At 36.2% G+C, this 57,671-nt stretch carries 31 protein-coding genes (1 of these 31 cut by a window edge); 22 read left to right on the top strand and 9 right to left on the bottom strand.

Translation table 11 applies throughout. The features are described from left to right. A protein-coding gene (locus ACECE_RS0203945; protein ID WP_010244360.1) for a hypothetical protein crosses the window boundary here: on the bottom strand, positions 1–139 show its beginning. Its footprint begins 713 nt before the window's first position; the window shows 139 of its 852 coding nt (coding positions 1–139); it begins with the start codon at positions 137–139; its stop codon lies off the left edge, out of view. Further along, complete coding sequence (locus ACECE_RS0203940) at positions 139–5,976, bottom strand: X2-like carbohydrate binding domain-containing protein (RefSeq protein ID WP_162862476.1); 5,838 nt, start codon at positions 5,974–5,976, stop codon at positions 139–141. The genes ACECE_RS0203945 and ACECE_RS0203940 overlap by 1 nt, the downstream gene beginning before the upstream one ends. Before the next feature lie 703 nt (positions 5,977–6,679). Here ACECE_RS0203940 and ACECE_RS0203930 point away from each other — a divergent pair. The 6 genes from ACECE_RS0203930 (at position 6,680) to ACECE_RS29015 (ending at position 14,349) form a co-directional block, all read left to right on the top strand. Beyond that, positions 6,680–9,433 (top strand): type I restriction endonuclease subunit R, encoded by a 2,754-nt coding sequence (locus ACECE_RS0203930; protein ID WP_010244352.1) that lies wholly within the window; start codon positions 6,680–6,682, stop codon positions 9,431–9,433. A gap of 4 nt (positions 9,434–9,437) precedes the next feature. Beyond that, positions 9,438–10,781 (top strand): restriction endonuclease subunit S, encoded by a 1,344-nt coding sequence (locus tag ACECE_RS29020; protein WP_010244350.1) that lies wholly within the window; start codon positions 9,438–9,440, stop codon positions 10,779–10,781. Continuing rightward, a complete protein-coding gene (locus ACECE_RS0203920; protein ID WP_010244348.1) occupies positions 10,778–11,815 on the top strand; it encodes a PDDEXK nuclease domain-containing protein in 1,038 nt (345 codons plus the stop codon). The genes ACECE_RS29020 and ACECE_RS0203920 overlap by 4 nt, the downstream gene beginning before the upstream one ends. Further along, on the top strand, positions 11,808–13,292 hold the full coding sequence (locus tag ACECE_RS0203915; protein ID WP_010244346.1) for a type I restriction-modification system subunit M: 1,485 nt from the start codon (positions 11,808–11,810) through the stop codon (positions 13,290–13,292). Before ACECE_RS0203920 ends, ACECE_RS0203915 begins: the two co-directional genes overlap by 8 nt. A gap of 87 nt (positions 13,293–13,379) precedes the next feature. Then, positions 13,380–13,871, top strand: a complete 492-nt coding sequence (locus ACECE_RS0203910; protein ID WP_010244343.1) for an HD domain-containing protein — start codon at positions 13,380–13,382, stop codon at positions 13,869–13,871. A 163-nt stretch (positions 13,872–14,034) separates the two neighbouring features. Beyond that, positions 14,035–14,349: a zinc-binding dehydrogenase gene (locus ACECE_RS29015; protein WP_083878407.1), complete on the top strand. Its 315-nt coding sequence runs from the start codon at positions 14,035–14,037 to the stop codon at positions 14,347–14,349. A gap of 170 nt (positions 14,350–14,519) precedes the next feature. Here the strand turns inward: ACECE_RS29015 and ACECE_RS0203900 are convergent, their stop codons facing one another. After that, the gene (locus ACECE_RS0203900; protein WP_010244337.1) at positions 14,520–15,134 is read right to left on the bottom strand and encodes a class I SAM-dependent methyltransferase; all 615 of its coding nucleotides are present in this window, start codon (positions 15,132–15,134) and stop codon (positions 14,520–14,522) included. An 872-nt stretch (positions 15,135–16,006) separates the two neighbouring features. Between ACECE_RS0203900 and ACECE_RS26520 the strand changes: the two genes are divergently transcribed. From ACECE_RS26520 to ACECE_RS0203870, 3 genes are all read left to right on the top strand, one after another. Continuing rightward, positions 16,007–16,570 (top strand): RNA polymerase sigma factor, encoded by a 564-nt coding sequence (locus ACECE_RS26520; protein WP_010244333.1) that lies wholly within the window; start codon positions 16,007–16,009, stop codon positions 16,568–16,570. Further along, positions 16,554–18,155, top strand: coding sequence for a hypothetical protein (locus tag ACECE_RS0203880; RefSeq protein ID WP_010244331.1), 1,602 nt, complete (start codon positions 16,554–16,556; stop codon positions 18,153–18,155). Before ACECE_RS26520 ends, ACECE_RS0203880 begins: the two co-directional genes overlap by 17 nt. Positions 18,156–18,791: 636 nt before the next feature. Next, complete coding sequence (locus tag ACECE_RS0203870; protein ID WP_010244329.1) at positions 18,792–20,387, top strand: dockerin type I repeat-containing protein; 1,596 nt, start codon at positions 18,792–18,794, stop codon at positions 20,385–20,387. Positions 20,388–20,606: 219 nt separating this feature from the next. Here ACECE_RS0203870 and ACECE_RS0203865 read toward each other — a convergent pair whose 3' ends face one another. The 3 genes from ACECE_RS0203865 to ACECE_RS0203855 are packed head-to-tail and all read right to left on the bottom strand — an operon-like array spanning position 20,607 to position 24,638. After that, complete coding sequence (locus ACECE_RS0203865; protein ID WP_010244327.1) at positions 20,607–21,593, bottom strand: hypothetical protein; 987 nt, start codon at positions 21,591–21,593, stop codon at positions 20,607–20,609. A 1-nt stretch (position 21,594) separates the two neighbouring features. Beyond that, positions 21,595–22,920 carry a radical SAM/SPASM domain-containing protein gene (locus tag ACECE_RS0203860; protein ID WP_010244324.1) on the bottom strand — a complete coding sequence of 442 codons (1,326 nt, stop codon included), beginning with the start codon at positions 22,918–22,920 and terminating at the stop codon, positions 21,595–21,597. Next, complete coding sequence (locus tag ACECE_RS0203855) at positions 22,917–24,638, bottom strand: hypothetical protein (protein ID WP_010244321.1); 1,722 nt, start codon at positions 24,636–24,638, stop codon at positions 22,917–22,919. Before ACECE_RS0203855 ends, ACECE_RS0203860 begins: the two co-directional genes overlap by 4 nt. 572 nt (positions 24,639–25,210) lie before the next feature. Here ACECE_RS0203855 and ACECE_RS0203850 point away from each other — a divergent pair. From ACECE_RS0203850 to ACECE_RS0203840, 4 genes are all read left to right on the top strand, one after another. Continuing rightward, a complete protein-coding gene (locus tag ACECE_RS0203850; protein ID WP_010244319.1) occupies positions 25,211–25,948 on the top strand; it encodes a stalk domain-containing protein in 738 nt (245 codons plus the stop codon). A 95-nt stretch (positions 25,949–26,043) separates the two neighbouring features. After that, positions 26,044–26,223, top strand: a complete 180-nt coding sequence (locus ACECE_RS32265; protein WP_117385758.1) for a methyltransferase domain-containing protein — start codon at positions 26,044–26,046, stop codon at positions 26,221–26,223. 49 nt (positions 26,224–26,272) lie between these two features. Further along, positions 26,273–26,728 (top strand): tRNA (N6-threonylcarbamoyladenosine(37)-N6)-methyltransferase TrmO, encoded by a 456-nt coding sequence (tsaA, locus tag ACECE_RS0203845; RefSeq protein WP_010244317.1) that lies wholly within the window; start codon positions 26,273–26,275, stop codon positions 26,726–26,728. Positions 26,729–27,004: 276 nt separating this feature from the next. Further along, positions 27,005–27,427 carry an EamA family transporter gene (locus ACECE_RS0203840; RefSeq protein WP_010244315.1) on the top strand — a complete coding sequence of 141 codons (423 nt, stop codon included), beginning with the start codon at positions 27,005–27,007 and terminating at the stop codon, positions 27,425–27,427. Positions 27,428–27,440: 13 nt separating this feature from the next. On the opposite strand, the gene ACECE_RS29010 is transcribed toward ACECE_RS0203840, so the two are convergent. Next, positions 27,441–28,259, bottom strand: coding sequence for a YncE family protein (locus ACECE_RS29010; RefSeq protein ID WP_083878518.1), 819 nt, complete (start codon positions 28,257–28,259; stop codon positions 27,441–27,443). Between the two features lie 479 nt (positions 28,260–28,738). On the opposite strand from ACECE_RS29010, the gene ACECE_RS0203825 reads away from it, so the two are divergent. The 4 genes from ACECE_RS0203825 to ACECE_RS0203810 all read left to right on the top strand — a co-directional run bounded on the left by ACECE_RS0203825 (position 28,739) and on the right by ACECE_RS0203810 (position 37,436). Continuing rightward, positions 28,739–34,585, top strand: a complete 5,847-nt coding sequence (locus tag ACECE_RS0203825) for an InlB B-repeat-containing protein (RefSeq protein ID WP_010244311.1) — start codon at positions 28,739–28,741, stop codon at positions 34,583–34,585. 123 nt (positions 34,586–34,708) lie between these two features. Continuing rightward, positions 34,709–36,178 carry a S8 family peptidase gene (locus ACECE_RS26510; protein WP_010244309.1) on the top strand — a complete coding sequence of 490 codons (1,470 nt, stop codon included), beginning with the start codon at positions 34,709–34,711 and terminating at the stop codon, positions 36,176–36,178. A 97-nt stretch (positions 36,179–36,275) separates the two neighbouring features. Continuing rightward, a complete protein-coding gene (locus tag ACECE_RS0203815) occupies positions 36,276–36,563 on the top strand; it encodes an ArsR/SmtB family transcription factor (protein WP_010244307.1) in 288 nt (95 codons plus the stop codon). Positions 36,564–36,647: 84 nt separating this feature from the next. Then, positions 36,648–37,436: an EFR1 family ferrodoxin gene (locus tag ACECE_RS0203810; RefSeq protein WP_010244305.1), complete on the top strand. Its 789-nt coding sequence runs from the start codon at positions 36,648–36,650 to the stop codon at positions 37,434–37,436. A gap of 267 nt (positions 37,437–37,703) precedes the next feature. Here ACECE_RS0203810 and ACECE_RS0203805 read toward each other — a convergent pair whose 3' ends face one another. Beyond that, a complete protein-coding gene (locus tag ACECE_RS0203805; protein WP_010244303.1) occupies positions 37,704–38,579 on the bottom strand; it encodes a helix-turn-helix transcriptional regulator in 876 nt (291 codons plus the stop codon). A 267-nt stretch (positions 38,580–38,846) separates the two neighbouring features. Between ACECE_RS0203805 and ACECE_RS0203800 the strand changes: the two genes are divergently transcribed. The 4 genes from ACECE_RS0203800 to ACECE_RS29005 all read left to right on the top strand — a co-directional run bounded on the left by ACECE_RS0203800 (position 38,847) and on the right by ACECE_RS29005 (position 54,968). Then, a complete protein-coding gene (locus ACECE_RS0203800) occupies positions 38,847–40,526 on the top strand; it encodes a sensor histidine kinase (protein ID WP_010244301.1) in 1,680 nt (559 codons plus the stop codon). Between the two features lie 424 nt (positions 40,527–40,950). Next, positions 40,951–53,301: an S-layer homology domain-containing protein gene (locus tag ACECE_RS26505; protein WP_010244299.1), complete on the top strand. Its 12,351-nt coding sequence runs from the start codon at positions 40,951–40,953 to the stop codon at positions 53,299–53,301. Between the two features lie 165 nt (positions 53,302–53,466). Beyond that, the gene (locus ACECE_RS0203790) at positions 53,467–54,099 is read left to right on the top strand and encodes a response regulator transcription factor (RefSeq protein ID WP_010244297.1); all 633 of its coding nucleotides are present in this window, start codon (positions 53,467–53,469) and stop codon (positions 54,097–54,099) included. A 158-nt stretch (positions 54,100–54,257) separates the two neighbouring features. Then, entirely contained in the window at positions 54,258–54,968 is a 711-nt protein-coding gene (locus ACECE_RS29005) for a stalk domain-containing protein (protein WP_010244295.1), read from the top strand. A gap of 190 nt (positions 54,969–55,158) precedes the next feature. Here the strand turns inward: ACECE_RS29005 and ACECE_RS29000 are convergent, their stop codons facing one another. Continuing rightward, complete coding sequence (locus tag ACECE_RS29000; protein ID WP_010244293.1) at positions 55,159–56,883, bottom strand: alpha/beta hydrolase-fold protein; 1,725 nt, start codon at positions 56,881–56,883, stop codon at positions 55,159–55,161. Between the two features lie 160 nt (positions 56,884–57,043). Here ACECE_RS29000 and ACECE_RS26490 point away from each other — a divergent pair, with 160 nt between their 5' ends. Further along, positions 57,044–57,664, top strand: a complete 621-nt coding sequence (locus tag ACECE_RS26490; RefSeq protein WP_010244290.1) for an ISNCY family transposase — start codon at positions 57,044–57,046, stop codon at positions 57,662–57,664. Positions 57,665–57,671: the final 7 nt, after the last annotated feature.

Raw genomic sequence — 57,671 nt, 5'->3', positions numbered from 1 at the left:
TGGTTTCAGGATGAACCGTTGTTTCGTCAATGTTTCTCGTGTTTTCTTCCTTTGGGTGTGAATATTTTTCAGGGAAACTATTGGTATCGTTGTCTAAAACACTTTCTGGCTGAGAATATTTAACTTGCAACTCATCCATTACTTATCACCACCCTTTTGGGATTCCAAATTCTTAACATATAGCAAACAGATAATTAACAACAAAGGGATAACAACCAGTAACCACCCCCAAGTCGGAGCGTATTGTGAATCAAAAGCCACTGTAAAAGACGAAAACCGTTTAGCATGAACAATAATAGAATCATTGGCTAACTCTATGTATTCACCGTTTTGTGGTGTTGTGGTAATCGTCTGCATTTGTCCGTTGTGTTCTCGTATTATGTAATAATTGTTTTTGTTTTTCGCCTTATCGGTAAGCGGAATTTTTATCATTAAAGTATTATCTGTCTGTGATATGTATCCTGTTTGAGTATTTCCATTTACATCTGTAATCAATTTTTGAATAGACACATCGTAACTTTCAGCAGTTACTAATCCGCTTTTAGAGGCAAAATTATTGACTGATGAAAGCTTTTCAGCTGGCATTTCATCAGAAGATTTAACCATGGAATTGACTTTGACATTGCCACCAGATCTTAATATCTTTTGCTCTGTTACAGTGAAAACACTTTTTTGAGATGAATTGAGCAGATTATCCATATTTCTAATGTCAACATATCTTGCATTATTGGATTTTTGTGCTACAGTGGTTGTATTTGTCAGAGGCAGTATCATCACAAGTTCCATAATATCTTTATTAACAACGCTGATATCTAGTGTTTTGGACTTTCCATCCTTACTGATAGCTGTAAGGATATAATCACCTTGTGGAACTTGTATAAACCTGAATAACCCATTGTTATCAGTGGTCGTCTCTGCAAGCTGGGATCCATTTGAAGAAATTTTTACTTTAACATCCGGAACAATATTCCCATTTGAATCTGCAACACCGCCAAATACTGTGTAGGTTTTATTTACCCACCTAGGGTATAATGTAATATCACTTTTAACTGTATCAAAGGCAAAATCAAAAGATTGGCTTAAGTTTTTATCTAAATACCACCCAGCAAAGATTTTTCCCTCAATTTCAGGGACAGTGGGAATTGGTCTTACTAATGTGTCATAATAAATACCTGTTATGGGTTGGCGTGCAAGACTTCCGAAAAGCTCAAAATTTACAGTATAAGTATCCCTCGTAAATTTAGCATATATATTGACATCTTTGGTGACTGGATTCTTTGAGAAGTTCCAAGGTATTGTCAATTCAGGATTACTATACCATCCTACAAAACCATATCCTTTCAGTTCTGGATCTTGAGGCTTGTTTATAAATGTAGATTTTGCAACGCCAGTATAAATAATGTCTGGAGATCCATTATTACTTTTTATTGCTACAGAATATAGGTCATTACTCCATACTGCATATAATACCGCGTCGGTTGTTACTGTATCATAAGCAAAATCCCATAATTTATTGGTAGTTTTATCTAGAGTCCAACCGATAAATGCACTACCTGTCTTCATTGGACTTTGAGGCATATTGAGCAATTGACCCGATTGCGCACTCACAGGTTTTGGTACATTAATACCACCATTAGCATCAAAATTTATAGTTAGCTTTTTGTGAACAGTGATAGTGGCAGTTTCAAAGCTTATTTCATAACCGCTTGCCATAGCGCCAGAGAATGATACTGAGTGTATCCCTTCAGTTAGGGTAAAGTCATTACTAAGTATAGGATTGTTATCAATTAGTAAAATCATTTTTGATAAATCCAGAATATTTTCCGCAGCTTCCCCAGCAAGCAGTCCTTCTATGGTATAAGCAATCTCATTTTTTTGTATTTTTTCATTTTCAAAAAAGTCTACGCTGATTGGCGTAATGTGTATTTTTTTTAATTCATCTAATTCATTAGTAACTTGGAGCATGATTTGTGTTTCCAATGGTTTATTGTTTATATTCTGACTATTGTCATACTCTTTACCCTGTGGATTATAGCTTATTGTTAAGGTATAATTTCCTAGAGCAAGTGTATCAAGATAGCTTAATTTAAAGGTAATCATATCGCCAGAAACATCATAATCAGTGCCATTTACAAGTATTTTGGTACCATCTGTGATCTGTTTAATTGTATTGCCATTTAATTTTAACTTGGCCATTACATCGGATCCTTTTGCTTTGGAAAAACTGATATTTGCTGTTGCCTGCTGTGAATCGGTATAACTAACAATGCCGATTGTGTCTATGTATGATACTAGCCCAGAACCGCTGGTTATTTTTGCATAGATATATCCTGCAAATTTGGGGGCAATATTAAAGCTTGTCCCTGCTATCCAACCTTTTGCAGTTTTGATTGTATCGGCATTGTATCTTGTTTCAGATTGTAAGTACTCAGTTGTTGTTCCTGATATTTGTTCTTTTGCCGTAATGTTTACACTTTTTGTTTCCTTAAAAAACAACCCAAAAGTGATTTGATTAAGAAAAGTATTCCATTTATTTTCATCAATTGAAATCTCACCACTGGGGACTTCTCTGTCAATCTTGATATCTTGAATAGTTATTGCATCGGTCATTTGGCCACTTGAATTTTTTAGATAAATAATATAATTAGTCACCGAATCAGGAATTCTTATACTTTTCTGATATGTACCATTAAGGCTTGTTGCCACTGTATATGTGTTTGCAGGAACAATAGAAACCTCTGTATTTCTCCAACCCGTTGTATTGGGTTCAGGTGTTAAAGTATATGGATTTACAGGTAACGATAGATAACTTATGTTAAAATCTTTTGTGACACTTGCCTGTTCATAATTATTATCTTCTCCCACCGTAACACGAACAGTGTAATTTCCTACTGTAGCTGGCCCAGTTGTCGTGTAAGCATTATCTCCTGCCCCTTTCTCTTTGTATTCAATCGTTTCAGAGCCTGATCCCAGTTTACTAATGGTAGGTTCCAAAACGCCTTTGCCGTCATAAATCTTTGAAATATCACTTATATTGGTGATAGAGCCAGTTGCCTTTGAAACGCTCAAAGAAATAGTAGTTGTTGCAGGTTCTTGGTTATCTGTACCTTTAACAAATTCCTTGCCCTGTGGGTTATAAATTACTGTTAATGTATGATTTCCTGCCTCAAGTGTATTAAGATAACTTGCTTTAAAGGTAATTGTATCATCAAAAACAGTATAGTCAGTACTATTTGCAAGTGTTTTTTTACTATCAGTGATATCTTTAATGGTATTTCCATTTAAGATTACCCTTGAAGTTACATCTGAAGTGCTTGTTTTAGTAAATTTTATTTCTTCGGTTGCCTGTTGTGAATCGGTATAGCCAACCATGCCATCCGTGTCTATGTATGTTACCAGGCCAGCACCGCTGGTTATTTTTGCATAGATATATCCTGCAAAATTCGGCATTATATTAAAGCTTGTACCTGTTACCCAACCCGTTGCATTTTTAATTGACTCCCCATTATAGCTTGTTTCAGTTTGTAAGTATTCAGTTGTTGTTTCTGAAAGCTGATCTTCAGTAGTAATAGTTACATTTCTTGTTTCTTTAAAGAATATGCCAAATGTGATTTTATTAAGAAACTGACTCCATCTGTTTGTCCCCATCACAATTTGGCCTTTGGGTTGGGTACAGTCTACCTTATAGGTATCACTTGTAAGTTGATTTGAGATTGCTCCATCAGCATTATTTTTGAGATAATATGTTACAGTTTTATCTAAACCATCAGTATTATCAATATCAATGCTACCTGACCAACTGTTCCCCGTTAAGGCATTGCTTTGTGATATTGTAAAGCCCAAGGGTGCATTTAGAGAAATTTCGTTACTGTTAAACCAGCCGTTTGTACCATTCGGTTCTGAAATATTGGCTCTTTCATCTGGCGTATACTCCTTAATTTGAAAATATGCAGGTTTATTATCCAGAGCAATTGCATAGTTTTTTGCCTTAAACTCTCCATTGTCAGTAAGTGAAAGATCACCCAATGAAATGGCGTAATCGCCTATTTTGTCGCCTGTTTCTCTTGACAGCGAACCTATGAACGCAGGCGTTTCATTCCCAATATTGCCCTCATAAGTATAGTTAAGTTTTGGATCCATTGTACCATAAAGTTTGTTTTGGGTAGCAACACTACTAATGATAATATCCTTTTTTACAATGGTAAGAATTGCAATATTGCTTGTTGCAGAGGAATAATTCTCATCCTGCTCAATACTTGCCACCACATAGTATGTTCCTGCATCTACTGGTGCAGAAATACTAGTTGTGCAAATGCTATCAGAATAGTATGTGAAGGTTATTGCCCCAGTTGACCCTGTTTTGAAATTTATATCAGAGTCTTGGTAGTTTACTGCCGTTTTAGAGTATGTGACTGTTTTATCTATTATAGAAATAGTACTAATGGATTGATTTACCGTTATATCTGTAGTGACTACATCACTGTCGTTATAGTTATTATCACCTTGGCGATATACATTGATAGTAAACGAGCCTGCCCCATTTATAGTAACAATACCACCAGAAGTAATGGTTGCAATACTACCTGATACTGCAGGCGTTCCATTATATTTCTTCTCATTATTAATGCTCCATTTATAGTCACCTGTACCAGCTCCCCCCGAAGCGGTCAGTGTAAAGTTTGAATCACCAAAATTTTTAGTTATGGGTGCATCAATTATAGTAATAGCACTTTGGGTGCCTTTGTTTATTGTATAGTTTAAGTCATTTGATGAGGCTTCATTATTTTTATTGTCTCCTGCGTAGTGTGCACTAAATACATAGCTTGCTGCCTGTGCTGAGGTATATGTATAAGTAGCTTTTCCGTTTGAATCAGTCATAATAGCAGCTGTATTAAGCTTTGTATCTCCAAGGTAAAAGTCTATTGCCTTATTAGAAAGACTGTCCGCATTAGAAAGAGTAGCTGTTAACTCTATTTCAGCTGGATAGTCCGAAGGTGAGACAGGGTTTACAGACAACGCAAGTGAAGTTTCGTACTTATTGACAGTGATAGTAACCTCGTTAGAATACCCAGTTCCCAAAGAATTTGTAGCATAATATCTAATATAATACCCGTTTTGGGAAGCACTAAATATCTGTGTGCCAGGATCAAAATCGGTCCATGTTGTTCTGTCAGTGGAACTCAATTGCCATCCTTGTGATGTAATAGCATTTCCGTTATCACTAACCGTTGGCGTAGTCAAGGATAATAAGCTTTCTGAATATACGGAAGACGGAGATGAGATACTTTCCACTGTCGGAACAAATGTAACATAATAGGGGCTTACTTCTGAACCATCTCCTTGAAGCACCATAGAGCTGCAATTAACCTGAATCATGGGATAAGTAGTAAGCTTTTGAGTAGCATAAGTGTCGTGGAACCATATTTTGCTATTATCAGAAAAGTACGGCAGCAAAGTGCTGCCCCACATACCTGAATTTCTAAAATATTGGGAACCTACTTGAAATGTAACTGGAACGGTTGCTCCATTTGCGCTGTTGCTTCCACAAACATCTAAAGTAGAAGGAATATACACCTTATCCGTTGTGTTCACTGAGGTTCCATTAACATCAGTTGTTATTGAGGATGTTTGTATTACATTCTTTTCATTATCAGAAAATGCAGAATTATAAAATTCTCCATTAAGCCATGACCTCAAAGTTGAATCCATCCAATTTGCTTGTCCCATTACTTGATCGCCAACAGATGTAACTGCATATAACGTTACCATATTTTGATTAACCGATAAAACTCTCCATTTAATTGGAAGACTATTTGTGCTTCCGAAATTAATATAGCTGTCCACGGTAGGAGTACTGACTGCATAAGCTGGCAAAACCATAGCGGACATTAGGTTTATCAGTAATGAAAGTAATAACACGTTTGCTGTTATGTTGCTTGTTTTTTTATTTAAAAGACTTTTAATTTTTTGCTTCATAAAATCTTCTGACTCCCTTTCTTCTATATTTTGAGAATTAATCCCTTTGATTAATGATTTTACATAATCATTTCCCGCAATTAAGCTATGCATGAATTTCAATTTAAATTTCAAAAATCCTTATTAAATTGATTACTAGGATCACAATTGACCTTTAGAATATGAAAAAAGTAATAATAAGTACTTATTTGACTGCAACTTGACTACTGAACTATTCACTTCATATTATCGGAAAATTCATTGCGAAGATTTACAAGGACTCAATACAAATGATTCCGTCAAAAGTGATTAAAAAAGAAAAGTGTTTGCTTCTGATGGAAAAAATCCAGATAAGTGGATAGGAATGCTAATTTATCAACTGCTCGATCTGCATCCATTCATGAGCACTGAACTCCATTTTGATTCTTTCACCCAGTGAAAGCCTTCTGATTTGTACCTTGAGTATGTCTTTAACATTCTTCACAAGCTGCTCCCAGTGAAATAAATTCTTAAAGGAGCTTTTAAGCCCAAAGTAGCTGTTTTATTGAGTCTTACTTTACAAAATCAGAAAGCAATAAGAAAAACAACTGAAACATATTGTATATTAACCATAAAACAAATAAAATAGTGTTGAGATAATGTGGAAAGTATAGGAATGGCTACAATACAAGTTTGATTGATAATTACCATATCATTTTAGTATTTCAAAATTAGGGGTGATTTGATGAATCAAAATCCGGAGCAAAGAGCCAGAGATAATATAGATAAACAGCTAATTAGCTGTGGATGGATTATTCAAAGCAAAAATCAGATTAACCTGTACGCAGGCACTGGAGTAGCTGTTCGGGAGTATCAAACAGATGCAGGTATAGCTGACTATATTTTGTTTATTGAACAAAAGCCTGTAGGGGTTATTGAAGCTAAGAAGGAAGAAGAAGGACATCGTATTACTACAGTTGAGGAACAGTCTTTAGAATATGCAGTCAGCAAGCTAAAATACCTAAAAAATGACCCGCTGCCTTTTGTTTATGAAAGTACAGGTACAATAACACATTTTACAGATTACCGGGATCCAAAGCCAAGGGCAAAAGAGGTTTTTACATTTTATAGACCGGAAACTTTACGGGATATGCTTAAGAACGCGAAACCATTAAGGGGAAGATTGCTTGATATCAAGGTATTACCTGAGGAAGGACTCCGTGATTGTCAGATAAGAGCAATAAAAAAGCTTGAGAAATCTTTTAAAGACAATAGACCAAGGGCTCTTATACAGATGGCAACAGGATCAGGTAAAACATTTACAGCCATAACCTTTATATATAGGCTTTTAAGATACGCCAATGCAAAAAGAATTCTATTTCTAGTTGATACTAAAAACCTTGGAGAGCAGGCTGAGCAAGAGTTTTTATCCTATTTACCAAACGATGATAATAGGAAATTTACCGAGCTATATAATGTCCAGCGTCTAAAGTCAAGCTATATAGCTACTGATAGTCAGGTGTGTATCAGTACCATTCAGAGGATGTATTCCATTCTTAAGGGAGAAGAGCTTGAAGAAGATGCTGAGGAATGTAACCCAGGTGAAATAAAATGGGAAAAGCGTGAACCTCTACCCGTTATATATAATGAAAAAGTTCCAATAGAGTTTTTTGATTTTATAATTATAGATGAATGTCATAGAAGTATTTATAATCTTTGGAAACAGGTTTTAGAGTATTTTGACGGTTTTTTGATAGGACTTACAGCAACTCCTGATAAAAGGACATTTGGGTTTTTTAATCAAAATATTGTGAGTGAATATACCCATGAGGAAGCTGTAATTGATGGTGTTAATGTTGGACATAATGTATATGTCATTGAAACGAAGATTACTAAGAGGGGTGCAGCCATTTGGAAAGGTGAGTTTGTTGACAAAAGAGAAAAGCTCACAAGACGTAAGCGATGGGAGCAGTTGGATGAGGATGTAACATATTCAGCTAAAAAGCTGGACGATGAGGTGGTAAATCCCAATCAGATACGGGCCATTATTAGAACCTTTAAGGAGAAGCTTCCTGAAATTTTTCCACATCGTACCGAAGTGCCAAAGACACTTATATTTGCAAAGACAGACAGCCATGCGGATGATATTATAAACATTGTCAGGGAAGAATTTAATGAGGGAAATGCCTTTTGTAAAAAGATTACATATAATTCAGATGAAGATCCCAAATCTGTGCTGTCACAGTTTAGGAATGACTATAACCCAAGAATCGCAGTTACTGTGGATATGATTGCAACAGGTACTGATGTGAAGCCTTTGGAATGTCTCATATTTATGAGGGATGTTAAGAGCAGGAATTATTTCGAACAAATGAAGGGCAGAGGAACGAGAACCATTTCGTTAGATGACTTGAAGAAGGTTACTCCTTCGGCTCAATATACAAAGGACCATTTTGTAATTATTGATGCAATCGGCGTTACAAAGTCGTTGAAGACAGACAGCAGGCCATTGGAGCGAAAACCAGGAGTTCCTTTGAAAGACCTTTTGAGGGCTGTTGCGGTTGGTGCTAGGGATGAAGACCTTTATACCAGCTTGGCAAACAGACTTATAAGGCTTGAAAAGCAGATGACAGATAAGGAAAAGGAACAATTCCGAGAGAAATCTCAAGGGAAAAGTTTGAAACAGGTGACTAAGGCTTTGCTGGATGCTTATGATCCTGATATAATTGATGTTGCTGCAAGAAAAAAGTTTGGTATTTTCACTGAAAATGTTCCAGAGCCATCACAACTTGAGGAAGCTCAGCAGGAACTTATAAAAGATGCTGCAAGGGCATTTACAGGCGAATTGAATACATATATTGAAAATGTTAGAAAAGCTCATGAGCAGATAATTGATATAATTAATCCTGATGTCGTTGAGTTTGCCGGATGGGATTCAAAGGCGAAGGAGAAAGCAACAGAAATTGTTGAAGATTTTAAGGCGTACATAGAGAAACATAAAGATGAAATTATAGCACTTCAGATTTTTTACGGACAACCATACCGAAGAAGGGAATTGACCTATTCCATGATCAAGGACCTGCTGGAAAATCTGAAGCTGGAAAAACCTGCCCTAGCTCCGTTTAGTGTATGGCAAGCCTATGAGCAGCTTGACAATGTGAATTGTGGTAATCCCAAGAATGAGCTTGTTGCACTGGTTTCTTTGGTGAGAAGGGTAATTGGGATTGATGATGCATTGGCTCCGTATGATAAAACAGTGGATAAGAACTTCCAGGATTGGGTGTTTAAAAAGCAGGCAGGAGCTTTAAAGTTTACTCCAGAGCAGATGGAGTGGCTCAGGATGATTAAGGATCACATTGCCATGTCATTTCATCTGGATAAGGATGATTTGGACTATTCACCCTTTGATGCAAAGGGTGGTTTGGGCAAGATGTGGCAGTTGTTTGGAGATAAGACGGATGAGATTATAGATGAGTTGAATGAAGGATTGGTGGCGTAAAGGAATGAATGAAATAAAGGATTTGCCTAGAGGTTGGGTTTCTGAAAAAATGATGGAAGTTGCTACTAGAATAACAAAGGGAGCTACTCCTACATCCTATGGCTATAATTTTCTCAAAGAAGGTATTAATTTTATAAAAGTTGAGAATGTTTCCTTCGGGAGAGTTGATTTATACAGCATAAGTGACTATATTTCAGAGGAGGCACATTTATGTCAAAAGAAATCAATACTTGAGGAAAATGATATATTGTTTTCAATTGCTGGGACAATTGGTAAGACATGCATTGTAAGGAAAGAGTATTTACCAGCTAATACAAATCAGGCACTAGCAATAATAAAAGGTGTTAAAAGAATAACACTTCCAAGTTTTTTAGTTTTACAGCTTGAGTCTTTTGTAGCCTCAAAAACTAAATCAATGGCACGTGGAGGTGCTATGAATAACATTTCTCTAGAAGATTTAAAGAATTTAGAGATATTTATTCCGCCTTTATCAGAACAACACCGCATAGTATCCAAAATTGAGGAGCTTTTCAGCGAACTTGACAAAGGTGTGGAAAGCTTGAAAACAGCACAGCAGCAGTTGAAGGTTTATCGTCAGGCTGTTTTGAAATGGGCATTTGATGGAGAAATGTGTATACAAAATGAAAAAAGTGTTAGGTCAATATCATCTCTGATAACAAGTGGCTCAAGAGGTTGGGCACAGTACTATTCGGACAAAGGGGCAAAATTTATAAGAATTGGGAATTTAACTAGAGTTGGTATTGATATTGATCTGTCGGAAGTTCAGTATGTTAGATTGCCAGAGAAAGCAGAAGGACTGAGAAGCAGACTTCAAGAAGGAGATTTGCTGATATCTATAACTGCTGATTTGGGTAGCATTGGACTTGTACCAAGTAATTTTGGAGAAGCATACATCAATCAGCATATTGCGGTAGTACGATTAAATGATTCAAGATATAGTAAGTTTGTAGCTTGGTATCTAAAAAGTGAAACTGGCAGAAGAAGACTATTAGAGTATCAAAGAGGTGCGACTAAAAAGGGGCTTGGTTTAGATGACATTAGAGATGTTTTAATTCCTTATCCAGAAGTTCATGTAGCACAAAAAATAGTCCAAGAAATTGAATCCCGCTTATCTGTCTGTGACAAAATGGAAGAGGCTATAGAGAAGAGCTTGGCACAAGCGGAAGCACTTCGTCAAAGCATCCTTAAAAAAGCCTTTGAAGGCAAGCTTGTACCCCAAGACCCCAATGACGAACCTGCTGAAAAACTTCTAGAGCGGATACGGTTAGAAAATCAAAATTCTACTCCCAAACCTACAAAGAAAAAAGCTAAAGGAGCAGTCAAATGAGTGAACTTAGCCAATATACCAATATCCTTATGGAAATAAGATCTGAAATAAGAGAAGGCAGGTATAGAGCTGTTCTTGCCGCAAATAAAGAGTTTATAACTCGTTACTGGAATATAGGTAATATAATTTTAAAGCATCAGAATATTGAAGGTTGGGGTAGCAAGATCATTGATAGGCTTGCAAAGGATTTAGCTTCTGAGTTTCCAGATTTAAAGGGGTTTTCAGCAAGAAACTTAAAGTATATGAGAAAGTTCGCTGAGGAATATAAAGAAATAGAATTTGTGCAAGAGGTGCTTGCACAAATTACATGGTATCACAATATAACATTGCTTGAAAAGGTTGAAAATACAAAAGAAAGAACTTGGTATATTCAAAAGGTTATAGAAAATGGCTGGTCGCGTGATGTAATGGTTCATCAAATAGAAACCAATCTATATCAAAGACAGGCTGTGGCTGAAAAAACTACAAACTTTAAATCGTTGATGCCAGCCAATCAAAGTGAATTGGCAGCAGAAACTTTAAAAGACCCATACATTTTTGACTTCATATCCTTCAGGGAAGGAATGGATGAAAGGGACATTGAAAGACAATTGGTTCAGAAGATTACCAAATTTCTTTTAGAACTTGGAACAGGGTTTGCTTTCATTGGAAACCAATATCACCTGGAAGTTGGTGGAGAAGATTTCTATATAGATTTGCTGTTTTACCATACGAAGCTAAGATGTTATGTCGTTATAGAGCTTAAGACAGGAAAGTTCAAGCCTGAATATGCAGGTAAACTTAATTTCTATCTTTCGGCTGTTGACAATAAATTAAAAACAGATCATGACAATCCTTCCATAGGAATAATCCTGTGCAAGGAAAAGAATAAGCTGGTTGCAGAATATGCGTTAAAAGATATGACAAAACCAATGGGAGTAAGTGAATATAAGCTGCTGCAGGAAATTCCCGAAGAATTAAAGAGCAGCTTACCTACGATAGAAGAAATTGAAGAGAATTTTACAAGTTTGGCAGGGGGAGAGACTAATGAGTGAAAATAACACATCAAGTGTTGTGTCTAAAATATGGAGCTTTTGCAATACCTTAAGGGATGATGGAGTTGGCTATGGAGATTACTTGGAACAGCTTACATATCTTCTGTTTTTAAAAATGGCATATGAGTTTTCAAAGCCGCCTTACAACAGGACATTACCCATACCTGAAAAGTACAACTGGGACAGCCTTACCGAGGTTAAGGGTGCAGAGCTTGAGGTTCACTATAATGAACTTTTACGTGAGCTTGGGAAAAACAAGGGAATACTGGGGCAGATTTTTACAAAATCACAAAACAAGATTCAGGACCCGGCAAAGCTTTCAAAGCTCATAGATATGATTGATAAAGAGCAGTGGAGCACCATGGGGGCTGATATCAAGGGACAGATTTATGAAGGGCTTTTGGAAAAAAACGCGGAGGACGTAAAAAGCGGTGCAGGTCAGTATTTTACACCAAGACCACTTATAAAAGGCATTGTCAAGTGCCTAAGACCTGAGCCAATGAAGACAATATCCGACCCCGCCTGCGGAACAGGAGGATTCTTGCTTGCAGCTTATGACTATATTGTGCAAAACTATTCTTTGGATAAAGAGCAGAAGCATTTCCTGAAATATAAAACCTTCTTCGGTAATGAAATAGTTGCAAATACGAGAAGATTGGCTCTTATGAATATGTTCTTGCATAACATAGGTGATATTGACAGCGATAACTTTATTTCTTCTGCAGACTCACTCATAGCGGATACTGGACTTCGTGTTGATTATGTCCTCACTAATCCGCCTTTTGGTAAAAAAAGCAGCATGACTTTTACAAATGAAGAGGGAGAACAGGAGACTGATGACCTGACTTACAATCGCCAGGACTTCTGGGCTACCACAAGCAATAAGCAACTAAATTTTGTGCAGCATATTCGTACCCTCTTAAAATCTGATGGAAGAGCTGCTGTTGTATTACCGGACAATGTGCTCTTTGAAGGCGGAGCTGGGGAGACAGTCAGAAAAAAACTCCTTGAAACTACAGAGCTCCACACAATATTAAGGCTTCCAACCGGAATATTCTACAAACCAGGTGTTAAGGCTAATGTTATTTTCTTTGATAACAAGCCAGCCAGTAAAGACCCTTGGACAAAGGAAGTTTGGATTTATGACTTTAGAACTAATATTCATTTTACATTAAAAAAGAATCCTTTAAAGGTTGATGACCTGGATGAATTTATAAAGTGCTATAACCCAGAAAACAGGCATGATAGAGAGGAAACATGGAAGCCTGATACAAATCCGGAAGGCAGATGGAGAAGATTTTCTTATGAGGATATTGTAAACAGGGATAAGACAAGCCTTGATATCACCTGGATAAAGGACAAGAGCCTTGCTGATCTGGATAATCTACCTGACCCTGATGAACTGGCAAACGATATTGTGGAGAATATTGAAGCAGCTTTGGAGAGCTTCAGGGAGATAATGGTTAAACTGAGTTGAGAATTATTAGAATGAATTAATATAAATGAAAATGCTTGATTGAATTAGAATACCTGATACCAGCTAATGAAGGGGGTAGGATGCGTTATGGTGATATCAAAGGTGCTGAATAAAATGATATATTATTTTGGTGATGATGTGAAAAGAATAAACCATGCTCTTAAAGTATATGGTTATGCAAAGGCTATAAGCGGAAATGAACAGATTTCTGATAAACATAGAGTAGTTGTTGAATTGGCTGCCATTCTCCATGATATTGGCATAAAAGAAGCGGAAAGAAAGTATAATTCGTCGGCTGGCAAGTATCAGGAAATGGAGGGACCGGCTATAGCAGTAGAGTTAATTCCTTCTGATGAAATAGAAGAAACCATTATAAAAAGAGTGTGTCACCTTATTGGAAATCATCACAGCTATCAAAAAATTGACGGTATGGATTTTCAAATACTGGTTGAGGCGGATTTTTTGGTCAATATTGAGGAAGAAAAACTGGAAACAGAAGTTATTAAAAGTATTAAAGAAAAGTATTTTAAGACCTCAACAGGCCAAAAAATACTGGAAAGCTTGTATGGAATAGTTTAGAAGCTGCAAGGGTAGTTTATTAAATTGGAGCAGAGGTTACTGCTGTATGTAGTGGAAATAATGTTGACTTGGTTAGTTCACTCGGAGCAAATCATGTAATAAACTATAAAGATATTGACTTTACTAGGGAAAGTGAGAGATATAACCTTGTTCTAGCGATAAACTGAAGCCATTTTTAACGGCATACAAACGTTTGGTGGTAAAAAGTGGAGCTTGCGTTGTTGTAGGTGGTGCTTTGTTACAGGTGCTTAAATCCTTGGTGTCTGGCACATTCATGTCGATTGGCAATAAAAAGGTATGCACATTGGTCGCAAAGCCAAACAGAAAAGATTTGGAGTTCGTTATGGAGTTAGTTGCAAGCGGTAAGGTTAAGCCTGTTATAGATAGGCACTATCAGCTTCATGAAATCGCTGAAGCAGTGAGGTGTCTTAGTGGCGGTTATGCTCGAGGGAAGGCTATTATAACTGTTTTTAAGTAAATTCTACCCTTGTAGTTAATATATTCAGAATAAAATTTATTTTTCAAATGAATCGATAGATATTATTTTCAAAAAGAGCAACTTTCTTTTGGTGTATTCAAATGACATTATCAATTCCGTGAGTAACTATGAATAAAGCGTTATAGGTGATACTTATCGCTTTCTGAAAGTTACTGATAATATCCTGCTCTATAAATTAAAAAACAGTGACGGGGATCATTATCGTACATATTAGGTACTTTTATCTCATCTATAAGTAAGAAGGTGGAGTTGGTATTCAGAAAATAAATATAATCACTTGATGGATAATATAGTATAACATCTACTGTCCTTTCATACACTTCCGTTGAAACTAAAATATTTTTTATTACCTTTGCAAATATTTGCATAGAGAATGGATTAAAGAAGTAGAATTTATTATCTGATGGATCAATATTATATCTTTCTGCAAAGCAGTTTAAGAAATTAATATTATCCTTTTTGCTTTTATTTGTCTGAAAATAGCTTTTTTTATTTTCAATAGCTTCCTTGTAGAAGAAGTTATTCATTTCTATCCCTTTAACAGAGGAACCAAAAAAGTGATTTATATAAAAGTTAAACCTCCCTTTGCCACAACCAAAGTCAACTATACTATCTTCTGCTGTAAATTTATAGTGCTTTGACAATGTTTCTAATGAATAGTAGGATGTTGGTTCGTATCTGTAATAGTGACTTGAATCATTAAAGATTTTTTGTTCTCCTGATGTTTTTATATTTAGTAGTTTTTCGTAATATTGTTCGTCCATAATGGTTTACCTCTAATCAAAGAGCTTTATATTTTGTAGTAAAACTTAGATCTATAGTATCAGTATATCATAGTTTAGCAAAACAGATAATTAAATTAAAATAATACGTTACACAATGTTAAATAATAATTCATATAGTAAAGTAAAACAAATATAAATTTTAAGGAGATGAGGTTATGTCTAAAAAACCGTTAGAGGATGACGATATTAAAATTTATGATAATATTCAATGTTTTCTTTCTACTTTCCTAATGCTTTGAATGATCTTGATCATTTGCGTAATGAAATAATTGAAAATATGGAGGCACAGAGTTGATCTGAATACAAATATTTGGAGTACTGATGATTGTCTTGTAACTATTCCCTATAAAACCCGCAACCTATCTGGGATAGCATACGGAGTTGATAATCATGAGGACGCTTTCGTAGGTTTTAGTGTCTATGTTGATAAAGAAACTAAGGGTAGGCCCCTTCGAAAAAATAATGCCCACTCGGGTGCAACGAACCAGGATAAATTAAATTGTATAAATGACGCTCATTTTAGACAAAAGAAAAAGCTTAAATTGCGAAAGCAGTTTGGGTTTTTTTGTTTTGGATAGTACGAGCATTACCCCAATATTCAGATCCTAAATTTAAATTATATTAAAATCAAATTCCTATCAAATAAGGAAATTAGGATGGTTTTACTTTCTTAGGCATGGAATACTCTAATAACACTATTAAATTACACATACTCAAATCCATATAAAATAGGTAAAATAAAAGTTGGTACTTTTTAAATTATAGTGTTACTTTTTAACATAGCTTTGTCGTATAAGAATATATAGAAGCAAAAATGTACTATGGGCCATAGGTAAATGAGGAGAGAAGAAATGGATACTGACAAAATAATTGTAAAACAGATCATAGAAGGAAACACTGAGCTGTTTCCAAATCTGGTGAATAAGTATTATCCAAAGATTACTTCATTTATTATTAAAATGGGTGTTAATACTGAGGATGCAAAAGATTTGGCTCAGGAAATATTTATAAAGGTCTATAATAACCTGCATAAATATAGTGATAATTGGGAGTTTTCAACTTGGATATTCAGAGTTGCCATAAATACTTTCAAGGATTCTAAGAAAAAGAAACTTCTAAGAACAGAGGATTTGGATGATTTTATTTTAAAAGCAAGTGATTTTGAGCCGGATAGGTATCTTGAAAATCTGTACTATAAAGATCTTATACAAAAAATGTTTAAATCAATGGATAAAGATATTAAGGCAATGATTATCTTGAAATATTGCCATGAACTTTCCTTTAAAGAGATTGGAGAAATATTTAAGAAGTCGCCTGAATCGGTAAAAATGAGAATATTGAGGGCAAGAAAAAGGCTTAGTGAATTGCATGGTAAAAGTTTTGGGGAGGATGAGTATTATGAAGTGCAAATATGATGGATACTATATTCAAAAGTATAATGATGGTTTGTTATGTATGGAAGATAAAGCTGAGTTTGAAAACCATCTTGAAAATTGCAAAATTTGCAAGGATATGATTAGAAAAGATAAGATCTTTTTAGACTTTGCTAAAGAGGAGACAGAGATTAAAGAGATTCCGATTGAAAGTATTCTTTCTAAAATTAATACTAATAAATACAAACAAAGGCATAAGTTGGTACATGGTTTTAATATGAAGCCTTTACTAAAAGGATTTGTTCCTGCTCTGGGTATTGTATTAATAATAGCTATGATGTTCTTTTGCAATCCTTTTAGGGAGGCTGTTAAGAGTGCAGTTGGGAATATATTAAATAAAAGTGATAGAGTTAAGATAGAGTCTTCCTTATCAGAGATCCAAATTGAACAGGTTGACAACAAGACTTCAGAGATCACAGGGCAAAAGTTAGTTGAGGATTTAAACAAAGATGGACTTGGGGTAGCCCCTTGGACTATTTCTTATGGAAGTAGAGAAAAAATATTTTTTAAAAGTTATGCAGCCTTGGTTGGCTACAAAAATGGATCAATATATAAAGTTGCAGACCTGAAAAACATGAATGCAGACCATGTTCAAGGCTCAGTGGTAAGCGATTTCAGATTCAATTCGAATGGTAATTATGTAGTTATAGGAAATTGTCTTTATGAAAGTGAAGATTACCAGCTTGATTCTAATATATATATGCTGGAAACAGACACTGGCAAATATCATATCATCGAAAAGGGGAATTTTAAAAATATAATTGATAATTGGTCTTTTAACGGACGATTTTATGTTTATGCTAACAAAAATGCAAATTCAAACATAAAACTTTTTAATGCTACTAATAAAAAATTCTATGAAATAGAGAATACAGCATTTAATATTGAAAAAATATTTGTATCAGATGAGGGAGAGGTATCATTTTATTCAGATGGAAATATATATTTCTTAAAAAAAGACACTTATGAGATTGGTGTAAAAATAAATGTTGACTTTAATCCACTTTTTATAAATTCCAAGGATAATTTTTCTGTGGCTTTGAAAGATGGCGTTTTGAAAAAATATCACTTTGATAAAAAGGGAGGCACATTTGAAGAGGCCTCAGATGATCAGAGTGCTCAAGTTGGAGATAATGTGTACTTAGAAGATTTTAGGTTTTTAGTTTTTAACAGCCCTGATAAATTTAGAGTATATGATACTAAAGAAGGGATATTAAATCAATTTGACAGTAAATATTATGATGAAAACTCCTGGGGCTTCCGATTAGATTCCAGTGGGAAAAATATGATTTTTAGCTGGAAGAATGGGTGTGCTTACATGAGTACAGAGGACCAGGGAGAAATAAATTCAGATGATTTTCTTTCCTTCCGTGCATATTGGATTGATGAATCAAGAATAGCAACAATAAAAATGATATTACCTGAGGGTGCTGATAAAAACAATATTACTGAGCAAAATGCAGGGGAGTTTGAAATTGTCAATTATGATGTTAAAACCGAGGAGGAACAAACCATATTCAAATCGGTAGAAAAGTCAAGTGGGAAAAATATTACTACTTCAGAATAGACTTATCAAAATTCTGTGGCACACTGGAAAAGGATGATGGAAAGTGAATGATAATTGGTCTTGAAGCTATGGGAGCGTCTGTGCACAGAGGGTGGAAGGAAAGTAACTATGCTTCAATAGAAGAGATGGATAAGGCTTTTTGAGAAGTCTTGTAAAGAACAGGGAATTTGGTAGATTCACAATAGAGAAAATTTAAATGTTATGCTATCTATAAAATAACTTCCACTTTTCACATAAGGCCTTATTTTATGCCAAACAGGCCGCGTGAAAAGTGGAAATTATATTTTCCTCATTACTTAAAAGTGCATTTTTAACATTATGAAAGACTAGAAATTAGTAATGTTAAAAAGCACTAGCTATTCCAGAAATTTTATTGTCGGCGAATTTTAAAATGATTGCACCATAACCATAGTGAACATAACTAAAATAGATTTGCTTTATAGTGTGATTATTCTTATTTTATATGGTATTATTTAGATATAGTAATTCAAAAGACTTTTTAAGGAGGGGGTATAAACCAAATAATAATTTAGCTGGGATTTATGTGAAGTCTTGCTTGGGGAGGTGAAGTTCTGATCCTTTAAAATGAAATGTAATTTTTCTGCACAAAAAATATAAATTTTGGGGGGAATAAGGTTGAAAAAACTTCTTATAGCTATAGTATTTTTTGTTATGATGTTTGGAAGTATTAATGTTTTTGCTGAACAGACCGACCCTGAATACAATACATGTATTTCAGGAGACGTAGTTTTAAATTTAAACGATGACTGGCAGCCTAGTTTTGAACTAGCTATTCAGCATATGCTCATACCACCGGACGTAACTTATATTCAGGTATATGCAAACGTACATATTACAGGAAATACAGATGCTGATAGTCTTATTGTTGAGAGTGCTGAGTTTCCTTCATTAACTGAGAATATAGAAATTGATGACAATGGAAATTTCGATCAGGAAGTTAAAATAGTTTTGACTGGTTTTAGCTCTGGAGAATCCGATACAATAAATTTTGGTGCATACGTTAATGCTAAAAAAGGTGATAAAACTGTAAGAGTCAAAATAGGAAAGGGAAAGTTAAATACAGACTTTCTTAAAAATGCCAACAACTTAATAGATCAAGATTCTGATGGAATTATAAACTCTAGAGATTTAGCATTACTAAAGCAAAATCTTCTTGCTGAATACGATGAAATGGGCGAGCAGGAAAGCATTAATGCCTATATATACAATGAATGGTATTTGAAAGATTTTGTGCCCGGTGATAACGGCGCATCCTTTATAGCACAAACTCACCTAAGAGCAAAAATCGATGCAACCGGTATTACTCTTGGTATCACAAACAATGGTAATACAAAAACATATGAATACTCGCCTAGTATAACAGGTAATACTGATCAAATTGTAGAATTTGAAGGAGTAGTTCCACTGACACAATCTTCTGATATTGCTGCCAGTGCAAGTATCAAAGCGTATAAAGGGAATAGAGATATTGAACTACTAAGTAATTTAAGAGCAAGAGATAGCGGTAATGCTATAGTTGGTGACCTTGATGGAAATAATAAAGTCAATTCTCTTGACTTTATGCTTATGAGAAAATATATAATGGGTCTGATTGATAGGTTTCCTGTTGAATCAGGATTTTATTGTGCTGATGTAGATGACAGCAAACAAATTAATGCTATTGACTTTGCATATGTAAGAAAATATTTACTTGGTATGATATCTGATTTTCCGAAATCTTCTAATAATATAATCCCAAGCACTCCAATACCTCCTACATCTACGCCTGCTACACCTACTCCCGGAACTGGTATGGTTACGGTTTACAAAGTTGGCGGTATAGATGTCAAAAAAAATCCTGGAGTTGAAATTACTGTTGAAAAATCTTCATCGAATAAAATTTGGGTCTCAGCTGTAACTGAGTGTCATGGACCTTTATATGCAGACGGTTGGGCAAAAACTTACTTTAGCTTATCAGGGAGTGCAGAAAACGGTGTAGATTATGAAAAAATAGATTTTGGTTACTTCTGGAGAATTGTGGGAAGTAATATATTTACACCAACTGGAGATGATAATCCAAAGGAAGGATTCTACATAACTCCAATTGATACAGGCTCTGAGGAAACAAAAGATGTGGAAATATATTTTGGTTCTATAGGTCCTTCATCCAAACCTGATGCAATCATACATTTAACTAAAAATACCAGCGATCAGAATACAAATAATAATTGATTGCAAAACCAGCCCGGAATACCTATAAAACGGTGGACCGGGCTTTCTTTTTAGTTCTGGAACATATTCCTACTCTGAATAACGAAAAATTTGATTCCTTAGTATGCAGAAAACTTATCCACAATTTACACACATATTATCAACAGGTTTTCCACAAAGTTAATTTAAAAAGCAATTTTATGAGCAGTTGATCAAATATAATTAACCTTAACAACTGCCTTATTGCTGCTTATCACCAAGAATTATTCTGGCAGCTTTCACAGCTGTATCCATTATTCTACTGCAGTCATTTATCTTTGTATGATATCCTGATGTATTTGTTGTATATTGTCTAATAACAATTACCTCAGCAGTACCCTTTTCAAAACTTACAACAACATTTTGGGGAACTGGGATTTGACTTTTATATTTTTCCAACCCAAAACCTGTTTTAGCGGCTATTACACAGTAAAAATAGGGATAACTTGCGCCCTGTATCAAATTTATGTTAACATGTGCCTGAATGCCATAAAAATCTGCTGGCATATTGTCAAATGTAATAGTAAATCTGGCATCTTTCGGAACACTATTCCCATTCTTATCTCTCGAAAGCATTAGTGCTGGTTTAAAATTCTCTCCGGCTTTCTTTATAGTCTGAAAAGCTTTTTCCATTTTACTTATTATATCTACTTTAATACCTAAATTGCCCTGTTTGAGTATTCTCCGTATTCCATTAAACCACAAAGGCAGTATAAGAATTATTATATCTGTTATAATAATTTTCACTACTGTTCCATAAGCTGGACTACTTCCAAAAAGGCTAGCTGTTATTATAATCACCATAACTATAAATACAAACATATAAGAGCCTCTTCCGTTGCTTATATCAAGTATATCTTTATCCCATTTTGTTGTTTTACTATCAAGCTCTTCAATCTGATGAATCCTCTCCATATCAACCTGTGTCCAGTTGCTGTCAATATGAAAAGCATTTAATCTTACGCGGCTGTCATAGCCCCGGACTAAGTTCAGTACAGTGGCACAAATTAAAAAAACAGCTCCCGGCCAAACCTTAAGCATTAAAACTTGAAATAAAAAACCTGCAGCTATAAGTAGTAAATATAGCATCATCCTAGTAGAATAAGAGAGACTTTTAAACACATAAAACCTGACACTGCTCTGTTTTTCGGGCGGTGGAAAACCCGGTATTCGAATCCAGTTATTCATATTATGCTCCTCCCTTTGACAACCCCATAGATTCCCATGCAGAATGTAGTTCTGCACAACCATGCACTTTAAAATATAGAGGGCAAGCTCCCTGACAAGCTGCAAAATGTCTGCATTGCTTACACTCCTCAGGTGCAGCTCCCTTCCCTCGAATCCACTCACTTCTCTTTTTGGACCATACCGATTCAAAACCCTCTTCTAAAATGTTGCCAATAGGCTCCGGCCAGCTTGAACAAGGCAATATATTACCTTTCGGATCTATAGAAAGCAGTCCTTCACAGGCACTGCACCCTCTATTCCCTAGTCCTTCCGCTAAAGGGTTGAACAAGCATATAGGCGTAGGTGAATACCACATATATTTAACTCCTGTTTTTGAAGCTGCAGCTTGCAAACTTTTTACTATTTCACCTATTTCACTGTAACTTACAGTCAATTCATCATCTCCGCCTCGTCCGGCCGGTATGACCATGTTTGATGAAAATCTCTCTCCTCCGATACTCTTACAAAAAGCGGGATATTCCAATAAGCTACTCTTATTCATCTTGCATATGGTAAAGTGTGGATGTACAGTTATCCCTGCATCTTTAAGTGCCTTAAGTCCAGCTACTGAAGCAGCATGTGAACCCGGAATCCCTGTAATCGCATCATGCTCGGAAGCATACGGAGATTCAATACTTACCTGTGCCGATGCAAGACCTGCGCGGGCAAACTCTTTTGCTTTGCCGGGAGTGATAAGAGTGCCGTTGGTTATGAGATTTACTCTCATCTTATTTGTCTTTGAAGCATATTTTATGAGCTCAGGCAGGTCTTTGTAAGTAGATGGTTCTCCTCCTGTAAATGAAACACTCGGTACCTCTGCTTCATACCGGATAATATCGAGAACTTTTTTAAAACCTTCCGTGTCAAGCTGCTCCTGATCTTTCTTTTGAGTACATCCTGCATAACAGAACTTGCACTTAATATTACACGCGTAGGTAAGTGCAACTTCAGACAATACCGGAAGTTTGATATAGCCAAGACTAAATTCTGTCCTGTGTATAGCCGCAGTTGTATAGTTATCACACACTTCCTTATTCCACATACGTAAAAAGTCTTTAAAAAACTGCTCTAATTGTGCTTCTGTTTCAGGCGAATCAGATCTTGCCTTAATAAAATCCTGAACAGAACCACCCTCCAAAACATAGGCAATTATACGAGCGCCTGTAGGATTAAGTTTAAAGGCCTCATTTGGCATACGAATAAGCACATTATCACTAAGCCGCATATATACATACGGTTTTATTCTATTGAGGAAGTCATCAACCCATGATAATTTGTATTTTTTCAATCTGCACCTCCGCTTACACATGCCGAGTGACATGCGGAATGGCATGCGTCATGGCATGCGGAATGACATGCGGAATGACACGCATCATGGCAGGCTGAGTGACATGCATCATGACATGCCGAATGACATGCAAATTGTCCTTCTTTTGAATCTACAATTGAATTAAATGACACATTGTCAGGATTTGCAGGCATAGATGCCTCATATCTGTTAAAGTCATTTTCATATCTGTCGTATATTGTGTTATTATAGTATAAGTACCAATAAGGCCAGTAATTGGAATAATGATCTCCGCTGTATATTTTATCAGCTTCATTTACTGAAGTTGATTTTTGCTGCTTATATGTTTCTGCCATTTTATCCTCATAATACTTCCTTGTAGCATTTATATCACAATCCCAGGTCTTTTTTTGAACATTATCCACAAGTTTTTGCAATATACCCTCTATCTCTCTCCCGCTAAACTCACCATCTGCAGAAGCATCATACATTAAACGTTCATAGTCGTTTAAATCAGATAAAGGTTTATTTTGATCAATACGACGTACTCTAAGCGGGTCTGGTGAAACTTCTTCCAAATACCCTAAAGCAACAAGCTTAGATAAAATAGCAGAAAGTATGGTTTTATATGGAGTTCCAAGGAAAAGAGCCACCTCTATTTCATCCAAATTCTCAGCAATTGTGCCGTCTTTTCTAAAAGATGCTATTTCAAGCTTTGGCGGCTCCCAATCCGTTCTAGCCCACTGAACCTGGTCCAAAGTAGCTTGAGCTTTTACCATTGATTTATGCTTTTTGCCGACTGCTCCAATAGTAAGCAAGAACAAAATACCCATAGCAATTAACAAAACATTCCTGCCTGCTGATTTATCCTGTTGTTCATAATTTCTAGTCCATTCATTATCGTCATTATAATTATTGCTTTTCTCGTAGTTGTTATAATCCGTATCATTTGATTCTACAGCATTCGAATTATCAGAATTAGACATCTGATTAAAAATATCTTCGGCAATGTACTGCTGAATTTTAAAATCAAATTTTGCTTCAGGCTTATCCTTATGAAGTAATACTTGTACTCTCGGACTTGACTCTATCTTTTCCACTCTATAATCAATTCTATAACTTTCATTCATCCATTTTTCCGTTGCAAAATAATTTTTAAGTAAATATTGTTCTACCTCTTCTCTTGTGCCTGAATCCTTAGGAAAAACCAAAGGATAATTTATTGTCACAGTATAGTGATCCATTGGCTCATCCCATTGAACGGGTGCCCAATTAAACACCCTTAATTTCATGCCGTCATTCGAAGTTGTTCTGGCAAGATATCCTGCAGTAGCCATATCAGCTACAAAGCGTAATTTATATGTAAGGTGTTTTCCACCTAAGCGCTGTTCATTAGCATTAACTATTTTATAATTGCCGCCGCCAAGATCATTTATATTAATACCATAGGATTTATTATCGTCTGTTATTACCCATGAATTCTCATTGTCAAAGATGGGAGTAAGTCTGTCAAAACCTGCCAAAGTAAATGACCGCATCGTTTTACCCGGCACTATATTATACCGTACAGTATATGAAACAATGGCATCACCATCAGGTAACAAATTTACATCAGTTTCCACAAAACCAAGATTTGCTACTTCGGATGCCATAACATTCACACCCGATAAAAGCAAAACAAACAAAACCAAAAAGTATGCTAAAAATTTTTTAATCATACGGTCACCTTTTAATTTTTCGCATGCATAACATGCGTATTTTTGAAATTTCCATACAAGTACATCTATGCATTTTCAATTATAAGTATAGAAGTTATTAAATTCTATGTCAACGGATTACAATTTAGCTTGATTTACAAAAAGGGCGCTTTAGCAACACAGAGAATTCAATGTTTATTGAGGTGAAATTATACCGGAATTTAAGGCATATTTATGAAATGTTGCCATTGTCGTTATTTGATAATGAAACAAAATTATTTTAGAAAGCGTCAAATGTTGCTTTTATGGGCAAAAGTAGCTGTCCACTCTTACCATATACTAAAACATTGGTAAGCATTGAATTACTGGCATGTTTCAAGAACTGAAGGCATTAGTTTAGTTGGTGTGAATTTACAATAATCGATAGAAAAATGTCAAGACTTATTTATCGCTAAATGTTAATATATTTTAGCATTCACATCTTTTAAGAACTTATTATTGTTTAGTGCAATTTATAACATTGAAAAAATAAATAGTTTATGATAAAATTCACCAGTAAAATTAAAAAAATTGTCGGAGGGGGATTTCAAATTATGATATTTAGGAAATACTCAAAAGTTGTATGCTTTTGTTTAGCTACTTTTGCAATATTCTGTACTACTTCATATGCTTCATCAGTTTTAAAAACAATTCAGGTTAGTTACGATAATATAAAAATTTATGTTAACGATAAGTTGATTAGTCCTAAAGATGGGAACGGAAAGAGCGTAGAGCCTTTTATTTGCGATGGAACTACATATTTACCTGTAAGGGCGGTTTCTGAAGCATTAGGCAAGGAAGTTAAGTGGGACGGAAAGACCAAAAGTATTTACATAGGTGAGCCCCAAGTTACTGATGAATCCATGGTTTGGCTTAATGATGTTGACTATTTTAATTCTTACACAAATGATTCTTGCTCATGGGAAGTATGTGATGAAGACAGCTTTAAGGATTCTACAGGCAACTTCTGTAGCAGAGCATCAGATACCAGAATTATTGGAACAGGTTCGATCTATACAGATTATTTGATAAACAAAAAGTACTCAAAAATAAAGGGTAAATTTATTCTTTCATATGATACACGATCTTCACAAACTAACGGATATTTAAAGCTATACGGTGATAACAAGCTTTTATATACATCAGCAGTAATGAAAGGTGGAGTACTTCCTATTGATTTTGATGTAGATATTACCAGTGTTGAAAAACTAAGAGTAGAACTAAATAATGAAGCTGGGCAGACCTTTGATATAGTTCATTATGGTTTGGTAGATGTAGGTTTGTATAAATAAGTTCATAATTCATATAAAAATCTCACTTAATTTTTGAGTAGCTTAAGTGGGATTTTTCATATGCAGAAACACTATATCATAGTTACTCAGGCAAAATTCCGAGGGCAGGCTATTTTGAACTTCTGGATATTGTTTGCCGAAAAGGTGCATCATTATTTCCTGCCTCGGAAAGAGTAGGAGAAGCAGGTAAGGTTATTGGAATAGATTTTTCTGCTAATATGATTGCAGAGACTCATAAAGCACTTACAAAAAAGGGTGTTCAAATATTCAGGTAAAGCAAATGGACGCCGAAAACCTTACTTTTTGGATAATGGAGGGAAACATATGGAACTGAAATTAGAATCAATAGGTATTGTAAAATCTCCGGTTATAGAAGGTGTTGATAATAACTGGGGTGAGGTTAAATCGGAAATAATTGTTGATAGTGAATTTGCCGCGGGATTGAAAGGACTGGAGGAATTTTCGCATGCTATAATAGTTTATTTCATGCATAAGTCTTCATTTTGTATAGAAACAGATCTTCAAAGAAGGCCACAAGGACGTGACGATATGCCAATTGAAGGAATATTCTCTCAAAGAGCAAAACACAGGCCAAACCCAATAGGAATTACATCAGTACAAATAGTCTCGGTTCAGGATAATATTTTAAGGGTCAAGGGTCTTGATGCAATTGACGGTACGCCTGTCTTAGATATCAAGCCTTATTATCCGGTTTATGACATGAAGCAGGAAGCAAAAACGCCGGAATGGGTTGATGTTCTGATGAAGAATTATTTTTGATTTAGGGAGATAACGATTTGGATGAAAAGGGCATTTCGGATTTGAATGTTGATTATTTTAGCTTGACTCTCCACATAGAAATTTGCTACAATACAATCTGTAAAAAGAATTCATCGGATGAGTACCTACCGTATGCGAGGCTAATCTTGCATACGGTTTTTATTTACAATTAGGTCATACTATGTATGAAATTAATATGAATCAGAAAACATTGTATATGATGCAAAACTGAACCATCAGAATTTGTTAGCTGGACTCACTAAAGGGAGGAAAACAATGAATATATACTGGCCGATAGCATTGATTGTGATTTCAAATATTTTTTATAATATATGTTCCAAGCAGACACCGGATTCTATTAATCCACTCGCTTCCTTGACAATAACTTACATTATTGGAGCAATTACATCAGGAGTTATGTATTTTGTTCTTAATAGAGACGGGAATTTGCTTCGGGAATATAATCACCTTAACTGGACGGCTTTTGTGCTTGGAATAGCCATTGTTGGTTTGGAAGCCGGCAGTATATACATGTATAAAGCCGGCTGGAATATTAACTCAGGTCAATTGCTTTATAGTTCAATCCTTGCAATAGCTCTTATTTTCGTCGGTTATTTTCTTTATCATGAAGTAATCACTTGGACGAAAGTTGTTGGTATCACTATCTGTCTGATTGGACTAGTCTTTATCAGTAAATGAAGGAGCAGGAAAACTATTCAGTAGTTAATTTGTAAACATAGATAGTTGATTTCCCTAAATTTTTAAGTGATATATTTTCAATTGGATATGGGTTGCCTGGTAGATTTATTTCAAATGGTTTTAATTCCTCGGTTACAGTTGTGAAAGTATATGGTATAACATTAAGAAATGCTGTAAATCGAGAAGTCATACCAGGGTTAGTCCTTGCAGCAAACTTAATCTTACTTACTTCAGAAGGTTCAATTGGTAGAGGATAACTTTTACCAGGTGCAACTGGTATCCCTTCGTAAGGACAACATTGTTTTGATTCACAGTTTCTTAAAACTGGTACTTCAATTTGTACCAATTTCTTTGCTTTAACAACTCCTGCTACTTTTACTGTACAACATATCTTACAATTGCAAGATAAATTGCTTGATTCGATACATCCACTGGTTGCATTATTAATATCGCAGGAGATTTCTACACCTTCTGGGAAATTACCAACACGAATGGTAGCGACAATTTCGAGTGTAATAGTATTTATTACAGATACGGTATTAGAAAAAGTGTTGGCAACGTAAGCGAATTTTCCATTTGGTGTGATTGCTACAGCGATTGGAAATTCGCCAACACGTACATTAGCTATGATAGTATTATCACATGTATTGATTACAGTAACATCGTTAGTAACATTGTTTATTACATAAACAAAGTTACCATTTGGCGTTATTGCAATGCCTGTAGGGTAGGCATCAGCAACGACAGTATCAATAACTGTGTTTGTGCCTGTATCTATAACGGATACTTTATTTGCGTTTGAAACATAAGCCAAAGTAGATATGATATTCATCACCTAAAAACATATCTTGATATAAGATATGAGGTTACATAATAATGAGTGAACAATTGCTTTGTGAAACGCTTGGAGAGCATTCATCAAAAAAGACTAAAACCGGGTTGGATATTTGTTTTCCTCATATTTAATGTTTTTGGATACTTGGCATTTATCATATATACCAGAATAGAATTACAGAAAGTTACAGAATAGTCACATCTAAGAAAAGAGTAGTTGGTTTAAAAAGTTAAAAAATTTTTTCTGTGAAATTTTACATGTCTATTAAAAAACTATAAAGCTGGCAAAATTTAAGCCTTTGAGAGAAGTGCCCTAAATGAGAAATTATTCCTTTAGGGCATTTTTCATTTAGGGTTCATTTAGGGTTACTGTTTTAATATTAAAGAAAAAGCTGTTAATGGAATGAAGTTATGTATGAAATATTGAAATAGCTGCAATGAATTACCTACAAACCCATATTACAGGAGGGAAGGTATATGACAGAGAAAATTTTAAGGCGGGTTATAAGTTTAGTACTTATACTCTGTATGGCGGTATCCATGCTACCAATGAGTTTATTTGCCGCTACAACAAGTGATGATGAGTCTGTATCGTCTTTACAGCAGGAAACTCAAAATCCATTTACGGATGTGAGTAAAACAGATTGGTTCTATGATGCAGTTATGTATGCTAAGCGAAGTGACATATTCAGTGGTACCAGTACCAATACCTTTTCACCAGAGGGTACAATGACTCGTGCCATGTATGTTACTGTATTAGGACGAATTGCAGGGGTTGATACAAGTAAATACAAAACTTCAGCATTTTCAGATGTGACGATGGATAAGTGGTATGCTCCTTATGTGGCATGGGCGGCGGATAGAGGTATCACAGCCGGAACTGGCAATGGCAGTTTTTCACCCGACCAAACTATAACAAGGGAGCAGATGGCTACACTGACAGTAAGTTATTTTGAAAGTTATAAAATAACTTACCAAACAGACACCAAGATAACATCTCAGCCAAAAGATATATCCACTATTTCTCCTTGGGCGCTTGATGCGGTATTAAAGCTTTGGAATGCAGGACTCCTTAAAGGAGATGATGAGGGAAATTTCAATCCTGAATCCAATGCAACTCGTGCTGAGGCAGCAAGTTTCAGTAAGCATACCAGTGAAACAGTGAAGGTTTGGAAAATCAATAATCAACCCACTTTAACCCCAATTAAAACCTCAACACCAACTCCAATCCAAACCCCAACTCCATCAAAAACAGTACAAACTGGGAAAAGCTCCTCGATTACATATAACCTTACTTTCGACACAAATGGCGGAAATCAGATTAATAGCCAGACTCTAACAAAAGGAACTACACTGAATAATCTTCCAACTCCATATAAGATGAACTACATATTCTTAGGTTGGTATAAAGACAGTAATTTTTCAGAACTAATCAGTGACAGTGATACTCTGACATCAGATATGACATTGTATGCTAAATATGCTGCTGGCAGCATTAATGAAACTCAAAGCATTCCATCGATCAGTAAACTGGATCAGGTGAAGAACTTCACTATTGGAGTAGACGATGCCACAGGCAATATGACTGCAGAACAGATTAAAGCAGCCATTACCTTTGAATCACCAACAAATCCTGATTTTGCAGGCATTGCAGTAACAGGATCTGGAGGAAACTTTACCGTTTCGGCACAAGGAGGCGCCTTCGAGGAAGGAGCTAGCTATAAACTAACACTCAAGGACCAAAACCTTTCCTTTACAGGTGAAGACAAATCTACTACAATCTATACTTTTACCATTGCAAAACAGACTGTTATGAATTTAGGTCTAAACAGCGGATTGGTTTATATTCCAGCATCAGATGTAAGTAATATGACACAAAATGGAGAGAGTGTCTCAGTACTTTCGGTTCCACTTGCTAGTGTGAATAATAGTGGTACTGATTTGAGTACGGTGGATCTAAATAGTGGCACGTTTTCATATAGTGGAAATGGAATCGAAGTTGGTTCAACTGTTGTTATTTATGAGGGTATAAGACCGGATCAGCGTAACCTGAATACAGGAGAAACAGATGCTGGAACGGTTGCATATGTTACTATTACCGCAATTAGCGATAATACATATACATATGAAAATGCAGACTCCAAGGAGGTTCTGTTTACGCCGGATATCCTACCGGTTAGCAATATTGCAGATATCGACGGAGATACTAAGAATAATTCCATTACTGTTGATAAAAGCATTATGAACTATAGTGACATAAAATATTCGCAAATGGGTCTTAATGCTAATACTACTACGGATGTAGGTGACTTTATTTCTTTCTATACGGGAACCCTTGGTGATGAATCGTCAACAAATGCCGGGTATGGTAAAATTACAGACGTCACTGCTTCCGGGGATAACTATATAATTGCTTATACAGATGCCAAAGAAGACGAAGTTACAGCCGCTATGGATCTCTACAACCAAAAATACGTGGAGGGAGAGAAACTATTAGCAAATGCTGATGTACCAGCACTTGAAGCACAAATTGAGCAGCAGGCGGTGGCAAGCGGATTTATGGACCAGGCCTCTGGATATTTAGCCGCTATGGCATTAGATACCGACAGCTTCAAGAATCTAGACAGCGATTTTGACCTCAAAAGCTATAATGTTTCGATTTCTGATGAAAAGCCGGTTTCAGAGGATCAGGTCATACTTATGGCAGGCAGTAAAGTAGAAGTAAAAAACAAGACCATTAATGCCAGACTTGGCACGAAATTGGAACACTTTGCAGGGTTGTCCGGTGTGCGCTGTGCTCTTGAAGTTGGCTGTGATATAGTTATTGATGCAGGGGAAGATAATGAGATTGTTATCCATGTATCAGGTACATTTGAGCAAGAAGTACGTGTCAAGATTGGTGTCAGTGGTGGAGCGATTTGGAAATGGAAGTGGATTTTTCCTTATATTGCAGACTATCGCTTAAATGCAAATATCGATGCCTATACTTATACGGGTATTAGAGTAAATGCTACTATTGGTACATTTGAAAAGGATGCAGAATGGGACTGGGATGATGAAAGCAAGGTTCAAGACATAGGTAAACAAATAAAAGAGCTTATGGATAAAAAAGATGAGTACGTTGGCGACGGTATAGACACTGTGGCAGGTACATTGGCGGATAAGTACAGCAAAATGCTTGAAAATGACAGTGATTGGATCGACTTATTTGAGAAAGAAATTTTTTCACAGGAAAGCTCTGTTGATCCGTTTCATATATTGGTTTGCGGCGTAAAGGTGAGCTTTGTGGTAAGTGCAAAAATGAATATATCCCTCGGTTGTGATTTCTATTACGAAAACGCAAAGAGATATATTTTTAACATTCAAATTTTCTCTAAAAAAAGAAGTAATGATACTATAAATCTGGTAGAAGAGAAGTATCAGTTTACATTCTATGTAATGGGTACACTGGGCTTGCGTGCAGGTATCCGGCTGGAGGTTTGTGCGGGATTGTTCTCTTTGAAACTGGACAGCATAGGCTTTGTGGCAGAAGTTGGTGCTTATGTACAACTGTGGGGATATTTCTACTATGAACTTACGTACACGGCATCGACGGGAAAGACATCTAAATATTCAGGAGCGCTGTATTTGGAATTTGGAGTTTACCTTGAGATAAGTTTCAAGGCACAGCTATTCAATGGTACGTTTGAATATAACCCGACACTATATGAAAATCAATGGCCGCTTCTTTTTGCTGGATCACAGCAAAATGTATATGACTTCTCATACAGTGGGGATGACACGCCAAAAGTTTCTATGGCAAAGAAAACAACAAGCTATGTATTGCCGGATAATACCTTTAATATGAGCTACATGGACATGAAAACAGGAGAAACGGACCAAAAGACTTATGATGATTCCAAGGATTTCACAATCGAGATGACCAATGGTGATTTTAAATATGATCCAGCTAATAACACAGTAACTGTAACACCAGGCAGTAAAATTACAGAGGATGGCGAAATGATTGTCACTTGGAAGGGAGCACCTTTAGCCTTCACTTCCACCCCTATATCGCGTAAAATTCTGTTGCATTGGGATAATTTAAAAAGTGCTTATTCCATAAGCTTCAATACAAGTGGAGGAAGTGCAGTAGGAGCGATTTCTTTGCCATACAACACTGCAATTAAAGCTCCTTCCAACCCACAAAAGATGGGCTATGTGTTTGGCGGCTGGTATAAGGATCAAAATTGCACACAGGCTTATACAGTTCCTGCCAAAATGCCAGCAGAGGATAGCATACTCTATGCAAAGTGGACACAGGCGACAAACACAAAATATACTGTGGAGCATTATCAACAGAATCTTAACAACGATTTATATACCTTGATAGATACCGACAGCCTAACGGGTACGACTGATGCTAATGTTAGTCCAGCGCGAAAGACATACAAAGGTTTTACAGCACCAACGGCGCAGAGCATTACCATCAAAGCTGATGGCAGTGCAGTTCTCAAGTATTATTACACGAGAAACAGTTATACATTGACCTTTAATGCAAACGGCGGTGTGGGTGGAAACACAGCTCAGGTGAAGTATAGTGCATCCATAGCAGCACCTATTGTTACAAAAGCAGGGTACACGCTTAATGGCTGGTCACCTGCTGTGGATAGTACAATGCAGGCACAGAATACAACTTACACAGCCCAATGGACGGCAAGCAGCGCAATAGCTTATAAGGTTGAGCATTATAAACAGAATATAAATGATAATAATTATACCTTGGCTGAAACCGAAAGCCTGAGCGGAACAGCAGGTGCAATAGGTATAGCAACAGCAAAAAGCTATACTGGCTTTGCTTATGACAGCAATGTTTCCGGCACAGTAAAATCTGGTACAATAGCAGGAGATGGAAGTCTTGTTCTAAAGCTGTATTATACCAGAAATAGCTATACACTGACCTTTGATGCAAACGGAGGTACAGGTGGAAGCTCAACTCAGGTGAAGTACGGTGCATCCATAGCAGCACCTAATGTGACAAAGGCAGGCTATACTCTTACTGGCTGGTCACCAGCGGTGGATAGCATAATGCCAGCGGTAGGTACAACCTACACCGCCCAGTGGACAGCGGACACAGGTACTGCGTATAAGGTGAAGCATTACCAACAGAATGTCGCTGACAACAATTATACTCTATATGAAACACAAGACCTCAAAGGTGCTACAGATGCTAATGTGACGCCCGACGTCAACAACTATGCTGGCTTCACAACACCTTCAACACAGACAGTAAACATAAAAGCAGATGGCAGCACAGTGGTAAATTATTATTATACCCGCAACAGCTACACCCTAAAGTTCGACGCTAATGGCGGTAATGGCGGAGTACAGGTTAGCATCAAATACGGTGCTTCTATCACTGCTCCTGTGGTTACAAAACCAGGTTACAGCTTTAGCGGTTGGGATATTGCGGTAGCGGGCATCATGCCGGCGGCAGACACAACTTATAAGGCACAATGGGCGATAGTCAACTACAAAATCAGCTTTAACAAAAACGCTGATGACGCTACCGGCAGCATGGCCGACCAGAGTTTCTCCGGTAGTGCGGCCCAGAACCTTACTGCAAATGGTTATACACGGACCAGCTATACTTTCACAGGCTGGAATACGTTTTTGGACGGCAGCGGCACAAAATACGAGAACAAAGCTTCCGTCTCTAGCCTTACCACTGTAGATAGTAGTACCGTTATACTTTATGCACAATGGAAGCCTTCATTAAGCAGCGGAATTTTTAATTCACAATACAGTGCCAAATATCAAGTGTTCGACTTTATAGTATCGGGAACAAAAATCAATGGAAATGCATATGACTCCTCATTTGGGACGGCAGGCGCGTCCAGCGGTCATCAATTCAGCGATGCAATGCTGGCAGGTCGCTATTTCGTAATACGTAAAACAGGAGACGCGACCAATCCGATAGCGCTCTATATGTACGAAGCTGACGGTAACCCGGTTGTACAAGGGACCTCTGCAAACTTATATCCAAGCTCGCTGATCGGCTCTGATAATAATGTGAACCTTACAGCCTCCTGCAAGACTTCTCTTTCCGGCATGTATGGGGCTAACTGGGCAAAGGGCCTGGTCGCAGTCGGAAACATCAGTTCATTGTGGGACGAGGGCTTCCAGTTTAACAGCGCAAACGGCTTCGGTTACTTCATAAGTGGAACAACAGCATATTCCACAACGGGAGCAATAACACTGCATAATCAGATTTCAAATCCGACAATATCACAAATTGAAGCGGTAAATGATTTTGAAGTCGGCCCTCTGACAGCTCCGAACTAAAAACAATCGCATTTTCATCAGACTCCACTTGCAGGTGATTTTGGTAACTAACATTAAAACTATCTAAAAGTACTTGCCTTAAATTTCTGGGGCATGTACTTTTAGATAAAAGGAGCAAAATAGATGAAAGCAAAAATTATTATACCTTTTGTAATACTTATAATGATGTGTCAGACCGCAATGGCGTCAGAAAGTTGGCCACTTGGTGAAATTGGCGATTACACAACGGATGCAAGTGGTGCGGGTGTGCGTATTGCAGTTATAGATACCGGAATATCCACTGTAAGCATAAGTCCAGAGCGCTTAATGCAAGGTAAAAATTACATAGACCCAAGTGCGGACACTGAAGATAAAGTGGGACATGGTACAGCTGTAGCTGGTATCATTGTTGGAGCGGAGAAGCAGGGACTTAGTGGTATTGCGCCAGATGCTGTATTAGTGCCATTGGTATGCTCCACTTTAGGTGCTGATGGTAAAAATGTCATAGGTAGCTGTGCCCTGTGGGCGCAGGCAATTTGTGATGCAGTGGACGAATTCGGCTGCAAGGTTATAAACTTAAGCATGGGGACTGCAATAGATGATGACGCGCTGCGCTCTGCAGTGGCTTATGCTGAAAGTTGTGGAGTTGTTGTGGTTTCTGCAGTTGGCAATGATAATGCTTATAAGGCGGAAAGCTTATACTATCCGGCAGCCTATAATACTGTATTAGGTGTTGCCGCTCTTAACGAAAATGGTGAGGTGGCAGCCTTTTCTCAGCGTAATGCTTCAGTGGCACTATGTGCTCCGGGCATAAATCTTAAAGTGGCTACCATAAGAGGAAAAACCATTTCAACTTTTGGAACATCTTATGCTGCTCCCTTTGTTTCGGGAACTGCTGCGTTACTATTATCGTTGCAGCAGGACTTGAAACCTGCAGTTGTAAGGCGTATACTTTGTGCCTCTGCAAAGGATTTGGGTGCACCTGGATATGATAAGGACAGCGGATGGGGAGTGATTCAAGTTGATACAGCGCTTCAATTTGCGAAACAGGGTGTACGCTTTCGTGATACGGCCGAGGACAGCTGGTATTGTGCTGCAGTGAGATATGTGACGGACTATGGTTTATTCGAAGGTACATCAGCTGCAATTTTTGACCCCAACGGAGCTATGACACGCGGAATGTTTGCAACAGTACTTGGGCGTCTGGACGAACGCAGCTATGGTTTGTTAAGTGACAAGGCACCTTCCTTTAGTGATGTAAACAGTAATGCGTACTATGCAAAATACATTACATGGGCAAAAGAAACTGGCATTATTAAAGGTGTGGGCGGTAATATGTTCGAGCCTGAACGTAAAATCACACGTGAAGAAATGGCACACATTCTTTACAATTACTTAAAATACAGAGCAGAGGATATTAAATTTGATATTGCAAATACTGGAAGTTTTACAGACAGAAGCAGTGTAAGCTCATGGGCTGTCAATTCAGTAGATACAATTTACAGATTTGGTATAATAAACGGTTTAGGTAACAACACTTTCGCCCCAAAAAAAACAGCAACCAGAGCGGAAGTATCGCAAATGCTTAATAGCTTCATCTGCTTACAGAATTAAAGTTACGAATTAGGTAGATTTATATAAACTATTTGACAAATAAGAAAAATATGATATTATTTTGATAGTTATCGAATTGTAGAAAGTTGGAGAAGTTATGGATACAAAAAAATACTCAAATATTATGAAAGCTTTATCACATCCGCATCGTTTGGAACTATTCCTGGAAATAGCTAAATGTCAGGAAAAGGATTATGAGGAGCAAGATTGCCTCATTTCTGAAATAACTAAATGTTTTAAAATCGGAGCCCCTACAATTTCTCACCACTTAAAAGAACTTGCAAATGTAGGATTAATAACCACAGAAAAAAAGGGAAAGTTTCTTGTTGCCAGGATAAATAAAGAAATTGTAAAGGAACTCAGCACAATTTTTCCGCAGGTATAATTTTTTAAAAAACAATTCGATAGTTATAAAAGTGTAAAAATATGAATATATAAATATAGTATAGGATAGGAGGAATGATTTAGAATGAAGAATGTTATCTTTTACTTTACCGGAACTGGAAACAGCCTGGCAGTTGCTAAAAAGCTTGCAAATAAAATTGGGGACACTGAGGTGATTGCAATTTCAAATGCAATTAAAGAGAAAGGTTTAGAACTTAACTATGAAAGGATTGGTTTTGTTTTTCCGGTTTATTATTACTTGCCTCCGAACATTGTGAGGGAGTTCGTTAATAGGTTAAGTTTTAGCAAAGCTCATTATATTTTTGCTGTTGCTACTTATGGAGGAATATACGGGGGAGTATTCAAAGACTTATATGAGTGTATAAAAAATAGTGGGGGAGTATTAAATGCGGCTTTTTCGTTATGTATGCCGGGAAATTATATAGTTGAATATGGTGCTTTTCCGGAAGCTATCACGAATTTCCAGTCTAAATGGGAGAAAAGAAGAGTCGGGATTATAGCCGAAAATGTTTTACAAAGAAAAAGCCAAGCTATTCCGAAAGGAAATTTTATATCAAATCTATTTACTGAGTATTCATATAAAAAAGTGAAAGAATTTAAAGCTATGGCAGTCAACTTTCATGAAAATGGGAGCTGCAATGGATGTGCAGTTTGCAGCAAAATTTGTCCTGTTGGAAACATTAATATAAACGACGGAAAACCTACATGGGGAAACAACTGTGAACATTGCATGGCTTGCATACAATGGTGTCCGCATAAAGCGATTGAGTATGGAAATGTAACCCAAAAGAGGAGAAGGTATAAACATTCAGAAATAAGCTTGAAGGAAATGATGCTTGATGAATCTGAATAAGTAAGTCTTTAATTTTTTGAGTGCATTACTATAAAATTGTATCAATAGTGGAAGTTATCCCTAGTGTTTTTAAACGGCAAATGGAGATGCCAAATTTACCCCATCTTTCGAACGGAGTGAAAGAGACAAAAACAGAGGAACTCGATGGAGGTCACTGAGAAAGTCGTTTTTTCTTGAAAATTTGCAACGAAACCATGCTGGTTTTCAGAGTGCAAATTTAAAGTAATTGATACTTTTTCAGTGGTCTCACTCGATGTCCCGGAGATTTTATTTGTTGTTTATCTGCCTGACTGGTCTGGCTTCTATATATCCCCTAAAGCCTTGTGGTGCAAGCTGAAATCTTGGAGCTTCATCATCTGCCCAATCAAAGGCGTAAATTTGTGGGTTGTATTTTTTCATTACTTCCCATAAATCTTCAATTGCTTCTTCAAATTTTTCGTCATCATGTGGTTCACCCTGGAAAACCATCATTTTACAAGGAGGTAAATCTATAATTTCAAACCCTTTAGGTGTCTTTCCAGAATAATCCTGAGGTACTTCTACGCCTTGAACATATTGCGAGGTCCCTGACTTAATCATATTCTTCGGCAGCCACATACCTACAGGCTCATACATTGCCTCCTTTACGCTGCACAGCACACCCCAGATATCGCAGCCAACCTCTTCACAATACTCATAATAGTTTGTAGCATTGATTCCTCTTCTAAGTATCAATTTTCTCGCAGGTCTTTCAACCACCTGCACAAAAACTGTGCTTGTTGCTTTTCTCTCAGACATTTTCATCTCTCCTTTATGCATAGTAAGGTAATAATCACGTATACGATAGGGCATGAAAAGCTGTATTGGATCAGGACTATCGCTATATCTTTTTGGAGGTACTCCAAACTGTTTAATGAAAGCTCTTGTAAATCCTTCATGGGAGTCAAAGACAAAGTCAAAAGCCACATCTATAACTTTTACCTGATTATCCCTTAGTAACAATGCTGCTTTGCTTAACCTTAATGCTCGTATATACTCAAATGGTGTCTTACCGGTAAGTTCTTTAAAAATTCTTGCACAATGCCATTGTGAGTATCCTGCTGCTTTTGCAAGTTGACTTAATGTTATCGGTGAGTTTATGTTCTCACTAATATAGTATTGCATTCGCTGCACCGCATCAATCTTTGTTTATGGCATGAATAGCCAGAAATCCACTAGTATCCTGGCTGATGATTACTGAACAACCCTGGTGCCTGCACGCATTATGTAAGGACCACTTTAAAAAATTCATATTTGGTTTAGCCGGGGTAATATGCCTTTTTCTGTCATGATGTGTTTTATAATGCAAATGAAATATTCTAACAAATGTGACTTTAAATATATAGTTTTTTATAATATTATTTTTATAGAAAGTCAAGATAAGGGGTAAATATGCTTACTGCTACGAAAATATGTTTCATAATTAATGTAATAGTTATGCTTCAAGGTACAATAACCATTTCATATTTGCTTTTTAAGGCAAAAAGGACACCGGTACTATATAGTTTGTGTTTGGCAGAAGGGCTGCTGATCATGTGGCTGTTTTTTTCTACGCTTGAATTCATATCTACTACCACTGAAGAGCTGCTTTTTGCCGTAAGATTTTCGTTGTTTCCCTTAAGCTTTGTAGGTGGCGCTGGTCTTATTTTTGCTTTGCTTTACGCAGGTTTTATATCGCCCAAAAATAAGCTTATCATGCTGATTATAATGTTTCCGCTTGCAATTACATATCTGCCTGCACTAACCAATGACTATTTCTATCTGATTATAGTAAAAAAAACAATTGAGAATCCTGCATATACCCAGTGGGGTGTGTTTTTTATAGCCAATTTAGTAATTACTTACAGTTATCTTGCGGTGAGCTTATGCATTATATTGTATCAGGTTTCTAGGGAATTTAACACAAATGTGAAAAAGGTTGTATTGATCATTGTAGCCATTGCATTTACACCTGCAATAAACGCATTAACAGGATTTGGGATACTTAGGTTTGTATACTTTGATATTACACCTGCAAGTTTTTCGGTGCTTTTTTCTTTCTTTACAATGGCAATATCAAAGTATAAATTTATGAACATAATTCCCATTGCAACCCACAATATGTTTTTTGACATGGAAGAGGCTGTTTTCATCACAGACAACAGGAATCGTATAATGGAGTATAATAAAGCATCAAGTGATCAATTTGGTAGAATTATTGCCATTGAGGAGTGTAAAACCATTGATGAAATGCTTTCGAAACTTAAAAAATATACAGTTGACATAGGAAAGTTTAATAAGCTTGAAAGCTTCTTAAAGGAAAGCTTTGACAAGAGTTACTATGATTTGATTGAAATATTCTCAGAAAATGAAACTGAAGATCGCAGCATAAAAAGGTATTCTTTTTATATGAAGCCTTTGACGGATAAAAAGGGGAGGAATGTTGCCAGGATATACTTTTTTAGAAATAATACCGACCTCATAAAGGCTCAGCTTGAGGAGGAAAGAAAAAGGATATCTGGTGATATTCATGACAATTTAAGTAATATGGTAAATGTCATAAAGATGAATCTTGAATATGCTGTCAAGCATTTTGATGAGAAGGAAGAGGTTTTAAATTGCATAAATATAGCTTATGACACTGTGAAGGGAGTAAGGATAAACATACGGAGAATACTTGAGGAACTACTGCCTGTAGATATAGAAAGTGTCGGACTGATAAATGCTCTTGAGTCATTATTTAAGAAAGTTATTGGAGCTGGTATGGAATTGGAGTTTTACCATAATGGCATTAAAGACAGTAGCATCAATAAGAAAAGGCATGGATATGTGATATACAGGATATGCATGGAAGCTGTAAATAACTCGTTTTTTAATGGAAAAGCACACACGATATCGATTGTATTAACAAATAAAGACGGATTGATAAAACTATTTGTGACAGATGATGGAATCGGTTGTGAGGAAATTAAAAAAGGAAGAGGTCTTAGAGGCATTGAGAGAAATGTTATGATTCTTGGTGGAAAAGTTGAGTTTGGTTCATCTGATGAGGGTGGATTTAATATAAGGGTTGAGATTCCTTTTGAGGAATAATATTGTATGTAGATGTTATTAATCAAATTATGGATAGATTATGAATTTATTATTTAAAGTCTCGGTGTTGATGTGGGTCTAAATCAACTCCGAGATTTTTGTTTAAAAAAGGTAATTGAGGAAAATGATTTCGCAACTAACATTTGTTATATTAAGTTCTTACAAATGTGACTAGGAAAGTAACAATGATTTTTATATTATAATATATGTCAATCTATACATTGGCTAGGAAGCAAAATGATACCGCATTAACCCCATCTTTTGTTATTTTCATTATGATATAAGCTAAATAATAGTTCCTATTTAGCTAAAGTAATAGGCATTTTAAATATAGAAATTTCACTATTTATATTAGTGATTAGACTGAAAGAAAAGCACTTTAACGTTCAAATTTTAAGCAGCAAAGCTGCATAGGGGGAGTAAAATGAAGAAGAGATTAAATTCTATTCTGGCACTTGTGATGGTTGCAACTTTATTGTTCAGCTTGATGGTGCCAAACACATCTTTTGCTGAAGGAATTGCAACTAAGGATGATGTTACCAAAGCTAATCCATTATTGAGTAAAAATGTATCGGAAGTTTTAAGTGACACTCCGAAAACAGATTCAGATTTAGCCGTAGAGACAGCAAAAAGTAATCTTGAAACGGTTTCTGAGCCGAGACCCACTGACAAAGTTGAAGAATTCAGCTTTGATAGCGAGTTTCTGCAGGACGATTCTGTAAGCAATGTATTAACAACGAAAGAAGCAGAAAGCACTACTGTCGTTCTTGAGGATGCTGTTACGGTAAAGGCTGATATTTTGAACACTGACTTCAAGTATTCAGAGGCTGAAGCTTCATTGCCAGATTCCGACATAGTAGACGAATCCACTCAAATTATAATTGAGGACGAAGTTAAAGTTTTTAATAATCCAGATGAAACTGAGAAAAGTTCTCAGATCAAGTTGTGTTTTGTGCCGGAGTTGACAGGTGTTTATACTGTAACAGCTTCTAAAGATGCTTTGAATTATATGTGTATTACAGACGGTAATGAAAAAACACTGGTTTCATTGAGGATGTGGCCTGAGAAAAGCAATTCTATTGCCTTCAAACTTTGTAAAGGATGTAAGTACTACATAAACGCATATGTAAACACAGAATTGCCCGTAGAGTTTGTTGTAAATAAGTTTAAGTCAATACAAACAGAAGTTGTTTATAAGATAAAAAACAATACATATACGGCAGAAGATGCTGCCTCTGTAGTAATAGAAATGCCATGTGTGCCAGCTGATATAATAGCTGGGGCTTTACAGGGCGACATCGTTTTTGAGGCAGAGCTTTTAAAAAATGGTATCTCTATTGAAAAAATTGAAGTACCAAAGGCTTGCATCAGAGGTGGGACAGGTACACCGGAAGATAATCTCTTACAGTTTGTGTGTAATTTTGGCGCAAAAGTTGAATTTGGAGAGTATTCAATAAAAATCAACTGTAAAGACAGTGATGAAAAGGCTGTGATAGAGGAATGTCAGACAAGTTTGAAAATAGGTAACAATATTTGCTTGTATGTACCTGAAAATAGTTATTATGTTTCAGGATATGGTTCTGTTTATTTAAATGATATAAATACAAGTGAAGGGAAGTTCATACTTGTTGATGAAACAGGTAAAACTATAGCAACTTCAGGAGATGTAAGAATTACAACTAAAGATGTAGAAGCAACCGCTTTTGGGTCGAATTATAACTTCACAAGCCATGAGTACGATGAGGAGAATTTTACAAGAAATTTATATTACGCAGATATTCCAACTATATACTTTAATGGTTTGTTGCAATCTGATAAGGGATACAGGCTTAAATTGGTTGCAGGAGTATCGCAGTTTGAAGTTCCTGTTAAAGTAATACCTACTGAAGAACTTATAGTTGAAAGTGTTAGTTGTTATACTTTGTATGAAGCAACAGACAATAATGTTCAATATGCCGATCTTAATGTTGGATTTTCTAACTCGAAAAATGTAGATATGGAGAATATAAATTTCGAGATTATGGATATGTATGGGAATGTTGTAGCATCAAAAGTAGAACATATAACTTTAAGTGATGATGATTTTATATTTCGAATGAGGGTTAATAAACCTATATTGGAATATAACACCTACACAATAAGAATCAGTTATCCAGGTAAGCTGTATGTAAATCAACAAAGTTTAATCCTTAATTCCGGCAACACATATAATGATAGACTTACAACTCAATATGTCCGTATAGTCGATTACAAGGCTCCGATAATTGAGGTTGTTACTTCCTATTGCGATAAAGCTGTGGAGTATAAAGCTGAATTGATTAGAAACGATAACCACATACCAATGCTAATAGGCGAATTATCAGGATTGAGACCTGATGATGAAGGTGTGTTTAAATTGGATTTCTCAGGGAAAAGTGAACTTCCCCTATTGAATGAAGGTGGATACTACTCTATAGAGTTTAGTAATGAAGGAGGCACGTTGAGTTCAATCAATTTTGGCGTACCTGCATCAGATGGTGCGAGCAGCGTAGACAAATTTGTTACTTTTTATCCACCAACATTACCTAAGACTGGTACTGTTGAATTTGCTTTAAGTGGATATGGTATTGATAATGGAATCATGGGGACTGAAAATGTAGATATTGAACTTGTAGGTGAAGGTGAAGTATACGGCACAGTAGAAAAGTCCACTATCAAGAAGTCTGCATCTGTTTATATGGCAAGCCCTTATTACAATACTGAGCAGGTAATGATAAGCGGCACGCTTAATATCAGTAAGGAGTTAAAGGAAGATACAAGATATTTTATAAGAATAAATGGTATGGAATATGAGTATTTTTATAATACCAAGGATAAAGAGCTGAATATAGATGGCTTGAAAATAGGAGATTATAACAGTTTTTCTCCTTCTTCATTTAAAGACTCGGAGGGTAACTATAAAGTTGCGTATAGGATGAACAATAATGAAGAAATGGAGTTGAGTTGTAATTGGGTGAAAGGTTTTTCGGATAATGCCGAGCTGATTCTGGTTGATGTAATGACAAAAGAAGAAATACAGGCAGGGGTTTGGAATACCGTAAAGACCTATTATGATGGAGCGTTTAAAGATATAAATGTTGAGGCTGATTTGACGAAAGTTAAAACAGAGCAAGTATATGAGATATGTTTAAGAGATGGTGAGGAAAAATTTGGCTTCAATAAGTATATTATTTTTTCGGATAACTATCCAGCAGAGTCATTTACAGTAGAAAAAGCAGTGTATGGAAGTGATTTGTTGACTTTGTCATTTCCAAGGATAAGCACAATAGAAGGCTATTCTTTCAATGTTTTAGACTCTTTAGATAATATAATCAGTTGCGATGAAGTTGATGAAAGAATTACAAATGACTCCAGAATAGTAGACTTCAAGATGAATGCTGAATTGAATTATGGAAAATACTCAATCTGCATGTGCGATGAAAAAAACGTCAGAAGAAGTCAGGATATAGTTGTTGCTAAGGAAAAAATTGTACCTTCGGTAAATTCTGTTCAATACGGCTCTCCTATACTTATTCTTGGAGAAAATCTTGCGGAAGATGCCGAATATATAGCAGATATAAGATCAATCTGGCCGTATACCAATGTAAAAAAAGGTGTCAAGCTTGTGAAAAGAACTGGTAAAAATGCTTTAGAAATCAATCAAGGGGACTTGGACAATCTGAATATTGGCAACTATTATGTATCTGTCAAAGCAGACGGAGAAGCTATCGGCAATGTAGATCTTTATTATAATGGGTCTTTAGATATAAAACCGACGATTGTTGCCAAAGAATGGACAGATGGAAGTATGAAAAAACCTTTACTTGAGGATAAAGATGTAAGCTTCGATATAAATACACTTTATTATACAAAAGTAAGGTTTTCTGAAAAAATAGAAGACTTGGATAAAGAAGACTATCAAACAGTTACAGACAGTGTTTACTACTCCTTTGATGATTCACAGGGAGAAAAAACACTCTATTTTCAATTGATTGATGATTTTGATACCGAAAGCGAAGTCTATGCGTTTAAAGGTATTTTGAGTGAAAATAGACCGGAGATTTCTATTATTACTCCGGAAGAAGGCGCGATGCATGCTACCGATTTAAAAGTAGTGGCTAATATCAGTGGCAGTCCTTCCTTTGCAGGTGTTGCGTTTTATTCCGAAGGTTATAACGGTGACAAGGTTAGTTATTATGCAAGCTATTCAAGAGAACTCAAGCCTATTGATGACAAGGGTAATTACTCAGCTATACTGGAATACGGTAATATAGATTATATAGAAAAGGTTGAGGTATTTACGGCAGATGAGGTTGGAAATATTAACTCCTCAAAGTCGGTAATGATAAAAAAACCTGAGCAGGTAGTAACACCTGTTTCAAGAATTAATATAAATCTTGACAACAGAGACAAGCATGATTATGTAAAAATTAGTGGCAATACTACTAATGGAGAGGGAAATGTAACAGTATATGCATATAAATACAATAATTACGGTTATAATTCCTGGGCCTCTTACAGTGTAAAGCTTTTAGCAAATGAGAAGGGCGACTTTGAAGGCGTCCTGAATATTCCAGTAGATGGCGATTACGGCCTTGTCGCACAAGATTTCACAGGGCTGAAAAGTTCTACGTATTATCATGAAATTATTGTTGATACAGTAGCCCCTGTCTTAAAAGATTATGATACAGTGGCTCAAAGTGTTGACAGTGTGAAGATATCCTGGGATGTAAATGATGACAATGAATGCTCCTATACTATATGGAAAGACGAAAATCTTTTGTTCTCCGGTTATCGTTCCAAGCTTTATATCGCAACAGGACTAAACAAAGGTCAGACTTGTGTATATAAGATTATGGCAACAGATGTATCCGGTAATACTTCCGAACCTGTTCAGATAGTTGTGGAAGTTGGAGATGCAGTTTTACCGGAGGTGCCACAAAACCTTGTTGTTAGCTCCCATGCTAGTAAGAGCATATCTCTTTCCTGGCAAGCTTCCAGTGACAATAGTGTTGTTGCCGGATATGAGATTTTCAGAGACGACATGAAAGTTGCTGTTTCTTATACAAATAGCTATACTGATTCCAAGCTGGAGACTGGTGTTGAATATAGTTACAAAATAAGGGCCTTTGATCCTTCAATGAATTACTCAGACTTCAGTGAAACAATTAAAGATATTCCGGTGCTTAATTCAATCAAGGATGCTTATGATGGAAGTTATAGCTTTGTCGGGTATAACGTGAAAAAAATTGAATTGAAAGCATTGACAAGTGATATGCTGAACTCAAGTGGTATCATGGTGAAATTTGAATATCGTAACGGTGAAGAAGATAAGTGGAACCACTTTAACAGTTCGGTATCATATGTAAAGACTCCTGATGGTCTTTTGTTTAAGTGTATATGGGATGTTGAGTATATGCCTCAAGGGGACTATAAAATAAGATATACAGCGATTGATCGTGACGGAGCAAAGCAGGAGACCGTGTCAGAAGCTATAAGTATTCTTGAAATAGAAGACGATGAGAAACCTGAAATAGTTACGATAAAGCCTGATGCCAGTTGCTATACCGGAAATATTCCAGTTGTGATAACGGCAAGAGACAATATAAACCTCAGAAAAATTCAATTGCAGACCTCTTTAGATGGATCAGAGTGGGATGAAGCTGCTTCAGCAACTATATACAATAGTAAGGAATACAGTTGGAGTTATAATCTTGATATTTCAAAGGTTCGTGAGGGTGAGTTTTACGTTAGGGCAATTGCGACAGATGTCAGCGGAAATGTAAGTGAGAATGTACCATATACTCAATATATCATTGACAATACTGCACCAGAAAAGGTTCAGAACGTCACAGCTATTAGTTATGCTGACTGTATTGAAATCAGATGGGACAAAAATTCTGAGCCATATATAAAAAGCTTTTCTGTTTTGAGGTCCGAAGAAGTAGGCGGAATATATACAACTATTGCCGCTGATGTAGTGAGCCTCAACTATTTTGATGTGGGTGTTGAACCGGGAAAAACTTATTATTACAAGGTTATATGTAATGATATTGCTGGGAATTCAAGCTATGAGAGTAATACTGTTGATATAACAATGTTGGATGCATCTGGTATTGAGGACAATGAAAAACCGGTAGTGACCAACGATTATCCAGTGGATAAAATGACAATAGGCAGTAAGCTGACCTACGTTTTAATTGCCAGTGATAATATTAAACTATCAAAATTGGCAGCTGAGTATAGCCTTGATGGCGAAGAATGGGTAGAGTTTTTTGCAGTTCCTTCATCATACCAGAAGGATTTCTATACAGCAGATTTGGATACTAAAACGTTTCCTTCAGGAAGTATACTGAAAATTAGAGGATATGCTGTTGATTTGAAAGGAAATGTTTCAGACTATGTTTATAACGAATACACTATAGACAATATTGCACCAAAAGGTCTTAAAATTGCTGTTGAGCCTATAGGCAGAGGCTTCAATATATCGTGGAGCTGTGATGAAACAGATATTGTTGAATACGAACTACATCGCAGAACTTCGGATAGTGAGTTTTATACAGTGGTTGGAGAGTATAGAGGTACAACCTTGTCTATTGTTGATAGGGATCTTGATCCCTCTAAACAATATATTTATAAAATTATTGCAACTGATAAGCTTATAAATACTGCCGAAACTTTAAATGAGGCTGCCAGTCCATTAGATATTGATGATGTTTTACCTACTCCTCATATAAACTGTGTTTCATCAGCTGAGATTGGTATGGAGGTTGAATTTGATGCAAGTGCATCAAAAGATAATGTGGGAATAACAAAGTACAGCTGGAATTTTGGAGACGGTACTTTGCAAGAAGGTGCAAAAGTAAGTCATATATATACGGCCGAAGGCGAATATAAAGTTGTCCTTTCAGTTGAGGATAGTTCCGGGAACAAAAATTCAATAGAAAAGTCAATAACAATACTAAAAAAGGACAATTCTGGTATTTTAAACATAACTGTAAGGGACAATTTCGGGAAAAATATTCCTTATGCCAATATCTATGTTAATCTGAATACTGAGGATCAGTTTAAGGTCTCAACAGATATTAACGGTATGCTTACCCTTAAGCTAGAGCCTGGCATTTATGACATAGGTGCTTATCAGGAAGGTTATTCTCCAAAGCAACAGGATATATTGCTGGCTGAAAACGAAGTAAGCAATCTGGACTTTGTTCTTGAAGAGACAAAAATTGTTGTAGGTGATATTAAGACAACCAAATTGTCTTTTGATGAAATTAAAGCAGCTGGTATAGATGTGTATGCACCTGGTAATCAGAATGTTTTCAGATATGAGATTAATCTTAACTATAACAGCAAACCATATACTGTTTCGGGTTATTCTGGAGGTTCATATTCAAGCAGTGTTGAAATCGGAGGAAGTGGTTTGGGCGGAGAATCGATTGGTGGCAGAGAGATTACACCAATTATTTACAAGAACAGTTCTACAGGAGAACCCTTTATACTACTGATAGATATACCTGGAAGAGTTACCTGGTTAAAAGAGTTTTTTGATGTAAAACTTCACTTAATAAATACTGAAGGGTCATATGATTTGGAGGACTGTGTTGCAACCTTGAATTTACCAGAGGGTGTCTCTATTGCAAGTGATGATGAACAAAGTGTATCAATTGGGACTATTGCTGCAAAAGAAAGCAGAACTTTAAATTGGATAATTCGTGGTGATGCACCGGGTAATTACAATATATCAGCTGATTTTAACGGTATGCTGGAGAGTTTTAACGAGCCGGTAAAGGCAACTTTTACTTCAAATAACCCGATAGTGGTCAATAACAGTTCCGGGCTTAAGCTCATAGTTGAAGTTGAAAAAATGAAGAATGGGAATGTAGATTTGCTTTACAGAGTTGGTTTTGTAAATGAAAAAAGCTCTGCAATATATTTGCCAAATATAAATATGGGAGATTCAACCTTTATAAGAAGCTATAAAACAAGAGCTGATATGTCTTTGGTTAAAACTTCATATTCGTCACTTTTACCTGGCGAAATATTGTGGAAGGAATATACACTTGATCCAGAGCTTTATGGTTTATATGCAGATAACACATTGTTTTTGAAGGAACTGGCATCCACGGCACTAGGTGGTTTGGAAATGCCTATAGAAACCAGAATGGTTGATTACGGAACTTTCGGCAGACTAAAAACTCAGATTTATGTATTGAAAGAAGGTGTAGGCAGTATTGAAAGCCAAATCACTCTTATAAAATACAGATCTAAGAAAAACGATAAGATGCCGGATTTAATGATTGTTACGGGCAGAGGTATTTCTAAAGATAATATTATACATGAAGAGAGTGAATTGATAATAAAAGATGGAATTAAAGATACTACAAATACTGTAAAAACGGATGACAAAGGTATATATATTCTTAGTGGTTACAGTATTGATGATGTTTTGGTTGAAGAAGATGGAATAAGCTACTTCACCATCAACGTATCATCTTCTGACCCTCTCGTGATCGGTTCTCGTCAGAGAGTTAGAATTATTGATCAGAATTTATTGCCTGAGGACAGCTTTGGGACGATATCCGGTGAGGTAACAGACAAGGACATTAACAAGGTTATAATGGATGCAGATGTGACTTATGGTGAGAATAAGACAAAGACCAATGAATATGGAAGATTTGAGTTTAAAGATATTTTATTCGAAGATGATACAATAACGGTTGAAGCGAAAGGATTTCCAAAGAAAACCGTAGAGGGTGAAATGTATGATGGAAGATATTTTAAAGTAGAATTAGAGAGGATGCCTGAAGTCACAAGGGTAACATCTTATATTTCCGATAGCTCTAATCCATCCTGTTCTATACTGCCGCTAAATCTTCCGTTTGGATCATTGTCTTTCTCGGTTTCTGTAGACTTAAAGGGGGCAGGTGAAGTTTCAAAGTACTTGTATAAGATAGTTGACAGGTATGGAATAACGAAGTATACGGGAGAAAATGAGACAGATTATATTGAAGTGAAGGACATTCGAAGCAAAATGGCTCAAGGAGATAGAATCCAATTTGCAGTTGAGGCTGTTGGTACATATGGAACAACAACATCGGATTATGTAGATGCAAAAATAGTTATGGCAAAAGAGTTTCCGTTTTTAAATGCGGTTTCATGGTTAAACGAGTTGGAAACAGCTTTTGAAAATGCTGGTGGTGAGTACGATCCTAATGGAATTGATGGTGCTCTTAAGTTTGCAACAGGGGAGGGTGTACCAGATATTGATATGCCTTCTGATAGTGGTCCGATAAAGTCTTTAGGGATAGATATTCCAAAATTTGATTTTGATCTTGATGTAAAATATGATTTCTCGAATGGAAAGGCTATTTTTACATCGAAAGCGTCCGGAAGTTCTGGATTAAGTGGAAGTTTGGCAGAATTTGACGTGCCAGAACCATTCAGTGCGGCTGCTGGAATGGGTATTTCAACTGAGGGCGAAGTGACTTTTACCCTTATTTGTGTATACAACGATAGCACACTGAATTGGGAAATTGAAAAGTATCAAATTCAAATTGCTACAGAGATAGAGGTAAAAATAATAACACTTGAATTCAAATACAACGTTCCTATAGATGCAACCTTTGGAGGATTGTTGTTATCTGGATATGTTTCTCTTGAGATAAACGGAAAAGTTACTTTCTTTGTAAATGTAGGTATAGACGATATAGGAAGTTTTGATAGTGTTCAAGATTTAATGTTTGATTTTTATTGCATAATTGAAGTTACTTTAAGAGCTGCTATTGGTTTGGAAGTTACGTATGGTCTTTTGGGCGGCGAGTTTTGGGCTCAGGGAGGACTTAACATAACGATTCCATCAGGAAAAACAGTATTGAGCCTGGCTATTGGATTTAAAGAAACTCTTGTTTGGTTTGTATCTTTTGAACAAGAAATTGGAAGAGAAGAATGGGTTGTATACGATCCAGAGGCAAAGCAGGCGCAAAATGTAGGGAATAACGCTCATGCTATGAAAAGTCCTGAGAAGAGTCCGGAGAAAAGGTCGGCAAAGAGGGAAGCATTCTCTGCACCTGTAGCTAATAGTACTACATCTGAAGAAAAGTTATTTGAGACATCTCCTAGGGATTATCTTGAAAAACAGAAGTGGATAGGGGAGGAAGAAATAATGCAGTATGCATACCCCCAATCCCATGCAAAAATTAGCGAGATTAAGGATAAGGATGAAGACTTTTTAATGGTTTTTGTTGGTGATGACAAGGAGAGAAGCGATAATAACCGTACTGCATTGTATTATTCATTTTACGAAGAGGGAAAATGGTCTGAACCTGAACAATTAGAAAATGATGGTACGGCAGATGCTTTCCCTAGTATTTCAGCAGATTCAAAAAATACCTATGCGGTATGGCTTGATATGGACGAAAAAATAGGAGATTTATCTAAGGTAACGGCAGACTATATTTCTAAAAATATTCTCTCCAAAATGAAACTCAGGATAGCGAATTTTGACCAAGAGAAAGCGATTTGGAAAATAGAAGCATCCCCGGAAACGGAAGGCTTGAATAAATTACCGCAGATAGCTACAGAAAATGGAAAGACAGTTGCTACATGGGTTAACAACTATGGTAAGTTAGATTCTGGTACAAAAGAAAACCCGGATGATATCTATTTTGTTTACAATAATGGATCGGCGTGGACAGAGCCAAAAGCTTTTATTACGAATGTACAAAATGTCAACAAAAGTGATTTGCTTATGTATAACGGTAAGGCATATTTCGTTTATACAACAGATGCCTATTCGCAGGATGGACAGTTTAAGCTTTATTCAAGCATCTTTGATGGAGAGAAATGGTCAAAACCCAGAGGTGTATTAGATAACATTTACAATGATACTCATCCTTCACTAGCTGTGGAAAATGGTAAACCGGTGGTGTTTTTCCAAAACAACAGCGTGATATACAAAGCTGAAATTGAGTCAGACAATATTGATATAGTGGTTAATTCCGATAGAGCTTCTGGAATTCAGGAACTGCAAGCAACAAATACCGATGAGGGAATTGCACTAGCGTGGACAAATGCCTCAGCAGGAGAACAGAGGTTGTTTATAAGTACCTATGATGATGAGAGCTCTACATGGACACAGGGAATGGAGTTGAAGCACAATTCAATGGAAATTCCAAGAAATATAACTGTTGCAGGAAATGGGAATGAAGTGCTGACTGTATATAATAAGTCGGTTTATAAAAAGGAAGAAGGCGATTTGGGTTATCGATACGATGGGACTTTATTGACTTCAACTAGCTATGTAAGAAAAATAGATGTGGCAATTCCTGTTGATGGAATCCTTGTTGAAGATGAGGCGCTTGTTCCAGGGGGGAAATCAAACGTCTATGTAACTGTTGAAAATGTTGGAGATTTAACAGCTAAGAACATTAGTGTTGCTCTGTACGATGGCGAAAAATTGATAGGCAAAGAAACAATAAACAATAGTATGAGCCCCGGAAGCAGAAAGACAGTTATGTTTGAGTGCCAGACTTCAACTGATTGTACTGAACTGAAGCTTAAAGCAGAGGTGGAGGCTGCGGATGACAGTGATATATCAAACAATATCTCCTGTCAGAATCTTGCATTTGCAGATGTTGCAATTACAAGAATTTTCAATGAGCTTTATGAAAAAAATCGTGGGTATGCATATATTGATGTTACTAACTTTGGTTTTACGGTTTTTGATAGTGCAAAGATAGAACTTTATACTGATAAGGAGTTTAAAAATTTAATTGCAACTAAGGAAATTAAGAAGATCTATCCTTCACTTGCAAAGAAAACTGTTGTTGAGTTTGAAGTGACAGATGAGCAAGTGAAAGAAAGAGTCAGGTTGTATGCTAAAGTAGTTGTTGATCAGGCAGAATACGATTATAAAAATAACAGTGATTTTACAGTTGTCAGACCTATTGGATTTGCAGATGGGACTGAGACAGTCACACTGGAACCTGAACCGACACCCATTACACCGGGGGAAACACCTGGAAATGGAGGTAATGGTTCTACGGGTTCAAATTCTTCAGGTTCTGGTAATTCTAATAGCAGTGGAGGATCTGATACAGTGCAACAAGTAACACCGACACAGGTACCTGATACGACACCAACACCAACACAAGAAACAACCGAAACACCGGAAACTGATATACCTGGAAGTGGTGAAAGACAAAAAGGCTATATGAAAGGATATGAAGACAATTCTTTCCGACCTGACAAGAATATTACAAGAGCTGAAATGGCTACAATACTTGCCAATTTAGACTTGGCTGAAAAAACTGAATCTGAGGATATGCCTTTTAATGATGTAGACAATAAGCATTGGGCTGCATGGGCAATAAAATATGTATCTGAAAAGGGCTATTTTAAGGGTTATGAGGATAATAGTTTCAAGCCAGACAATTATATATCACGAGCAGAGCTGGCGGTGGTTATTTGTAAATATCTTAATTATAGCGAAAATGCTGATTATTTAAATGAATTGACAGACACAAAAGGGCACTGGGCTGAGCGCTATATAAATATGCTGACTTCAAAGGGCTTTATAAAGGGGTATTCGGACAAAACTTTCAAACCGAACAACAAAATCAAGCGTTCTGAGTGTACAGCACTTATAAATAGGGCATTGGGATTACAGATGAAAGGTACTCCTGAAATCAGATTTAAAGATGTGGACAATAAGCATTGGGCGTTTAGAGATATTGCAATTGCAACCCAGGAGTAAAAATAACAGTGGCTAGTAAATGACAATGAAATATTCTAACAAATGTGACTTTTAATTTCATGTTATTTATAATATTATTTAATTATTAAGGAAATATCTTGACCAATCATTGCAGAGCAAATATTTGTGGATAATTTTTATTAGTAGTATAAGAGGTGGTTTTATTTGATAAAGTTAGTTATTGCAGATGATAATCCGTTGATAAGAGAAGGCATAAAAAGGGAACTGAGCAATTCTGATGATATAGAAATTATTGGAATGGCTTCGACTGGAACGGAAGCTGTACAATTATCAATTAAACATAGCCCCGATATAGTTCTTATGGATATAAGGATGCCTGAAATGGATGGGCTTGAGGCAGCTAAGAGGATAAAGGAAATCAACAAAAATATAAAGGTTATCATTTCATCATCACATTTTGAGCAGGATTATTTGCAAAAGGCTATGGAATACAATTGCAATGGCTACGTAGATAAGGATACGGAAACTGAGTTTTTTATCTCAATAATAAAAAATGTAACAAATGGTTTTGATGTCTGGAGCGGAAAGCTGGATTATAAAACGGGAGTTGTGAGCATAAAGAGTGAGGAGGATAATAAGGAGGATTTGAAAGGGCTTTCAGATCAGGACTTAAGGATAATAGGTTATGTAGTAAGGGGAATAAAGCTTAATGACATTGCAAAGGAAATGAACTATAGTGACTGTTATGTAAGGCAGCTTATGGTGAAACTCAATGAGAAAGTTGGAGTCAGGAACACAAGGGAGATGGCTGTATGGGGAGCGAGGCATGGTCTATAGACTTTATATCGAAAGTATTGCCGGATTAAATTGAGCATCCCATATTTAGTATGGAAGTTCAAGTGCAAGTGATTACATTAATCATTGAATAATAAATTATATTATTATACTGATAGTCAAATTAAATAGTCAAATTAAAAAAAGAGAGGAAGATCATTATGTTTAAACAAATGAAAGGATTTACTATTGGATTTATAACTTGTGCAATTATTGGTGCAACATCATTTGCTTTTGCTCAATCAGCTGATGTTAACATTAGTGCTATATTATCCAGCACTATTAAAATGAAGCTTAATGGAACGGATTTTACACCAAAGGAAACTGATGGTTCAGACATAAAGCCTATTATGTATAATGGTAGAACCTATCTCCCTGTAAGATGCCTAGGGGAAGCACTCAATATACCTATAGACTGGGAAGATGCAACTAAAACAGTGCATATAGGTGGCAAGTCAGAATCAGTTCCCATAACCAATGATAAATTGTACACCACAGGATTAGCAACTATATTTACAAAAGATGCACAATTATTGACAGCGCCTGGTAAAACTTACAAATGGGGTATAGTAAACGATGAACCAGTGTCCTATATATCGTGTTCATGTAGCTTTAACCCTGGATGCAAATACAAATACTTAAAAGCATCCATATATTTAGATGACAATAAACAAAACCCAATAAAATTAGATTTTGAAAAGAATAATTTTGGCGGTGAAATCATTAAAACTATTACAATTAATCCAGGTGAAACATATGAACTTAATTTGGAAATAACAGGGATTAACAAAGTTTGTGTTAGCACTGGGTTAATAGGAAGTGATACAATTACCAAACTTATTATTGGTGAACCTCTATTTTCAAATAAGTGATTGATAAATTAAACTGTTGGTTGCAAAAATTCAATCGGGGGCATACGTCACACTAATAAATGAAATTAAATACAATATAAAACATTCATTCAAAAAAGGCAGAAATAAAAAACAAAAATGAAAAAACGGAATTTCTCGAAAAACAGCTGAGGAATTCCGTTTTTAATTAATGACAAAGCATCCTATACGATTATTTTGAGTTGTAAAACATTTCAAGTGCATTCTTTATCGAAGGTTTAAAAACTGTATTGTGGTCAAAATCATTGATAACCTCGTATTTCAGAGTAAAATCTTTATATGAGTGTTTTTTAATGTCATTCAGGCTAGTTTCGATTAAGTTGATAAAAGCTGCTTCTTCATCACCGCCTACGGTTGCATAAACAGAGCAAGCTAATGTCTGCTTTCTTTCATAGAACCAATCTTCAAAATCGTTTATAGCTGCATTATTTGTACTTGCTTGGAATGAGGGACTCCCTATATAATAGTTTGCAAAGGTATTTTTACCGATGGTGTCACTATGGAATAATGCATATAACCCCCAATAACCGCCGTAGGAATGACCGGTAAGTGTAGTTCTGGTAGTATCTATACGATAATTATTATATAAATAAGGTATCAGATTTTCTATTAAAAACTGTAGATATAGATCCGGTTTCTCAAGCAGATCCCGCTCTCTTATAAGACGATAATCATAGCCATTTGGATAACCAACACTGGCCAGGATAACATTTTCCAATTCGTTGGATTTCATCAGCTTACGTAGCTCGGGATGATCGCTAAGTCTCCATACACCATCTGTCATGAGAACAAGAGGATAACTTTTGGTTTCATCGTAATTTGGCGGCAAGGAAAGGTGAATTACAAAGCTATCATTGATTTCTTCATCATACATCACAATTTCGTTGATATATTCTGCAGTGCCTGGATCTATACCAATCACTTCATTATAAAATTCATGTTCTTTCGAAAGCTTACCGACTGTAATACTTTTTACTTCAGTATTAGTCATTGCCTTTGAGGCAGAAACGCAAGCGGCTTCCTTATCACTGTATTCTAACTTGCTAAAGTAACATATGCCGCGAATAAGGGCCTCACAATCAATAATATTATGTCCCGCTCCGGCCAAGATCTTGTTGTTTAAAGTAAGACCTTGATATTTGTGTTCAGTAAGAGAATTGATCCATTTGTCTGTTTTTGAGAAGGCTAAGGTTTTTTGGTCATCTTCTGAGCGGAAGATGCATACATTAGCCGATAGTGAGGTGTTTCCACCGGTGAAGAAGGCCGCCTCTAATGAAGATATGTCTGACTCGTCGGTTTTTTTGTTTAGGTTTGGGTTAACAATCAGGTAGTTTGCAACACTGTTACTGGTATGTAATAAATAGGCTGCAAAATATCCCGCGGTTTCATATCCAGCAAAGCATATATTGTCCGTATCAATTTTATAATTTTCACATACCCAGCCAAGCATATTATCAGTTAAAAAGGCTTGATATGCCTTTGCATCTTTGACAAAGTCCCGGTTCGCCGATGCAGTTGCTTTGCTATCTTTACTGGTATTAATAATTGCCAGAAGTGTCTGCGAAGCATTGGAATTCAAATAATCTCTAAGTGCTGTAAGTTGTGTTCCATTGAATGTAGTTCCTTGTACCAGATAAAAGGATGCTTTCTTAGAAGCATCATAGGATGAACTTTTTAATAAATTAATTTCATATGTGCTGCCTATTTCTTCATCAAAAAGTGTAATGTGATCACCTAGCTCAGTGGGTTCTGCAAGTACTTTTGATTTTTCAGTATTGGTCATACTGTTTAAATATGATATGGATTTCTTTTTGGAATTTTCACTGCATCCGCTTAGTAATGATAAAACCATTAGTGAACATAAGATAATAAAAAAGCTTCGTTTTAATTGCTTCATATGCAATCCCCCTAAAGTAATAAATATTTTAGTTATTTGCGAAATGCTATAACGCTTGAATTTACTGCATTTCAAATTGATATTTTTATTGTTTTCCCCCTCTGCTTCTAGTAAAATATAGGTATCTAATCCAATTTTAAACAAGAGAAGGGGAAAACAAATGGTAAAACTTTATAAACAAATTTCTTTTGCTGACACATTCGAAGAATGTAAAGATGTTTTTCAAAATAATAAGCCAAAATTTCTTAAGCTACTCTCACAACATCTTGATTTATCTTCGCTTATACCACAGGATTTTTATTGGTCTTACCACAAAACTCTAGGGAGAGACCGTAAATATTCACTCTCTTCAATGCTTTCAGCATTAGTTCTGCAGAAAATTCTTGGCATTCCTACAGTTTCGCTACTCATTATTTTTCTTAATTTATGCCATGAAGCCCGTGAATTCTGTGGCCTTCCAGACGTCCCTCATAACTCTCAGTTTACACGGTTCAAACAAGATTTCGTTATTTACCTGGAAAACTTCTTTAACCACCTTGTAGATATTACAGAACCTATTTGCCAGGAAATTAACACTACTCTTGCATCCACTATCGCTTATGATACTTCAGGTATTGAAACCTTTGTAACTGAGAATAACCCAAAGTTCATAAATTCTATCATAAAAAAACTCAAGGCTTTCTACAAGGACAAGCCTGATGTCGATGTATATAAAATGGCTTATAGCCCTTTTGCCCTTCTTCAGCCTCTGCAAACAAAGAAATCAAGCAACTCTACATAAACGGCTA

Source organism: Acetivibrio cellulolyticus CD2 (genome assembly GCF_000179595.2).
Lineage (GTDB): Bacteria > Bacillota > Clostridia > Acetivibrionales > Acetivibrionaceae > Acetivibrio > Acetivibrio cellulolyticus.
This window is presented reverse-complemented; position numbering and strand designations above follow the sequence as displayed.

Bases quoted from the DNA above. Each gene is read 5' to 3' on its own strand.
- ACECE_RS0203810 (WP_010244305.1), top strand. From the start codon at position 36,648: ATGAAGAATGTTATCTTTTACTTTACCGGAACTGGAAACAGCCTGGCA.
- ACECE_RS0203825 (WP_010244311.1), top strand. From the start codon at position 28,739: ATGACAGAGAAAATTTTAAGGCGGGTTATAAGTTTAGTACTTATACTC.
- ACECE_RS26510 (WP_010244309.1), top strand. From the start codon at position 34,709: ATGAAAGCAAAAATTATTATACCTTTTGTAATACTTATAATGATGTGT.
- ACECE_RS0203900 (WP_010244337.1), bottom strand. From the start codon at position 15,134: ATGGACGAACAATATTACGAAAAACTACTAAATATAAAAACATCAGGA.
- ACECE_RS0203865 (WP_010244327.1), bottom strand. From the start codon at position 21,593: ATGAATAACTGGATTCGAATACCGGGTTTTCCACCGCCCGAAAAACAG.
- ACECE_RS0203805 (WP_010244303.1), bottom strand. From the start codon at position 38,579: ATGCAATACTATATTAGTGAGAACATAAACTCACCGATAACATTAAGT.
- ACECE_RS0203815 (WP_010244307.1), top strand. From the start codon at position 36,276: ATGGATACAAAAAAATACTCAAATATTATGAAAGCTTTATCACATCCG.
- ACECE_RS29000 (WP_010244293.1), bottom strand. From the start codon at position 56,883: ATGAAGCAATTAAAACGAAGCTTTTTTATTATCTTATGTTCACTAATG.
- ACECE_RS0203840 (WP_010244315.1), top strand. From the start codon at position 27,005: ATGAATATATACTGGCCGATAGCATTGATTGTGATTTCAAATATTTTT.
- ACECE_RS0203910 (WP_010244343.1), top strand. From the start codon at position 13,380: ATGGTGATATCAAAGGTGCTGAATAAAATGATATATTATTTTGGTGAT.
- ACECE_RS0203915 (WP_010244346.1), top strand. From the start codon at position 11,808: ATGAGTGAAAATAACACATCAAGTGTTGTGTCTAAAATATGGAGCTTT.
- ACECE_RS0203855 (WP_010244321.1), bottom strand. From the start codon at position 24,638: ATGATTAAAAAATTTTTAGCATACTTTTTGGTTTTGTTTGTTTTGCTT.
- ACECE_RS29010 (WP_083878518.1), bottom strand. From the start codon at position 28,259: ATGAATATCATATCTACTTTGGCTTATGTTTCAAACGCAAATAAAGTA.
- ACECE_RS26490 (WP_010244290.1), top strand. From the start codon at position 57,044: ATGGTAAAACTTTATAAACAAATTTCTTTTGCTGACACATTCGAAGAA.
- ACECE_RS0203800 (WP_010244301.1), top strand. From the start codon at position 38,847: ATGCTTACTGCTACGAAAATATGTTTCATAATTAATGTAATAGTTATG.
- tsaA (WP_010244317.1), top strand. From the start codon at position 26,273: ATGGAACTGAAATTAGAATCAATAGGTATTGTAAAATCTCCGGTTATA.
- ACECE_RS26520 (WP_010244333.1), top strand. From the start codon at position 16,007: ATGGATACTGACAAAATAATTGTAAAACAGATCATAGAAGGAAACACT.
- ACECE_RS0203920 (WP_010244348.1), top strand. From the start codon at position 10,778: ATGAGTGAACTTAGCCAATATACCAATATCCTTATGGAAATAAGATCT.
- ACECE_RS29020 (WP_010244350.1), top strand. From the start codon at position 9,438: ATGAATGAAATAAAGGATTTGCCTAGAGGTTGGGTTTCTGAAAAAATG.
- ACECE_RS0203940 (WP_162862476.1), bottom strand. From the start codon at position 5,976: ATGAAGCAAAAAATTAAAAGTCTTTTAAATAAAAAAACAAGCAACATA.
- ACECE_RS0203850 (WP_010244319.1), top strand. From the start codon at position 25,211: ATGATATTTAGGAAATACTCAAAAGTTGTATGCTTTTGTTTAGCTACT.
- ACECE_RS0203880 (WP_010244331.1), top strand. From the start codon at position 16,554: ATGAAGTGCAAATATGATGGATACTATATTCAAAAGTATAATGATGGT.
- ACECE_RS29005 (WP_010244295.1), top strand. From the start codon at position 54,258: ATGTTTAAACAAATGAAAGGATTTACTATTGGATTTATAACTTGTGCA.
- ACECE_RS0203930 (WP_010244352.1), top strand. From the start codon at position 6,680: ATGAATCAAAATCCGGAGCAAAGAGCCAGAGATAATATAGATAAACAG.
- ACECE_RS26505 (WP_010244299.1), top strand. From the start codon at position 40,951: ATGAAGAAGAGATTAAATTCTATTCTGGCACTTGTGATGGTTGCAACT.